Origin of the sequence: Lederbergia lenta NBRC 16444 (assembly GCF_001591545.1) — a bacterium.
In the GTDB taxonomy this organism is placed as follows: domain Bacteria; phylum Bacillota; class Bacilli; order Bacillales; family Bacillaceae_C; genus Lederbergia; species Lederbergia lenta.
On sequence record NZ_BCVC01000011.1, the window covers coordinates 1 to 57,671 of the forward strand.

Genomic DNA, 57,671 nt, shown 5'->3' on the forward strand with positions numbered 1-57,671 from the left:
TTAAGTTATTCCGCAGTAGCTCAGTGGTAGAGCTATCGGCTGTTAACCGATCGGTCGTAGGTTCGAATCCTACCTGCGGAGCCATATGCTTCCATAGCTCAGTCGGTAGAGTGCTTCCATGGTAAGGAAGAGGTCACCGGTTCGATTCCGGTTGGAAGCTCCAGGAACCTTTTACTATATACAACGGCCCCTTGGTCAAGCGGTTAAGACACCGCCCTTTCACGGCGGTAACACGGGTTCGAATCCCGTAGGGGTCACCACTACGATTTTAGTTAACATGGAGGATTAGCTCAGCTGGGAGAGCATCTGCCTTACAAGCAGAGGGTCGGCGGTTCGATCCCGTCATCCTCCATTCTTATGTTGTTTGGCCGGCCTAGCTCAATTGGTAGAGCAACTGACTTGTAATCAGTAGGTTGGGGGTTCAAGTCCTCTGGCCGGCACCATTTTTTTATTTGCCTATTTTCATAGGTGGGGTAGCGAAGTGGCTAAACGCGGCGGACTGTAAATCCGCTCCCTCGGGGTTCGGCGGTTCGAATCCGTCCCCCACCACCATTTATATTACATGTATATTTATTTGATTAAAGGAAAGTATACATATTATATTTCATTTCATCTATGGGCTATAGCCAAGCGGTAAGGCAACGGACTTTGACTCCGTCATTCGTTGGTTCGAATCCAGCTAGCCCAGCCATTGAGCCATTAGCTCAGTTGGTAGAGCATCTGACTTTTAATCAGAGGGTCGCAGGTTCGAATCCTGCATGGCTCATTTAAAAAACTGTATGAGTAACTATCAATCCCTACATTAAGGCCTCGTTCATTAGTTGAACGAGGCTTTTTGTTGTTTTGGGAAACGATAAAGTAAAAAGTAGGTTATTTGTGATCTACTTTCAAAAGAGAGCTCTTCGTCCAATTTCGCTGTACAGGACGTAGCTGTTATGGGAAACTTCTTCTGATTAGATTAATAATTGGTTCCAAATATTTTTTTCAAGCAGATAGACTTGTATATATATTCATAAAATTGTGGACTTGAGTCATTCCTTCTAATACATATACACTATTATATGGGAGGGGGAGTTTCAAATGAATAAAAAAATGTCAATATTGGGAGTGCCGATGGATTTAGGACAAATGCGTAGAGGGGTGGACATGGGGCCAAGTGCTATACGATACGCCGATGTTACCAAACGTATGGAAAAATTATTTTATGAAGTGGAAGATTTAGGCGATATAACTATAAAAAGAAATAACGGGATGATAGATGATACCCATCCATTAAGAAATTTACAAGCAATTATCGAAGTAAATACAATCCTTTCAGATCTAGTAGATAAAGTAATTAAAAAAGGAAATTTTCCTCTTGTTTTAGGTGGCGACCATAGTATTGCTATCGGTACTATAGCCGGGATAGCAAAGCATTATGATAATCTTGGTGTCATCTGGTATGATGCACATGGTGATTTAAATACAAAGGAAACTTCTCCATCTGGAAATATCCATGGTATGCCCCTTGCTGTAAGTTTAGGCCTTGGTCATCCTCATCTTACTAATATTGGTAGCTATAGTCCAAAAATAAAGCCAGAAAACGTAGTAATTATTGGTGCACGAGATCTCGACCAGGGAGAAAAGGCACTTATTAGAGAAAAGAATATTAAAATATATACAATGCATGAAATTGACCGTTTGGGAATGACAAAGGTGATAGAGGAAACGGTAATGTATTTAAAAGAACGGACAGATGGCATTCATTTGTCACTTGACTTAGATAGTTTAGATCCCCACGATGCTCCAGGAGTTGGAACACCAGTATTAGGTGGGATTAGTTATAGAGAAAGTCACTTAGCTATGGAAATGTTTGCTGAATCAGGATTAATAACCTCAGCGGAATTTGTTGAAGTGAATCCGATTTTGGATGAAAGAAATAAAACAGCGGAAGTTGCAGTAGCGTTAATGGGTTCGCTATTCGGAGAAAAACTAATATGACTTAAGGCAGCAGTTCATTACGCTTAGAACTACTGCCTCTTTATATCAATTGTCAATGCTTGGTACATGTTTAAGAGCTTGTCTAGGTGATCACTAATCCTAATCACTCTTTCGTCTATAAATGAGAAAGCCAAACCCAGCTCAACCATTTCCTGTCTATTTTTTTCGATTTTCAATAATAGATCTTCTTTACTCATATTTTTGGATCCCCTTTCTTATCAATTTATTATTGTATAGCCTTTCTTTTGAAAAAGTAAACCATTTACAGTAAAAATTTGTTAAGATAGAATGGTGAGCCTTTTTTGCTGCACCACGTAAGTAAAAGTGCTGCGCTAATAAAAATGAGGTATTAAAGCCAAATGTGAGAGTCCTGAATAACAAATTAATTCCTTTAAAAAGGTAAGGAAGCCTTTTTATTGAGGGTTTCTGCTTGTCATCAGATGGCAAGCCTCTTTTGTATTTAATTTTGAAACCTTTTTTGTTTACATACGTATAGATGGATAACCGCATAGAGCGGGAGGTAGAAAAGGAAATGGATGCGATTGTTAACGAAAGAATAAAGCAGGTGTTGAAGGGCGATCAAGAAGCCTTCGGTGATATTGTGGAATTATATAAAGATAGATTATTTCAACTAAGTTACCGGATGTTGGGGAACCGGCATGAGGCTGAAGATATCGCACAAGAAGCGTTTGTTAGGGCATATGTTAATATTCATAGTTTCAATCTAAATAGAAAGTTTTCCACATGGATTTATCGAATTGCTACAAATCTTTGCATTGATCGAATTAGGAAAAAGAAGCCTGATTATTTTCTAGATGCAGAGGTTTCGGGTACGGACGGCTTAACAATGTATTCCAAAATTGCAGCTGAAGGTAAATCTCCAGATAAAGAAGTGGAAACAATGGAATTACAAGAGATTGTTCAGAGGGAGATCTTACGATTGCCAGATAAATATAGAACAGTAATCGTATTGAGATATATGGATGAACTATCGCTAAATGAAATTAGTGAGATATTAGAAATCCCACTAGGAACAGTGAAGACTCGTGTCCATAGAGGACGGGAAGCTCTACGTAAACAGCTGCATAATTTTTAGAAAAGGTGGGAAGGAAATTGAAGGCATGTCCTGAAGAGATCGTTCTCTATATGCAAGAATATTTAGATGGTGATTTGTCTCGGGAAGATGAGCAAGTTTTAAAAGAACACTTACAAAATTGTTCTTCTTGCCAAACACATTTCCATGAACTGAAAAAAACGATAACTTATATTAAAAGCACTTCTCATATACAAGTATCTGATGGCTTTACAGCAAATGTCATGGCAAGATTACCGAAAGAAAAGAATAGCGTAGGTGTGAAACGATGGTTTCGTCACCACCCATTCCTTGCAGCCGCTTCATTATTTTTAATTCTAATGGCTGGAAGTGTATTTGGTATATGGAATGATGATCAGAAATTTTCTGTCACCAAGCAAGAGAATCTTGTAGTCGAAAATAGCACAGTAATTGTTCCTAAAGGCGAAGTGATAGACGGTAATATTACAGTGAAAAATGGAAACTTGAGAGTGGAAGGAATAGTTAATGGAAATGTGACCATAATTAATGGTGAACAGTATATGGCATCGGCCGGGAATGTGACTGGAGACATAGAAGAAATTGATGAAATGTTTGAATGGATATGGTATAAAATGAAAATAGGTGTTAAAAAGGTAACTAACCTTTTTGAGGAAGAATAGAGAGTCAGGAGAGATTCATAAAGATGGTCGATAGTAGACCATCCTTGTCGAGTCTTTTTTTTATGAAGTGTAAAATATATGGCTTTATCATAAGGATAAAGCACTTAGTTTGCTTTATTTCTTGCTAATAGCGGATAACGGGAGGGTTATGTTATAATAAATAGGTTATTTGAAGTCACAATAAACTTAAGCTGAAATCTTTAGTTGAAAAAATAGATGGGGGAAAGAATATGCCGTTTGCAGACTTTACCATCATGGACTATTTGTCCCGCATTGTGGATATACTCCTCGTTTGGTATGTCATATATAAACTTATCATGGTTATTCGCGGCACGAAAGCCGTACAGCTATTAAAGGGCATTTTTGTTATCATTATTATTTGGATGTTTAGCGATTTCCTCCATTTAAATACGTTAAATTGGATAATGGAAAGAGTAATTGATTGGGGATTTCTAGCTATCATTATCATATTTCAACCTGAATTACGGCGCACCCTTGAGCAAGTAGGAAGAGGTAAGATCTTTTTAAGAAGTGGAATTAATGAAGATGAAGAAAGAAAGCAAATGGTCGATTCTATTGCTGAAGCTGTTAATTATATGGCGAAACGGAGAATCGGAGCACTGATCTCGTTAGAAAGGGAAACCGGAATGGGAGATTATATTGAAACTGGTATCCCGTTAGCGTCCAAACTAACGCCAGAATTGTTAATTAACATATTTATCCCTAATACACCGCTCCATGATGGAGCCGTTATTATTCAAAAAATGCAAATTGCGGCAGCGGCCTGTTACTTACCATTGTCTGAAAGTCCATTTATCTCCAAGGAGTTAGGCACGAGACATCGAGCTGCACTTGGAATAAGTGAGGTAACAGATAGTTTAACTATTATCGTCTCTGAAGAAACAGGCAATGTTTCTGTTGCACAAAATGGGGAATTGCATAGGGAATTATCAAAGGAAAAATTCCATCAATTGCTAACAAAAGAACTGATTAATGATAATAAGGCTAACCCAGCTTCGTCAACACGATGGAAAAGAAGGGGGAAACCTAAAAATGGATAATTTTATGGAGAATCCCTGGTTTATTCGTATTGTCGCTTTATTATTAACTTTATTATTATTCGTTTCTGCTAATGATCTGGGGAAATCATCCGGTACGACGCCAAATGATATGGAAACGAATCATACAGACACAATTGTTGATGTGCCGGTTGAATTAATCTATGATTCAGAAAACCTAGTTGTTACAGGAGCACCTAAAACAGTTAATGTAAATATTAAAGGCCAACGCAGATTTGTTGAAGCGACAAAAAGACAAAGAGATTTCAGTGTTTACATTGATTTATCTGATGTAGAATTAGGTAAACATCGTGTACCGATTAAGTATAAAGATATCTCTGATAAATTAGTTACCAATATTGATCCAGTTTATGCTGATATTTCTTTACAAGAAAAAGTAACCGAAGAATTTCGGGTCGAAGCAGAATTTAATCGAAGTATATTAGCTGAAGGATTCGAAGCGGACCCTCCGGAAGTAGAGCCGAAAACAGTTAAAATAACTGCGGCAAAAGATACAATAGAAAAAATCACGTATGTAAAAGCAACGATTGATGCGAGTGGATTAATTAATGACACGATTAAGAGGGGAGCAAATGTGACTGTACTTGATCGCGATTTGAACAAGCTTGATGTCATAATTGAACCACCTTCTGTATCTGTTACAATTCCGGTGAAAAATCCAAGGAAAAACATATCGCTGAAAATAAAAGAAACCGGAACTCCGCCTGAGGATATTGTCATTAAAACGGTAAGTACTAATACACCAGAGATAATGGTTTTCGGCAGGACAGAAGTACTCCAGGATTTAAATGAAATAGAAATTTCTGTTGATGTAAGTAATATTCGTGAGGACACAGAAATGGAAGTACCCATAAAATATCCAGAGGGAGTAAATAGAATTACACCGGATAAAATTAAAGTAGAAATTACCACAGCAAAAAAAATGGAAGAAACGACTATAAATGATATTCCTTTGAAAAATAAGGGGCTCGATCCAAAATTTGATATAGAGTTATTGACTCCTGCTGATGGCGCAGTTTCACTTAAAGTTAGTGGTGAAACCGAAGATGTAAAAAAGGCCTCAAATAGTAATATCCAAGTCTTTTTACAATTGGAAGGTCTATCTGCAGGAGAACATGAAGTGGATTTAATGGTTGAAGGACCCGAGGGTTTAGAATATGAATTATCTACGAAAAAGGTCAAAGTAATATTAACTGAAAAGGAAAATGTCTAAAAAAGACATTGTTCGAAGAAGGAGCGATAGATAGAATGGGTAAATATTTTGGAACTGATGGAGTAAGAGGGGTAGCAAACGCGGAACTAACACCAGAACTGGCTTTTAAATTAGGACGATTCGGTGGATACGTTTTGACAAAAGATGCGGAGCGTCCCAAGGTTCTCATCGGTCGTGATACCCGTATTTCCGGACATATGCTAGAGGGAGCATTAGTATCAGGGTTACTTTCCATAGGAGCCGAGGTAATGCGTCTTGGTGTTATTTCTACGCCGGGAGTTTCATATTTGACAAAAGTGTTAGGGGCTCAAGCAGGAGTGATGATTTCTGCTTCACATAATCCAGTCTCTGATAACGGCATTAAATTTTTTGGCCCCGATGGATTTAAGCTTTCCGATGAACAAGAAAAGGAAATAGAGGATCTTCTTGATTTAGATGAAGATACTTTGCCACGTCCTGTAGGAGCAGATTTAGGATTGGTAAGTGACTATTTCGAAGGTGGGCAAAAATATCTTCAGTTCTTAAAGCAGACGGTTGATGAGGAATTCTCTGGTATTCATGTAGCACTTGATTGTGCCCATGGAGCAACATCGTCTTTAGCGACTCATTTATTTGCAGATCTTGATGCAGATATTTCGACGATGGGGTCATCACCAAATGGTTTAAATATTAACGAAGGTGTTGGATCCACTCATCCAGAAGCATTAGCAGCCCTTGTAAAAGAGAAAGATGCTGATGTTGGTCTTGCGTTTGATGGCGATGGTGATCGTTTAATTGCAATAGATGAGCTTGGTAATATTATCGATGGGGATCAAATTCTCTATATTTGTGGCCAGCATCTGAAAGAGGAAGGTCGCTTAAAACAATCTACTGTTGTATCTACTATTATGAGTAATCTTGGTTATTATAAGGCGTTAGAAGAACTTGGAATTAATAGTGTCCAAACTGCTGTTGGTGACCGTTACGTGGTAGAAGAAATGAAGAATAACGGATTTAACCTTGGTGGTGAGCAATCTGGTCATATTATTTTTCTAGATTATAATACAACAGGTGATGGTCTTTTAACGGGGTTACAACTTGTTAATATTATGAAGATGACAGGAAAGCCACTATCAGAGCTTGCGAAGGGAATGAAAAAGTATCCCCAGAGACTAGTTAATATTAAAGTTACAGATAAGCATCATGTAACTGATAATGAAAAGGTCAAAGAAATTATCGAACGCGTAGAAGCGGAAATGAATGGTAATGGAAGGATACTTGTTCGTCCTTCGGGAACCGAGCCTTTGGTTCGTGTTATGTGCGAAGCCTCAACTGAGGAACTATGTGAGGATTATGTAGAACGGATCGCAACAGTGGTACGAACGGAAATGGGTTTAGATGGTATTTAAGCAACGAAATAATGAGCATAAGGGCTGCTTAATTGTGGCTCTTATGCTTATTTTTTTATGAATTAAATTTTAATAAATACAATACAGATTGAACTTGCTGTATATGCATACTCATGACATATTGATTGGCTTGCATCAATATGTTTGCTTTTGTTAAATTCATTATTTCTTTTGCAATATCAGCATCTCTGATCCGTGACTCAGCAGCTAATAGATTTTCTTCCATTGTCATCGTATTATTATAAGTGTGTTCTAATCTGTTCATATACGCACCTATTTTAGACCGTTCAGAAGAAACCTTTTGAATAGCCTTATCCATATCAGCAATAGCATTATTAGCATCTTCACGCGTAGCAATGGTCAAATCGTTTATTCCGATTGCCTCAGCTCCCATGTTACCAATAGAAAACTGAACGAATTGCCCTGCATTCGCCCCTACTTGAATAGAGAAGGAATTTCTTGAACCATCAAGAAGTGGTGATGAATTAAATTCGGTATTCTTAGAAATTCTTGTAATTTCTTGTTTCAATTCTTCAAATTCGACCGCTAATGCTTTGCGGTCTTCATCTGTATACGTATCGTTTGCTGCTTGAACACTTAATTCACGCATGCGTTGCAAAATGCTATGTGTTTCATTTAAACCACCCTCAGCTGTTTGCAATAAAGAAATCCCATCTTGAATATTTCTACCAGCCATGTTTAATCCGCGAATTTGAGCCCGCATCTTTTCAGAGATTGCAAGACCAGCAGGATCGTCACTCGCCCTGTTAATACGTAGCCCCGATGAAATACGTTCCATAGACCTTTGTGCGATGGCGGATTGGCGATTCATTTGATTGATAATTGATAAGCCTGTGGCATTCCAAATTCCAAGCATCTGACTTCCTCCATTATAGCTTTAGTGTATATATCGGTATTGTAGACGATAAATGAAGATAAGAAGCAAGGATAGTAATGAAAAGCTATCATCGCTACATTTGGTAAAAGTTATTAGGATAGTCGAATAGTTGATATAGTATAGTGAGCAGGGGAAACAAGCTAAGCTTTGTGAATCCAGTCTTCAAGTCAATACTTTCATCATTATAATAAGGAAGTGTTATTCGTGTCGATCAATTATAAACCAGCCATCCATTTTAAGGAAGTTCATTATTCTGTTGATGGTACCCATATATTAAAAAGTATTACAGGATCGTTCCCGATAGGTAAGATTACCACTTTAGTTGGTCCTTCAGGAGCTGGAAAAACAACATTACTTAAATTATGTAATGGATTGAATTCTCCTACTGAGGGTGAAATTTATATAAATAATACTAAAGTGAGTGAATATAATCCAATTGAATTACGGCGCAATGTAGGAATAGCCCTACAAAATGCCCCGATGATCAGTGGAACTGTATTTAATAATCTTGCATTGCCTTTAGAATTACAAGGAGAAAGGTTGGCGGAAAAAGAGGCGATAGGATTTTTGGAAGATGTCGGTTTGGATAGGCAGTTTTTACATAGAAAAGTCAAAGACTTATCAGGAGGGCAACGGCAAAAGGTATCTATTGCCCGAACACTTGTTAATCGTCCGCACATTTTATTATTAGATGAAATTACTTCTTCCTTAGATAAATCCTCATTAAAAGAAGTGGAGGAGTTAATAGTAAAAATTAATCGGAAATATGAAGTATCAATGATCTGGATTACACATAATTTGCAGCAAGCTTTATCGATAGGAGACTATACTTGGGTGATGATGAACGGTCAAGTGATAGAAACAGGAGAAAGTTCGCTTCTTACTTCACCTACAACCGAACAAGTAAAACGCTTTGTAGAGGGGGGAATTGAATGAGTTTTGCGGCCTTATCAATTACCCTTATATTTGTTATTATACCGTTCATCCTATCAAAAACATTAAGACTAGGATTGGAAAAGGATACAATTATTGCAACGATGCGATCAATCATTCAACTTTTGGCTGTCGGTTATATACTTAAATTTGTGTTCGAAGCAGACAATCTGATTTATATCTTTTTAATGGTAATACTGATGATTGGTACCGCGACGCACAATGTGCGTAAAAAGGGCCAAGCTATTAAAGGAATCACTTGGAAGGTTGCTCTTACTTTCATAGTTATTGAGATATTGACGCAAGGTATTTTAATAGGCTTTCACATAACACCACCGACTGCTCAATATATTATTTCAATTAGCGGGATGGTTATCGGAAATTCAATGGTATTGTCCATTCTTTTTCTTAATCGTTTCACAGCAGAAGTAGAAGCACATCAGGATGAAACAGAATTAATATTGTCACTTGGTGGAACACCGAAACAAGCGATACATACACAGTTAATCCAATCGATTAAAGCAAGTATGATTCCGACGGTCGAGAGTCAAAAAACAATTGGTCTGGTACAATTACCGGGGATGATGAGTGGTCAAATTATTGCGGGTGCCGATCCAATCCAAGCAGTACAATTTCAGTTATTAATTGTTTTTCTTATTTTAACAAATGCTGCGGTTACAAGTGTGATGCTTGGTTTTTTATCGTATCCGAGTTTATTTAATGAGCGCATGCAACTTTTAAAATAAGAGCATGAAAACATCATTAGGGATTGGTTAAATCCAATCCCTAAACAAGCAAATCTAATCCATTGCCCGCTTTTTAGCTAAAAGCTTTTGAAACTCCATTTCAAGTTCTTTTGAGGGTTCAATACTGAGTTGCCCCAAAACAGCAGTGATCTTGTTTTCTAATAGAAGACGCTCGTCTTCGTTCACATCTCTGTTTATGGGTGGTACATAATGGATGTACTCATCGTAAGTGCCATCAAATAGGTAAATTACTTGCTTCTTGATCTCTAAAATTTTTGTGGCTATCGATTGAATAAAACGACGATCATGAGAAACAAGTAATATGGTGCCTTCATAGTCTTTTAATAGACCTTCAAGTGCTTCGACTGCCTCAATATCAAGAAAATTTGTAGGTTCATCTAAAACCAATGTGTTGATTTCACTTACAAACAATTTAGCAAAGGCTACCTTTACTCGTTCGCCTCCACTTAAGACGCCAACTTTTTTATAAACATCCTCTCTAAAGAAATGTAGTCTTGCTAGAACGGTACGAATAAAGCCCTCCTCTTGATTGGAAGTGGAGCGAACATTATCAAGAATGGATTGATTTATATTTAATACATCTAAATTTTGACTAAAATAGCCTATCTTCATTGAAGGAGAGATATTTACACCATGCTCTTCATTCATTATCTTCTTCAGGAGGGTTGTTTTTCCACTACCATTTTGACCAATAATGGCTAGTTTATCTCCACCTCTTATCTCGAAGTTTGCATCATTCCAAAGGATTCTTTTGTCAATTATTCCAGGTAGTTCTTTTACTCGTAAAACGATTCGTCCTTTAAATGTTTCCTCGTTTGGTAGCTTCATCTTTACTGCAGGTAATTCTTTTACCTTTTCCACTTCTTCTAGTTTCTCTAACCTTGTTTCAATTGCTTTTGCTGCTTTTCGAAGTTTCTTTTGTTTATTTGCAAAATACGGTTTAGCACCTGTAATTCTTGCTTCTGATGGACTCACTTTTTTCGGTGTTTTTGTAGCTCGCTCTGCCTTTTGTTCTTTTAATATGAGGGCATCTTCCAGTTGTTTTTTCTTTTTTTCATATTGTTCATAAGCATTTTCATGTTGCCTGCGCTCTGCATCCTTTTGTGCGACATAAGCTGAATAATTCCCTTTATACTCTGTTACCTTCCCATCATTTATTTCCCATATCGTTGTACATAGGGAATCTAAAAAGGCGCGGTCATGGGATACAATAACGATAGCTCCTTGCAGTCTTAATAGTTGTTTTTCTAGTTTTTCAATATGCAATGTATCAAGATTCGTCGTAGGTTCATCGGCAAGTAAAATCTCGGGCTTTTTCGATATTGCCCGATTAATATAGTCCTGTGTAACTTCTCCACCACTTTTTGTCGTATTTGTATGCTTCAACTGTGGTAGGAGTTCGCAGTCTACATAAGAAACGACTGTTCCTGTACTTGGCTGTTTCTTGCTAGCTAATAGCTCTAATAGAGTTGTTTTTCCACTGCCATTGCTTCCGACGAGACCAATACGATCTCTACTTTGAATACATAAATGCTCTGTATCAATTAATAAACGATCCTTTACATAGAGCTTTAAATGATTCGCTTCTAATAAAATCATACAATCATCCCCATCTAATCATATTATGGAGACAAAAATGCCTCCTATCCATCATTCAGAATAGGAGGCACAGGTGTACAGCAAAAAAGAGACTACTCCCTTTTGCCCAACCATGAAAAACCTATCCTATTCTGAAAAAACCGCTGAAGACATACTGAATTAGGCAGATAAATAAATCTGCTAAACAACATGCATTCAATCGACTGTTTTCAAAAAATAGGATTAGTACTTCATGTAATTGGGTCACCCTTCCGTTTTAAGTTAGGGATAGTATAAACTATTTCAAATCATATGTCCATTGAATCTTAACCGTTTTTTGAAATGGAAGGAAATATACCTTTCATTTAGGATCTAATCGTATAAAGTGTTGTTATTGCCCTTCAGGTGAAACAATGAATTCCTTTTTGCCTGCACGCATACCGGAAATAAATAATGCGATGGTAGCGATAAAAAAGAGTGATAGTGGAATCGACCAGCTCGCTGTCACATCATGTAAGAAACCAAATAATACTGGGCCAATCGCCGCAAGTGTGTATCCGAATGACTGTGCCATACCAGATAATTCCGCTGCTTCATGTGATGTATTCGTGCGAAGTGTGAAGAACATCATTGCTAACCCAAAAGCAGAGCCGCCTGCTATTCCAAGTAGAATCATCCACAATGGAATGAGTGAAACCTCACCAATAAGAATACCTCCAAAACCTATGAGGAAAAAAGCCGAAGTTAATAAAACCAGTATTCGTTGATCTTTTAATTGTCCTGCAATAACTGGAATGATAAATGTCATCGGCAATTGAGCAAATTGCATTAGAGACAACATCCAACCGGCCTGTCCTGCATGAACGCCCTGTACTTTTAATACTTCAGGTAACCAAGCCGAAGTAGTATAAAATATCAATGATTGTAATCCCATAAATAGCGTAATATTCCATGCTAATGGAGAACGCCATAAATCAAGGGATTGCTGTTTTTGAGCTGGGATAGTTGATACATTTGCTCGTTTTTTCCCTTTTAACTGTGGTAGCCAAATAATAGCGGCAATCAATGATAGAAGCGCCCAGCAACCTAACGCACCTTCCCAACCAAATCGCACTCCACTTGCAAGCGGAACACTAATACCGGCAGCTACTGCACCAGATAAATTCATCGATACAGAATAGACACCCGTTAATAAGCCAATATGAAGAGGGAAGTTCAACTTGATTAATCCTGGTAAGAGAACATTCCCAAATGCAATGGAAAGACCTAATAGAAAAGTTCCTATCAGTAGGTATGGAGTCGTACCTAATGAGCGAATAACAATCCCTAAAGTTAATAAACAAAGGGAAGCGAATAAAGTTTTTTCTAAACCAAAGCGCCGAGCTAATTTCGGAGCAAAGGGAGAAATGAGTGCAAAGGCGAGTAATGGAATGGTCGTTAGAAAGCCTGCTAGCACATTTGAAACATCCAAGGAAGCTCTAATCGAGGAAATTAATGGACCAACAGAGGTTAAAGGTGACCGAAGGGTTGAAGCAATAAAAACAATCCCTATAATTAGCAACCAATAATGACGTGAGAATTTTATTTTTTTACTTGTAGGTACCGATTGTTGAACAGCCACGATAATGCCTCCGAAAAATTAGTAGTAAAAATGAACATATTTCCTTATTAAGCGTACCATTTCAATTGTTTATTGTAAAAATTAGAGAAGCTAAATTCCTGCAAGATTCAAGGAAAATTGACACTTGCCTATTAACGTGAAAAAATGGAAAATAGAACTGATGATGAGTATAAAGGAGTTTTTCATATGAGCCGTCGAGTTGTTATAACAGGATATGGAGTAATTTCGCCATTAGGAAATGAAGTAGGTACATTTTGGAATAATATTCGGGCAGGAAAATCAGGTATTAAAAAAATCGAGTCAGAAGATTATAAAGACATTAATACCAAAATAGGTGGTTATATTGATGACTTTCCTGCGGAAGAATACTTCGATAAAAAAGAATTAGGGAAATACGATTTATTTGTACAATATGCTTATGCTGCTGCTAAACAAGCACTAGATCAAGCGCAATTGGATTTAGAAAATATGAATAAGGAACGATTTGGTGTTTATGTTGGTTCTGGTATTGGGGGAATAGACACTACATTAGAAAATCATAAGCTTTTGTTAGAAAGAGGTAGTAGAAGGGTATCACCATTCATGGTTCCAATGATGATTAGTAATATGGCAACTGGGATTATTGCGATAAAAACAGGATTTAAAGGTCCAAGCTTTTCCCCAGTTTCAGCTTGTGCAACGGGGAATCATGCTATCGGTGAAGCATATTTGAATATTAAACATGGATACTCCGACGGCATTCTAGCTGGGGGTGCGGAGGCAACGATTAACCCATTATCATTCGCTGGCTTTTCGAGAATGAGAGCTATGTCTACACGAAATGATTATCCAGAACAGGCTAGTCGCCCTTTTGACCGTGAACGTGATGGCTTTGTTATGTCAGAAGGATCCGGTGTTTTGCTACTTGAAGAGTATGAGCATGCTAAGCAAAGAGGAGCAACGATTTTAGGTGAAATAGTTGGTTATGGCTCAACGACTGACGCATATCATATTACTTCTCCTGATTATGAAGGAGCTGCAAGAGCGATGAAGCTAGCTCTAGATATGGGAGGGATTAATCCTAAAGATGTAGATTATATCAATGCACACGGTACTAGCACACCTGAAGGGGATAAATCCGAAACAAAAGCAATCAAAAGTGTTTTCGGTGATCATGCCTATAAATTAAAAGTAAGTTCAACAAAATCAATGACGGGACATCATTTTGGAGCAGCCGGTGGAATTGAGGCCATCATCACACTAAAAGGTGTAATGGAGAATATAGCACCGCCAACGATTAATTATGAAAACCCCGATGAAGAATGTGACCTTGATTATGTTCCGAATGAAGCGGTAAAAACAGAAATAAAATATGCAGTCTCAAATGGTTTCGGTTTTGGGGGACATAATGCGGTCTTAGCATTTAAAAAGTTTGAAAATTAATTGAAAAGATTTAAGAAGCTCCCCCTGCTGTCTTAGGGTGGAGCTTCAAATGATTTTACGTTTCCTTATAAAAAAGATGCAGCCTACTGTTATGGGATCTTTCCATGGCTAGAAGGAATCCTAGTGGTACAAACGAAGAATAAGCAAATATCTTTATATGTAATAACGGTAATTTTATAAAAGGGAGAAAGTCTATGCCAATTATAAGACATGAGCAATTTATTCGCGCGTCTGTAAATGTCTGTTTTGACCTTGCGAGAAATGTAAATATTCATACTAAAACTACGTCAAATACAAAAGAAATAATTGTCGGTGGGGTGTCAAATGGGCTATTAGAGGAAGGAGATACCGTGACCTGGGAAGCCGTTCATTTTGGTGTAAAACAAAGGTTAACTGCCAAAGTAATCCAAATGGAAAAGCCTAATATGTTTGTAGATATTATGCTCAAGGGGGCTTTCAGTTCTTTCATTCATACCCATCAATTTGTGGAAAAGGAATCCGGCACATTAATGATTGATACATTTGATTACACTTCCCCTTTTGGCTTTATTGGCATTATGGCTGACAAGTTGTTCTTGGAGAAATATATGAGAGAGTTTATCATCTCTCGAGCAAAAGAACTAAAAAAGATAGCAGAAGATATAAATTAGCTTCATTATCAAAAAGAGTAGCTAATTGTGGTCGGATTGTCTTAAAAGAAAGCTCGTTTATTGATGTGAAGAAAAATAGTTAGTCTTTTTTATTTATCTGTTTTAAATCGAAGTAAAACCATACAGACATAAAAATATAATAGGCGAGAATAATCTTTAACGTCATTTCGAGATCTTCCCAATTATTATGGATAGTACAAAGTATCGTTACCGAAAGTAAAAATGCAATCGGGTATACTAAAAAGCGTGTCATAAATTCCTTTTCTAGATTCATAATTTACCACTCCCAGAGTAAAATGTATGTTTAAGGTGAAAATTTCATGACTGAATAGAAAAAGAGTACTAAGTCCTAGAAAATAGCACTCTTTCTTTCGCATTAACTATTATGCAGTGACTTCCTTGATTACTTGCACATATTTCGGATACCACTTTTCCCAATCCGCCTTTCGATCTTCTATTGACTTGCCAGCGAGTAATGCTTGGATAACATCAAGGCATACATGCCAGCCAGCAAGATCCCTTGGGGTATGATCTGTCATTGTGTTCATTTTCTCTTTCAATACGAGAAGGCATCCTACCTGCTTCGGGTACAACTCAAAGCGAACAGCATCTTTGTCCCATGTAAACTCTAAAACGGACTCCATTTTAAGCTCGAGAATCTTCATCTCTTCAAACGTTCCATCCTGCATATCGAACTTAATCACTCCTCCTTCGCGAAGATCCTCGATTAGGAGCTCAGAAAACCATTCTTTTAGCTTCTCATTATCTGTTAACATCGCCCATACTTGGCCAACTGAGTGATCTAAAGGGCGTTCAAATGTAGCGATATACCCATTGTTTACCTGCTTTAATTCAGCTATCATTTATGATCCTCCTCTTTTATTAATAACTATAAAATGTGTTTTCTATCATACATGATGATGCAGACTAATGTTACTAAAGCGTCTTTATTATAGAAGCTAAAGTGTCAGTAATAATGCTCATTAGTAGTGCAGGCAATGTGACGTCTCCGTGTCATTTATAAGTAATTTGTACCGAACTTCTCACAATCGGTTATAATAGAGCGAAATGCAATAGTAGCGCAAATGGTATAATAATAGGTAGTATTAATTTGATGATAGGGAGTACGAGTATGACATTTATTCAAAATTTAATTAGTTTTATTTTGCATATAGATGAACATTTGGTAGAGATTATCCAAATATTTGATGTTTGGTCTTATGTCATTTTATTTTTAATTGTTTTTGTTGAAACGGGTATTGTTATTTTCCCTTTTTTACCGGGTGATTCATTATTATTTGCTAGTGGTACTTTAGCGGCATTAGACGCGTTTAATATTGGACTTCTTGTCATAGTTTTCTTTGTTGCTGCTGTTCTCGGTGATACGGTAAATTATCATATCGGAAAAAAAGTAGGGACATCGATTCCACCAAATAGTTGGTTAGGAAAAGTGATAAACCAAGAGAAAATGAAAAAGGCAGAGGATTTCTTTAACAAACATGGTGGTAAAACCATTATTATTGCTCGCTTTATGCCGTTTATTCGTACATTTGCCCCGTTTGTGGCAGGAGCTAGCCGAATGAATTACCGTTATTTTATTATTTATAATGTAGTCGGAGCCGCTCTTTGGGTTGGATTATGTACGATGGCAGGCTATTTCTTTGGGAATATACCAATTATTAAAAATAACTTTTCGACCGTCCTATTATTGATTATCTTTTTATCTGTTCTACCTGCTTTGATTGGTTTTATCAAAAGTCGTTTAGCGAAGTAACACTAAGAGACTCCTATGCTTAGATTAAAATAGACATCTTTATTTAAAGAGATGTCTATTTTTCTATTATATTATAGTGGATAGAAGGGGAAGGTTGATGAGAAAGACCTATGAATTTGAAGCAATCATACAGAAACTTGATGGAATGAATGCAGCAAATATTGAATTTCCTTATTTTATAGAAACTGAATTTGGAACGAAAGGCCAAGTGAAAGTGAAGGTCTGCTTTAAAGACTATGAGTATAGAGGCTCGCTCGCGAACATGGGATTAGAATATCATTGTATTGGAGTAGTCCAGCGAGTTCGACAAGCAATTGGTAAACAACCAGGTGACAGAATAAAGGGAAGGATGTATCGCGATACCGAGCCTAGGGGTAGATTTACCTGAAGAGTTTGCTATCATTTTAAACCAAAGTTAAGTTGCTTATCATTATTATAATAGCTTGTCTTACAGCTGACATAAGGCAAATGCTAAGAGTGCAGAGACAAAGCAAAGAAGATTAGAAAAGGCCATTCACTTGATAGAAAATAAAGTGAATAGCCCATTTTAATGCGGAAAAGAGATCAAAGATTTACCTAGGAGATAATCCACACATTAAAAATTGTATCGTTCTTTCCACTTCTACACATTCATCCCAACCATCCTCGGGAGCAATGACATACTTGGTTGCGAAAAGACCAAGAGCTGTTGAAGCCGTTAATCGAATTACCGTCTCGCTAGGCAGATCAATGATTTGTTCCTTGGCTTGGTAATATTCAATGATTTCCTTAAAGCGTGTTAAGACTCTAATGCCAATATGCTCAATAAACTGTTCTTTTAACTCAGCATGAAAAGGAATCTCTTGGATTAAAATACGAATGATTGGCAAATTTTCTTGAAGAAACTTTGCACGATTTTCAAGCATTGCCCGTAAAAAATCCTCGAATTTTTCATAACGGTGATCTAATACTTTATTTAAATCCTTCATGATAATAGGGGCCATTAACTTTACCATCATTGGAGAAACGATCGACAATAGTAGATCTTTCTTCGTTTTATAATGTCTGAAAATCGTTCCTTCCGCTACTCCAGCTTTTTTTGCAATTTCACTTGTTGAAGTAGCAGCGAACCCTTTCTCGGCAAATGCTTCAGTTGCAGCGGCTAAAATGTTCTTTTGCTTTTCTGTTAAGCCATCTTCTTGGATGAATAATTCTTTTAAGTTCAGTTCTTGTTTAGACATTTGAATCTCCTTTATGCCTTATATACTAATTAATATTAATACATGATGCAATAGCATTCCTTTTATATCTTTCTATACTTCCGGAGTGCCAAGATATTTAATGTCATAAATAAAATAGAGAAGCCGATTAAAGCAAGGATATCTATATAGATATCTCCCCACCCATATCCTCTTACCATGACATTCCTTAATGCATCAGCAGCATAAAATAAAGGAGTGAATGGTCCGATCCAACTCAGCCATTTAGAGATGGTTTCTAAATTAAATAATCCAGAAAAGAAAATCTGTGGGATAACAATAACTGGAATAAATTGCATCATTTGCAGTTCATTATTAGCAAAAGCAGATAATAAAATACCGAGTGTGAGAGCTGTTAAAGAGAGTAGTAAGGTAATCAGTAAGACATAAGCAAATGCACCCTCCATGGCCATCCCAAGCACATAAATGGCATACGCAGCAATGATTGTAGATTGAATCGTCGCAAAGATACCAAACCCAAGTACATAGCCAATTACGATTTCCCACCTTCGTAAAGGGCTAGAAAGGAGCCTTTCAAGGGTCCCAGTTGTGCGCTCGCGTAAAAATGAAACGCCAGCGATAAGAAATACAAAGAAGAAGACAAAGAATCCAAGCAACACAGGTCCGAAGTAATCAAATTGTCCTAATTTGCTAGAACCATGTAAATAGTCAATTTTCAAATTAGCGTTAGAATCATTTATTTGGCCCGCTGGTAAAGAAGTTTGCAACCATTGCAGTACAGACCCATTTACAGCTGGATCGCTACCTTCAAGAAAAATAGCTGGAGTCTGTTTTTCAAACATAAGATAGCCATCTAGGTCCTGATTAGCTAAGTCTTTTTTTGCCTCGTTTACATTGCTGTATTCTGAAATTATTGCATTCTCGAAGCTTATCTGATCCGTAATTACTTCTGAGATATTGACTAATCCAATTTTCGGAACGTAATCATCGCCATTAAATACTAAATGCATCATTGTTAAGACAAGGATGGGAGCGAATATAAGCAATCCCATTGTGCGTTTATCTCGCACGATTTGGCGTAGGATTCTTATAACTAAAGCAATAACTCTCATGAGTGAGCACCTCCATAGATAAGAAAGGCTTCTTCAATTGAATCAGTATTTGTTTTTGTCTTAAGTTCATTTGGAGTTCCTACTGCAATAAGTCGTCCTTCACGCATAAGGGCTAATCGGTCACATTTATCCGCTTCATCCATGACATGAGTAGTCACAATTAGGGTCGTCCCTTTTTTCTTTAATTCATAAAAGGCATCCCAAATGCCTTTTCTTAAAACGGGATCGATGCCAACTGTAGGCTCATCTAGAATCAACATCTCAGGCTCGTGAAGAAGTGCAATTGCCAGTGAAAGTCTTCTTTTCATGCCACCAGAGTAGTTAGAGACTAACTTAGTAAGATGATTTGAAAGTTGGACGAGCTCCATTACTTCTTTTATTCTTCGAGATTGTTTCACACCCTTTAGTCCATATAAAGTAGAGAAAAATTGTAGATTTTCCTTGGCGGACAGTTCTTCATATAAGGCATCAGATTGAGCCATATATCCAATTTTGTTTATGAGACTTAATGTTGGCATTTTTTCTTGGAAAATAAAATTTTCACCCGATGTAGGGGTATCTAGTCCAGATAACTGCTTTACTAATGTAGTTTTTCCAGCACCTGATGGTCCGAGAAGTCCAAATATTTCACCTTTGTTAATTTCCAAGTTAATATCTTCTAATACTGCATGTTTACCGAAGTTCTTTGAGACATGCCGAATAGATACGCAAGTTTTTTTCATTTAATTCACCCCTTTACAATAGTGAGTAATCACTCACTATTATAATAAAGCCTATGCTATAATCTGTAAAGTAGTGACTCAATGTTATCTTAACGCGAGAGTAATACTTGGATATATACTCTGATTGGCTTAATATAAAAGAATATTGTTAAAATAAAAGATGAGGTGAAGTTAATGAAGATCGTTGCAATTGTTGGTAGTATACGGGAAGACTCTTATAATAAAAAGCTTGCTTCCTTTATGAAGGAGCATTTTAAAAATAGAGTGGAGATCGCAATTCTGCCGATTGAAGAGATTCCTATGTATAATCAAGATAATGAACTTATGCCTCCTGACATTGTAAAAGATATTAAAAGTAAAATTGCTGCTAGTGACGGGATGTTAATTGTAACACCTGAATATAATCATTCAATTCCCGGTGTGTTGAAAAATGCAATTGACTGGTTTTCCAGGGTAGACAAAGTAATGCATAACAAGCCAGTAATGATTGTTGGTGGGAGTGGTGGAGCATTAGGAACAGTACGTGCGCAAATGCAACTTCGGCAAATCTTGAACGCGCCGGGAGTATCAGCACTTACATTACCAGGTAATGAGGTATTTATCGGATCAGTTCATGAAAAGATTGATGAATCTGGGGACCTAATTCACGAACCTACTATCGAATTTTTGGATACAGTTATGGAAAAATTTATGGATTGGATTCAAAATAATAATAAATGATTATATGAAAGCATGCAGCATATCTGTGTGCTTTATTTTTTGTTTAAAATCTTTTCACATAGCCTTACTTCACAGTAATTTCAGTCAGCTCATCATTGATAGCAAATATTTTCACGTTGCATTCTCTATGCCGAATCCACCCAAACAATTTAAATATTTTTCAGGGTAATTTTCAGCATCGTATTTTGTTTCAAAAGCACCGACTCTGTCTGCTTCCATATATTCCCTATTCACTATTCTCTTCTCCTTATTTAGTTCGTACTGATATGTTTTTCACGAAGAATCTCTTTAGGATCACACGAATCAGCTGAAAGCTCCTGCTTGATAAAAGAGTCAAATTGGTCCTGTTTTATGTCGTACACCATTTTAATTATTTTTAAAAATAATAATTTCTCATTTAGATTATTAGAGAGTTGGGATGTATGCTCTCCATTTGAATCGGCTTTAAATCTGTTATGCAGAAAGCTTAGCGTCCGTTTATTCGAAAATAGATTGGGTAAAATATAATGTAGGTCATCTTTCAGGAGGGAATAGGAATGAATGCAACATATGAGTCATGCATAAAGGCTTGCCTAGAATGTCTGGAAGCATGTAATCATTGCTTTGACGCATGTTTACAAGAAGATGTTAAAATGATGGCGGACTGTATTCGGATGGACAGAGATTGTGCGGAAATATGCGCATTTGCAGTAAAAGCCATGCAAACAAACAGTCCATTTGTAAAGGAAATATGCCAATTATGTGCCGATATTTGTGACGCATGTGGGAACGAATGTAAAAAGCATGATCACAATCATTGTCAGCGCTGTGCTGAAGCTTGTTTCAAATGTGCGGAGGAATGCCGGAAGATGGTAGCTTAATTATTTCTAAATATATATATGTAAAAGGTAGTACTTGTTTTTCACTGATATTAATAGTGGAAAACAAGTATTTTTTTGTTTAGTACCTACTAGTAAAAATAACCAAAACTATAGGAAATAACAATCTTATCTTTACAATCTATTAATATCCCATTAATAATCGCCCTGTACAATAAATCTACAACCGCAGGAAAGAAAGGGGAAAAAGATTAGTGGCTAAAAAAATGATGTTTTTTATGATTACTTGTGTATTGCTTTTATCTGCATGTTCATTTAGCGAAGATAAATCGGTAAGTGCCGGAGAAGGACCGGCTGGTGAGTTAACAGTTTATACAGCTATTGAAGAAGAACTCATCCCACTATATCTAGAGTCGTTTAAAGAAAAGTATCCAGATATTGATCTGAAAATTGTTAGAGATTCCACGGGTATCATGACCGCGAAACTTCTAGCGGAGGGTGAAAACACAGAAGCCGATGTTATTTGGGGACTTGCAGCTTCAAGTTTACTCACACTAGATAATAAAGATATGTTAAAAGAATATTCACCAAAAGGTGCTGAAAATATTAAGGAGGCCTTTAAGGATAAAAATGATCCACTTAAATGGACCGGGAATGCGGCATACATGACAGGTATTGTTGTCAATACAACAGAACTGAAAAAGATGGAACTACCTATACCAAAAACGTACGAGGATTTACTAAATCCTGAATATAAGGGATTGCTTGTTATGCCCCACCCTGCGTCAAGTGGTACCGGCTATTTAACCGTGAATGCTTGGCTACAAATGATGGGAGAAGCGGAAGGATGGGCATATATGGATAAGCTTCATCGCAATATTGGTACATACACTCATTCTGGTTCAAAACCGGCAAAGATGGCTGCAACAGGTGAATTTCCGATTGCTCTTACTCTCGTCTATACAGCTGTTCAAATGAAGGAATCAGGAGCGCCCGTTGAAATTGTATTACCAGAAGAAGGGCTTGGATGGGATGTAGAAGCAAATGCGCTAATTAATAAAAGTAATCAAGAAAGTGAAGAGCTAGCAAAAGTCTTTCTTGACTGGGCAATTGAAGAGCAAGTCATGAAAAAGTATTTTGAAGCAAATGGACATACAACAGGAAATAGCCAATTTGAAAAATCTAATTTTTTCCCAGAAAATATTGAAGAACAGATTTATAAAGATAATGACTTATATTGGGCAGCGGAAAATCGTGACTCTATCTTAAAAGAATGGGAAAAGAAATATGGTTCAAAAGCGGAAGTCGAATAAAGAGGGAGAGATAGTGATGGCGAAGCCGCTACGTATTGATTCAGTAATGAAAAAGTATGGAAATACAACGGCGTTAACAGAAATACAACTGGATATACAAAAAGGAGAGTTTGTCAGTTTACTTGGCCCAAGCGGGTGTGGGAAGTCAACATTGCTTCGAATTATTGCTGGTCTTGACGCTCCAACAGCTGGTAAGATCCGTATGAATCAAGTGGATGTAACAACAAACTCTCCGGCATCAAGAAATATTGGAATGGTTTTTCAGTCATATGCGCTTTTTCCAAATATGACCGTGAAAAAAAATATTGAATTTGCTCTCAAACCGAAGAAATTATCACGAAAGGCAATAAACCAAAAGGCAGAGCGAATGCTTAAAATAGTTGGGTTATCTGATCTATCACAAAGGTTTCCTCAACAATTGTCTGGAGGACAGCAACAAAGGGTGGCATTAGCAAGAGCACTGGTTACAGAACCAGACTTTTTATTACTCGATGAGCCGCTATCAGCATTGGATGCCAATGTCCGTCATCAGCTCCAACAGGAAATATGCCGCATACACAATGAACTAGGAATGACGACAATTATGGTTACGCATGATCAGGAGGAAGCGTTGACGATGGCAGATCGAATTGCTGTGATGCATAATGGCCAGATCGTTCAGTATGATACACCGCAAAATATTTATCATTACCCAGCAAATTCATTTGTTGCTTCTTTTATAGGCACGTCAAATCGTATCGAGAAAGGCGGAAAAACACTCATTGTTCGTCCGGAACAATTTTATATATCGAATGAGTGGTCTGGCGTGGAAACAACTATAGAATCAATGATGTTCAAAGGAGCATTTTACCGGCTAGATGTGAATGTCATTGACAAGACGTCATCGTATTTGGCTAAGAAATTTATCGTGGACCTTCCCTCAAGTACAGTAGATGTGGAAGAGATTCAGCCTGGTAAACGATTATATCTGTCATTACATCAATCTAGCCTTACTTCTTTGAAGGAATTAGTCATATGATGTCGGTATTATCGCATGCGAAGGTGAGGAGAGGAACAGTTTCACTATATCGTCCACTCCAAATTACAATTATTTTTGTATCATTTGTCATTCTACTGATTTTACCGGTGTTATCACTTTTTTCGGAGGCTGTGAAAAATCCAGATGGTACATGGGCGGGATTCGGTCAGATTGTTAATTATTTAAAAAATCCCGCGTTACTGCAAAGCATACAACATTCTCTGACAATCGCATCATGGACAACAGTGTGCGCGCTCTCACTTGGTTTTTTATATGCTTTTACTATATCGCGCACAAATGTAAAGGGAAGAAGATGGTTGCTTGCCTTTGCGATGCTTCCCTTATTTGCACCAACGATGATGCACGGTATTGGGCTTATTTATTTATTTGGTCGGCAGGGGATTGTGACGACAGGCTTATTTGGATTGTTACCGGGAATAGACATTGGGTTATACGGACCGACTGGTATCATTATCGCAGAAACAATTTATACATTTCCCCAAGTCGTTTTACTATTGTATGTGGCGTTGCGCCAATCGGATCAAGGTCTTTATGATGCGGCAAAGACGATGGGAATTAGTCCAATCGGTCGATTAGCAGGTATTACATTGCCAAGCATTAGGCTTGCTCTCATTAGTGCTGGGATGGTGGCATTTACCCTCAGCTTTACCGATTATGGGGCACCTAAACTCGTAGGTGGTCAATACAATGTTTTGGCTACAGATGTGTATAAACAAGTAGTTGGCCAACAAAACTTTTCCCTTGGTGCCATCGTTGGTATATTGCTAATGATCCCAGCATTGGTCGCATTTGTAGTGGACCAAGCTGTTTCGCAAAAACCGACATTTCAATTGAACGCGAAGGCGAAGCCACTTGAAACAAGTAAACACAAAGTTCGTGATCTATTATTTGGCGGCTTTGCCTATGGAACTTCCTTTATCATTTTAGGTTTGTTTGTAATGATAGCATTTGCTTCGGTGACGCCGATTTGGCCATATTCACTTGGTTTTACATTGGAGCGTTTTACTTTTAACAGCTACACAGGCGATGGATTCAATGTTTTCTTTAATAGTTTGTTCGCATCTCTTGGGACAGCAATAATTGGTACGATATTCGCTTTTTTATTTGCTTATTGGCTGCAAAATGGGACTTTTTCCCGTCGGCTGCAAAACATGGGTCATTTTATGAGTTTGCTTCCGATGGCTGTACCTGGACTGGTAATCGGAATTAGTTATGTACTGTTTTTTAGTAAACCTGAGTGGTCATTTTTCCATATAAAAGTTCCAAACTTATTACACAATCTATATGGAACAATAGCGATTATCATCGTATCATCGATTCTTCATTTTTTCTCTGTTACATATATGACTGCAAGGACAGCAATTAAAAAGCTAGATATGGAATGTGAACAAGCGGCTAAAACCTTTGGGATTGGACGGATTACTGTATTCTTTCATTACATCATTCCGTCTTGTGCACCAGCATTATTAGAAATGGCCATGTATTTCTTTGTTAATTCAATGGTTACTATCTCGGCCGTTATCTTTTTATATACACCAGATACAAAGACTGCAGCGGTCTCTATTGTTAGTTTGGATGATGCAGGGAATATTGAATCAGCAGCGGCAATGGGAATGCTTATCGTGCTCGTTAATATTATTATCAGAGTAGGATATGAAGGCATTCTGCATTTTAATAGTAAAAGATTAAATAGAAAAGGAGAGGTTTCGTCATGAAAATCATTAAAGGGGTATTACTCGATTGGGCAGGAACGACGGTTGATTATGGATGTATGGCGCCAGTCAGTAGTTTTATGAAAGTGTTTAAAGAAAAAGGAATTTCAGTAACGATGGAACAAACGAGAAAGCCAATGGGAATGGCCAAAATAGACCATATTCGGACGATGCTAGCGATGCCGGAAATTAGAAAGCAATGGGAGGGTAATCTATCAGAAGCAGATGTGCATGAGCTGAATACTTTATTTGAAAAATATTTATTTGAAGAGCTACGTGAATACACAGATCCGGTGCCTGGAGCAACGAAAGCAGTCAACGAACTAAGGGAAATGGGTCTTAAAATAGGTACAACAACAGGGTATACACGTGAGATGATGCATATTGTTTGTGCAGGAGCCGCTGAAAAGGGATACGAGCCTGATGTAACAGTTACCGCGGATGATGTTGATGCAGGAAGACCGTATCCATGGATGGCTTATTATGCCGCGATGAAGATGGGGGTCTTTCCGATGAATAGACTTGTCAAAGTGGGCGATACAACAGTGGATATGAAAGAAGGGCGTAATGCAGGTGCTTGGACGGTTGGTTTAATATATGGTTCTAGCGAACTTGGACTTTCAGAAGCGGAAGTAATGAAATTATCAGAAAAAGAGCGTTCTATTAGAGAAGCGACAGTGAGAGAAAAGTTAATAGAAGCCGGTGCCCATCAGGTCCTTTTATCTATTAAAGACGTACCGAGCTATATTCGTGAACTAGATGAAAAACTATCGAAAGTGGTGGAATTATCATGAAACACTCTCTTTTATTAACACCTGGGCCACTGACAACAACAGAATCGGTAAAAAAAGCGATGCAGGGAGATTGGTGTACTTGGGAAGATGAATATAAAGCATTAACACGTAGTATTCGCCAGAAGCTTGTGGAAATTTCCGGTGGAGATGATCGATTCACCGCGGTTCTCATGCAAGGAAGTGGTACATTTTCAGTTGAAGCGGCAATAGGCACTTTTGTTTCGCAGGACGACCACATGTTAATTGGCGTAAATGGTGCTTATGGACGGCGACTTGTGGAAATAGCTGAAAGAATGCGTATACCATGCAGTACATTTTCTACAAGTGATACAAAGCAGCTTGACCCTGAATTATTAGAAACAATTTTAAAAAGTGATTCATCAATTACTCATGTTGTTTTCGTGCATTCAGAAACTACTTCAGGTTTGCTAAACCCCGCAGACGAGCTTTGTCGTATAGCGAAAAAATATGGAACGACAACGATTGTCGATGCGATGTCCAGTTTTGGGGGCATGAACATGTCGATTCAAGAGTGGGATATTGATGTACTTGTCTCAAGTGCAAATAAATGTCTACAAGGTGTCCCCGGTTTTGGGTTTATCATAGCAAATAGCTCCCTGTTATCAACAAGGAAAGATTGTGCACCATCACTATCATTAGACTTATATGATCAATTCGAAACAATGGAGAATGATGGAGGGAAATGGCGATTCACTTCACCGACCCATGCTGTCCATGCCTTTTCACGAGCACTTGAAGAATTAGATGAGGAGGGTGGGGTGAGTAAGCGAGAACAACGCTATCGTATGAATATGAATATACTTATTAATGGAATGAAAGAATTAGGTTTTCAGACGGCTATAGAAAAGGAGATTCAATCACCATTTATTGCATCATTTTTATACCCGGAACATGATTTTTCATTCGATTCGTTTTATAAGGCGTTAAAGAAGGAAGGATTTATCATTTATCCAGGTAAACTTACTGATCTTCCGGCATTTCGAATTGGCGTAATTGGTGACGTGGTAGGCTCAGATATGGTGCGTTTGCTTGATGCGATAAAAGCATATGTTGTAAGAGAGGAAGCTATTTCAATTTGAGTGGCTCCGAAAGTAAGTAAGTCGTTAATTAAATAAACGAAAGTAAATTACCGTTGATTTACGCTTCAGGATGTCGCTTTCTGGGGGCATGCAGTGGGCTTTCTCGCCGCAATGCTCCTAGCGGGATCTCTCCTGTTAAGCTGACCCTTCTCAGATTAGCCACCCTACGCTTAAATTAACTTTGTTTTCTTTGTGTAAAAATGATTTGTTCCCTTCATAAGCGCAGTTAGATTTTTATTAATGTCATTGAATAACCGAGTGTTTCTCAGCGCCTTTGTTGATATAGAAGATTTTTATCTTAAGAAGTATAAAAAAGTGCTTGTCCTTCACTATATTCGCTGAAGGGCAAGCACTTTGTTTATCCAATGGATGGATTTTTTTGTGATTGTTTTGTATAAAAACGATATAGAACAAGAGCAATAAGGGATAATACAATACCTGAAATATAAGGTAAACCAATTGCAATGGAAAAGAGCCATCCACCTAAAGGAGGACCGATAATTCTTCCAAGCGAATCGACGGAAGATAGTAATCCAGTTGCACTACCATGTCCAGCTGTCGAGGTTTTCGTTAATAGAGAAGAAACACTTGGGCGGATGACCCCATTTCCAATCCCGAAAATCGTTAAAAATATTGCTGCAGTCGTAAAGCTATCGACGAATAGAATAAGACCAAAGCCAATCGCAGAAACGACAATTCCGATTTGAATGACGAATCCTTCACCAAATTTTTTGGTCATCCTACCGACTAATCCACCTTGAACAAAGGCTCCTGCTAATCCCATAATCATAAAGATATAACCTAATTTTACTGTTCCTAGTCCGGCCTTTTTAGCCGCATAATAAGCAAAGGTTGCTTCTAATCCTGATAAAGATAAGGATATAAATAATTGCAACATGAACAAAATAGATAGCGACCCACTCATTGCCTGCCATAATGAAGCTTTTTTCGAATCTTGCTGACCTCTATTTTCTTCTGATAAAGATTCCTTTAGAAGAAACCAGACAAGGAAAAAAGTAAGAAGCGATGAAACCCCTGCAATATAAAAAGGCATACTTAAACTAATTTTAGAAAAAACTCCACCAATAGCAGGTCCAAAAACAAAACCAAGACCTACAGCTGCCCCAACAACTCCCATTCCCTTTCCACGATCTTCCGGTGTCGTAATATCAGCTACATAGGCCATTACTGTAGGCATATTAGCGGAAGATAAAAATCCACCGATGATTCTAGCGGCAAAAAGCATCCACAGCGAAGAAGATATCCCCATTAAGAAAAATGAAAGGGCTAGACCAGAGATACCAATCATTATTACGGGCTTACGGCCAATTCGGTCAGAAATCCGTCCCCACATCGGAGCGAAAAGTAGCTGCATAAGTGAATAAACAGCCATGAGCATTCCTAATTGAGTAGGTGAGGCACCAATATTTTCAGCATAAAAGGGTAGTACTGGAATAATAATCCCGAAGCCAACCATGACAAAAAACATGACGGCAAATAAGATTGGTAAAGCTCTTTTTGTTTCTAACATAATAGTCACTCCGTTTCCCGAGGGTTGCTTGTTTCAATTAGTATTTGAATGGTTTCGGCTAAGAAAGATAGCTCAGCTTCCATCATCTTCTGTTTATGACGAATGGCAATGTTCACACCATTACTATGATCATGGCTAGGTAACTGTTTGAGATTATCGTATTTAACCTGTAATTTTTGCTGTCTTGTTTGCAATGACGTAATCATTTGATCCGCAGGTAAATGATCGAGAAACATGAGACCGATATCCCCTTCATAAAAAACTGTTTCTGCAGATGTTAAATTATGTAATAACAAATGGTTAAACTGTTTTTTACCATTCTCATTAATGGAATATACTTTACGTGGTGGGCGGTTTCCATCATATTCAATAGAAACATCAATATAGCCCTCCTTGCTCAACTTATCTAGCAAGGAATAAGCAGTTGCCTTTTTCATATTTGTAATGAAGGTAAGGTTTTTTTCAATAAAATCATGTATTTGATAACCATGTTGGCTTTGTGTCATGAGTAACCCTAAGAGAAGTAAAGTACGATGTTCCATGGTAGCCTCCTTTATAGCGGAATCCATATGTAATTATAATTAGTAGGAGTATGAATAGTCAACTTCTAACTATTAGTAGGTTATATATCTAAATGTAAGAATACTCTTAATAAAAATCCCCTCATTAGTAAAGTTCTATCTGTAAAGTAAGGAAGAGAGGGACAGTAATGACGAGTGCCTTCTTGGAAAGTAGATTTTTATAGATAAGAAGTGCTGAGCTTTATAAGAAGAGTATAAAAAATGGTTACTTTAAATGAGAAGGGGAGTGCAGAATTAAATTGTGACCAACGGTTATCAACAATGATGGGGGGATTTCTGGAAGGTGTGGAAGTTGTATCTATTTATTTAAGCGTCTGGTGTGATTTGGGCTTTCAATGGAGCGCCAGAAAAGATGGTTATGATCTATGCAAATATATGGTGCTCATCTTTTGCCATATCACTGGGTATATCAATCATCCATATATAAATACATGGTGATTATATCCCAGTTGCTTCTTCTGCTTTAGGATACATATTAAGTGAAACAACGATGTTTATATTACCTGTATTTGTATTACTTTGCGTCATTATATTTGCTATAAAATTACATAGTGAATATAAAGATAAATAGTCACTAGATAAAAATAATCCTCACAGCATGGACTGAATACTGTGAGGGTTGTTTTTTACTTTTTTCCTTCCTGTTTTTCAAGCAAATTAACATAGTTCCATAACTTAGAAGTAAGTTCCCGTGCTTCTGATTCATGAGCTGTTCTCGAAAAGTCTTCACGTAAAGGGCGAATAATCGTTTCAATTAAGAAGAGCTTTGGCTGTTCTTCTTGTAATTCATCCATTAAAAATTGCAGATATTGTATATCTCTTGGATGTGCTTCATTCTCAATCCGCTTATAAAAATCAGCAAGCATTTCAAGTAATTGCTGTTTCGTTTGTGCTTGCGATTGTACGTTATCAGGTGTATCAGAAAATGTATACTTATCAAGCATCATATCTTTTGTATTAATCATACTGAGAACGATCGCATCCAAACGGCGAATCGTGAAATGAATAAGTTTTGGAATATCAATTTCTTCTTTAGAGCTAGCGGCACATACATGAAGCATCTGTTGTAATATCCCAACTGTCATTACTGCGCAATCCAAGGAATAAGGAGCAACTTCGTCTCCGTATACATCTACAAGCCTATTGGAGAGCCAGAAAAGCTCAGCAAGATGATGTTTTTTGACGAAAGCTCTTAAATCATGATCTCCAGAATGGAAAATTGTTTCAAATAAAGGAAGAAGTTTGTGTTCGCGATTTACTTGCATACGAACAGAAATTTGTTCAGCAAAAACTTTTTTATCTGATATATCTTTACCGATAAGCAATTCCCTGCGTCTTATACTTGCATCATCATGTGCTTCTTGTAATATAGCCATAATGCATTCACTTTTTGATGAAAAATAATTATAAAACGTCCCTTTGGAAATTTCGGATTCCTCCAAAATATCTTGTATGGATGTGGCTGAATAACCTTTTTTCACAAAAAGCTGTTTTGCTGTTAATAAAACATGTCGTTTACGATCATTCATATAATCACCTTTATACTGTCAGTCTATTTATATTTTAACCTGTATATCTATAATTATCAATCTTATATAATAAAATTCATTTTATTTCTTGCTTTATTTGGACTACAGGTATAAAATATGAAAAGTGATGAACAGAGAGTTTACATTTTATATGTATCGAGTGGAGGAAGATAGATGGATATACAAAAAATGCATGAAAAACCGCCTTATGGTATGATAGCCATTCTTTTTTTCGGGGCGTTTATAGCATTATTAAATAATACATTGTTAAACGTTGCTTTGCCGACAATTATGGTCGAGTTTGACGTGAAGCCATCGGTTGTACAGTGGCTCACGACTGGATATATGCTAGTTAATGGAATTTTGATCCCAGCGAGTGCATTCTTTATCCAGAAATTCACGAATAGAAGATTATTTCTAACAGCAATGACGTTATTCACGCTTGGGACACTACTTTCGATGATTGCTCCGGCATTCGGTGTGCTTATTGCTGGACGGATGATTCAAGCTAGTGGTTCAGCGCTGATGATGCCACTTCTTATGAATGTAATGCTCACTGCGTTTCCAGTAGAACGTCGAGGCACGGCAATGGGGATTTTTGGACTCGTGATGATTACAGCTCCGGCGATTGGACCTACTCTGTCAGGTTGGATTATTGAGCATTATGAGTGGCGTGTGCTATTTGGCATCGTTTTACCGTTTGCAGTTCTTACAATTGTTTTTGCGTTCTTTAAATTACGTAATATTACACCAAATCGCAATATGAAGTTAGATTTTTTCTCACTCATTTTATCAAGTATTGGTTTTGGAGGCTTACTTTACGGTTTCAGTACAGCGGGAGATAAAGGTTGGGGCGCTCCGATAGTGTACGGAACAATTATTATTGGGGCAATTGCTCTTATTACATTTATTCTTCGTCAACTTCGGATGGAAGATCCAATGTTGGAATTTAGAATATATAAATACCCGATGTTTGCTTTATCGTCAGCTATATCGGTTGTCCTATCTATGGCTATGTTCTCTGCCATGATATTAACGCCGCTGTATGTTCAAACAATACGCGGTATTTCACCATTACATTCAGGACTCCTTATGTTACCGGGTGCACTGGCTATGGGGATTATGTCGCCAATTACTGGTAAATTGTTTGATAAGTACGGCGCTCGGATCTTGGCGATCATCGGTCTTACTATTACAGTAATTACTACTTTCTACTTAAGCAAACTCAATATGGATTCTGGTTATTATTACATTATGCTCATTTATACAGCACGGATGTTTGGAATCTCTATGGTTATGATGCCTGTTATGACAAATGGTTTAAATCAGTTACCGATGGCCGCGAATCCGCACGGAACTGCGATAAACAATACATTGCAACAAGTATCCGGTGCGATCGGTTCGGCATTGTTATTAACAATTATGGATAAGAGAATAGAAACAACTGGTGCAGAACTAGCTGCTGACGCAGCTGCAGCTGGCAATGCGCCAACCAGTGCTGAAGGTCTTGCAGCGCTGAAAGCAGAATTGGCAAGCAAAGCTATGCTAGATGGTATAAACCACGCATTCTTTGTCTCGACTATCGTTGCGGTTGTTGCTTTACTATTAACCTTCTTCATAAAACGTGTAACACCACCGAAATACGAGGCACCCATTTCCGAAGAAAAGGAACCGAGCACTACTTAATTGGATTTATTTCTATAAAAAGCGATTCATCTCTTTTACACGAGATGAATCGCTTTTTGATTAGCTTTAGATGTTGCTGATGAGTTAGATTTCCTCTGTTAATGCAATAAGCTCATCAACTAATTCGCCAATATATGCAATTGTGTCTTTTAATGGTTGTTCTGTAGAAATATCAACACCTGCCATTTTAGAAAGTTCGACTGGAGATTTAGTTCCTCCAGCCTTTAATACATTTAACCAATCATCTACTGCAGGCTGACCTTCTTTTAAAATGCGTTTGGAAACTTGTGTGGAAATAGTGAGACCTGCGCTGTATGTGTAAGGGTATAGACCCATATAATAATGTGGTTGACGCATCCAAGTAAGTTCTGCACCTGGTGAGATCTCTACGTCATCTCCCCAAAATTCTTCCAACACATTTCTTTTCATTTCATTTAAAATTCCGGCATTAACGCTTAGTCCTTCATCAATGCGTTCGTATACTTTTCTTTGATAAGCAGCTTCTAATAAATGGGTAACGAAATTATGGTAATACGTTCTTGCGACAATGGAAGAAATGACCCAGCGTTTAAATCTTGGATCATCTGAGTTTTTCAATAAATGATTGGCCATTAGCATTTCATTCATAGTTGATGGAGCTTCAATAAAATATAAAGATGGACGCGCATTAAAAACATTTTGTTCACGGTTGGCATTGTAAAAGTGCCCAGCATGTCCTAGTTCGTGAGCTAATACAAATACCTCGTTCATTCTGCTGGACCAAGAAATTAAAATATATGGGTGATTGCCATAAGGGCTTGAACAGAACGCACCTGTCGACTTGCCTTGATTTTGAGCAAAGTCAATCCACCTTTCTTCATAAGCTCGATTGATCATGTCCAAATAATCATTACCGAGAATAGCAAGCGCATCATCCATATATTTTTTAGATTCCACAATTGTTATTTCTGGTTCATATGTTGGATCTAATGAAATTTTTAAATCGGGAAAGGTCATTTTATCCAAACCATGCACTTTTTGCAGAAGTTTTGCGTATTTGCGCATATGTGGAGCTAGATCTTTCATGACTATATCAATTTGTCGATCATAAAGGGTGCGGTCTACGTCTTGATTGAACAATAAATAATCAAAAACATTATCATATCCGCGAAGATCAGCGGTTGTTTTTTCTAATTGGAGTTGCATGTCATATGTTTTTGCTGTTGTATGTTGGTAATCCTTTAATTGTTTTGAAAAAGCTTCGTATGCTGCGCGTCTTACGTCTGTATTTGATTCGCCTTCCCAATCGCCTTCAAATGTTACATAGCTTAATGGATAGCTTTTTCCATTCACTTCAAAGTCATCAAAAGATAAATCAACCATTTTCGTTGTGTTATAAAGCTCATAAGGGGCATCGAAAGTGGAAGAGTATGCGGCCAATGTTTTTTCCACTTCTGGGTGTAATTGATATTGTTTCTTTTGTATTAACTTTTCAAGATAGTTCTGAAATTCATTAGATTTCTCCATCGCTTTTTCAAGTGTTTCTACTGGTAATTCCAGTAACTCACTATCAACAAAGGATATGGAGCTCGATATTTTGGCTGAAATGGAACCAAATTTACTGGCTCGCATTTGCGCCTCATCATTTGCCTGATCGGTACTTAATGCTAAGTTGGCATAAGTGCCAATGGGAATCATCTTTTCAAAGATAGAAGCATAGCCTTCCAGTACTTGATTCACAGAGCTTGGATCCATGATATTTCCTTTGTATTGGTCATGGAATAGCTCTACTTCTTTGGTTAATTGAGATAAAGCTTCGCTATACTTTTCTTCCGTTGCAAATAAATCCTGTAAATTCCATGTTTCCTTGACACTAACCTCAGATCTTGAAGGTAAACCTTTAATCATGATCATCTCTCCTTATCATTTTCGGAATAATTATAATTATATCACTTCTATATGTAAGACTATGCAAAAAAATGATCTATTACTATTTCTGTAGTACTACCTTGACTGTCATAGTAGTGTGTTGTACATTGTAAATAGGGAGGTGAGGATGTGGTTCAAGGAAAACTATCCTCTGACCTGCTTCGCGGGCATACGGATACGATGATTTTAAAGCTTCTTCTTAGTGGAGATAAATATGGTTATGAAATTAGTAAATTGATTTTCGAGAGTTCAGGGGAACAGTATGAATTAAAGGAAGCGACGATGTATTCAAGCCTCAAACGACTAGAGAAGGAAGGAAGCATTAGTTCCTACTGGGGTGATGCGAGCCAAGGCGGACGACGGAAATATTACAAAGTTACATCAATTGGTGAAAGCACATATAAGCAAAATAAAAAAAATTGGGAGCAGGCAAAGCAAATTTTAGAGGAACTACTTTAGAAAGGATGATCAAACATGAACAAACAATTAAGAGAACATGTCCATCATATTTTTGCGCCATATCAAAATATAAAAACTGCCCAAGAGTTGGAAGAAGAGTTATTACTAAATCTAATGGAGAAATACGATGATCATAAACAAAAGGGATATAACGATCAAGAAGCTTACAGATTAACTATTGATTCAATCGGTGAAGTATCTGAACTCGTTGAGTCCATTAATCTTCAACATAGTGAGCTTGAACAGGCTGTCCGCATGGACTTTTCGAGACAACGACTATGGGATTCTGATTTCCGTTGTGTATCTGTTCACGATGGTAAATTTGATTCCAGTGATTTAAAGCATTCAGATTTTAGCCATTCGGATTTAACGAACAGTACATTTAAAAACAGTAATTTACAGGATTGCATATTTGAAGACGTCAATTTAACGGGTACTTTATTTAAAGGAACTAATTTAAAAGGTGCCAATTTTAAAAAATGCAATTATACTAAAACTCAATTTAAAGGCTGCAATTTGGCAGGCCTACAGTTTGAAGGGGAGACATTTAACCAAACAATTTTTGAGGGCTCCACGTTAAAAAAAGTATCTTTTCGTAATGCCACACTTAAAAACGTTCAATTTCGTATGTCTGACTTAAAGAAAATGGACTTTGAAGGCGCGATAATGGATAAATTAACGTACAACTTTTTAAAGGGATCTAAAGTGGATCTTAGTAACGTAACAATACTTTAAAGGAGGATCTTATCATGACCTTACCAATTGCGATCGTAGTATCCACCGCCATTATTTGTGTGACTGCATTTTTAACAGCTGTGACTTTAAAAGGAATGAGTATGGGAGAGTGATGCTAGATAGGGATTTTCCAAACAAAGAGCTAAGCACTTTGTTTGGAAAGTCCCTCTTTTGTTGCGCGCAATGAATCGCGACGACGAATAGGACGCAGTAATGGCTAATAAAGTCGTTGTAACCTCGAATAGAGCATGGATTAACAATTGGTGGAAGACACGAAAATGATGAAGGAATACTAAAGCACGGACAGTAAAGATAAAACTAGAAACCCTCACTTATAGAAGTGGAAGGCTTCTGTCGGGTACTGATAAATTAAAACAGTTGATATAGCTTGACAGCAATGTATGCTGCGACACTCCATATAATGATAGCGGAAATTTTATTTAATAGCGCTAAAAATTTTCCGGATTTATCGATATTTCCTACTGTCCTACCCGCGATGGCAAGACAGAAAAACCAAATCCAAGAAATAACAATACATGAAAGAGTAAACAAAGCCCTTTCTGCTCCCGTGTAGCTAAGTGAACTTGTACCAATCACGCCAATAGTATCAAGAATAGCATGAGGATTTAGTAAAGATACTGATGTGGCAAACATAATCTGTTTCCGAGGGGACAAGGCAGCTGTTTCCCGGCTTATATTTCCAGGATTGCTTTTCCAAATAGTCCACCCCATATAAAGTAAGAATAATAAGCCAATAGAAAAGAGTAATGTTTGCAGTACTGGAATAGTAAATACAATGACTGAGACGCCTAAAACTGCTAATAGAATCAGTAAGGTATCACAGAGTGAAGCAGTAATGATCATGGGAATTGCTCTTTTAAAATTTGGTTGTAGAGCTCCCTGGTTAAAAATAAATACATTTTGGGCACCGAGCGGAAGGATTAACCCGAATGCCAAGATAATCCCGTGAAAAAGTGCAGTTAACATAACGATCTCCTATGCGATTTAAATAATTACTAGTCACTTATTATAACATTAGGTACATTTATGGGCATAAGTAAAAGAGTAAAACACAATTTATAAAACAGTACCTTGCAATGAACAATACTGTATGGTATATTTTATTGGCAACGTACTTCTCATAAGCAGGTACTATTCAATGTTTAGTAGCGTACAATGAAAGCATGAGGTGTTTCAATAATGAATGTTCAATTTAAAAAAGGTGTGCTAGAACTATGTGTGCTTGTCCTATTAGATAAACAAGATCGTTATGGGTATGAACTAGTTCAAAAGATTTCTAAACAAATTGCTATTTCAGAAGGCTCGGTTTACCCATTATTAAGACGTCTAACAAAAGAGGGATACTTTACAACTTATTTACAAGAATCATCTGAGGGGCCTTCACGGAAGTATTATAAGCTAACGGATCAAGGAAGGGAATATCTCTCTGAACTTAAACAAGAGTGGCAGGAATTTTCCAAGGGAGTCAATCAATTAATCAAAGAAGGTGTGAGCAATGAATAAATATCAATTTGTAAAACAATTGGATTCATCTTTAAAAAAACTCCCTGCAGGTGAGCGGTTAGATATCGTCCAAGATTTCGAGGAGCATTTCGCAATTGGCATGGAAGAAGGAAAAAGTGAAGAGGAAATAGCTAATTCCCTCGGATCACCACGTCAGATAGCAAAAGAAATAGTAGCTTCATATCACCTAGAAAAAGTAGAAACAACTGCTACAACAGGTAATATTTTTAGAGCGGTGTGGGCTGTTATTGGATTAGGATTTTTTAATTTGCTCATTGTACTCGCACCATTTATGACATTAGCGGCATTCATTATTGCTGGCTGGACAGCAGGGATCGGATTTATTGTGTCACCATTATTAGTATTGATCGATGTAGTAATCGCTCCTGAGATATTCGAATCTTTCAATTTATTCTTTTCGCTATTGCTTGCAGGACTCGGTTTATTTATAGCAATTGGGATGTACTTTGCAACACGTGCCTTAATTCAAGGTTTTGTGCGTTATTTAAAATTCAATGTGAAACTTGTCAAAGGTGGGATGAAACATGATTAATGTGAAAAATATATCCATTATCGCTTTGCTTTTATTACTTATCGGTATTGTTGGCAGTATTATTACGTTTAAATCTTTGGGTAAGCCCGAGCCAGTCTCGGAAAAGAGAGGGATAGATGATGACCAGTTCACAAATATAAATATTGTTGCTGGTAACGCTAAGGTAGAGATTTTACCTACAAAAGATACAAAAGCAACAGCGGAACTGTCAGGAAAGGCGAAAAACTATGTTTTTGAAGCTAATGTAGAGGGAAATACGCTTGCTGTTGTTTTAAAGGAAAAACACTGGAAACTTGTTAGTTTCGACTTTTTTTCAACTGCCTTAACTTTAAAAGTGTATGTTCCTGAAAAACAATATGATACGATTCAAATAGAAAGTAATAATGGTCGTTTTCATGCGGAAAATTTAGTAGCGAAAGAGATGAATGTTAAGACGGATAATGGTCGAATTGAGCTGGAAAATATTGAAAGCTCTACCGTTAAAGCGGAAGCAAATAATGGACGGATAGAATTAAAAAGTATAAAAGCATTATCTGTTGCGGTTGAAGCAGATAATGGAAAAATCCTTCTAGAAGATGTAGATGGGAAGCTATCTGGAAAAACAAACAATGGCCGGATCTCACTAGTAACGAATAACTTAGAGCGCCAAATTGATTTTGCGACTGATAATGGTTCTATTAAAATTCAAACAGAAAAAGAACCAAAAAATGTCACTTTTGATATAAAGGTGGATAACGGAAAAGTGGATATTCTTGGAAGTTCCGATGGAAGTAGTATTTTTGGTAATGGAGAACATTTGATTAAATTAAAATCAAATAATGGTGGTATTAAGGTAACGAAATAAAAGTCACGGATAAATGTGGGGAAATTTATTACATTTATCCGTGACTTTTTTATATGCGAGTCACTAAAAGGATATAAGTGAATAGTCTAAAATGATAAAAGAGCCTAATGGAGGTATGTCAATGTATCCTTCGTATCCGTATTATGCAGTGAAGACACAATGTAAGGAACAACCTATATCATTCCCTTACCAACATCAGTCTCAACAACCAGGGATAGAGTCTTTGATGACCCCTAAGCCAATGATTGAAAATCCCGATTATAAGGGGAGTGATAAACTGAAAAATAAAGTTGCTATTATCACAGGTGGAGATAGTGGTATTGGGGCAGCCGCTGCTATAGCCTTTGCTAAGGAGGGGGCAAACCTAGTTATTCCATACTTTTCAAACTATGAATATGATGATGCAATGAGAACGAAAAGAAGAATTGAGGAAATTGGGAAGAAGTGTTTGTTAATGACAGGAGATCTTAGAGATCCAGAGCATTGTAAATCAGTCGTTCAACAAACGATTGAAAACTTTGGGCAACTAAATATCCTTGTTAATAATCATGGTGTTCAGTTTCCACAAAAGAGTCTTCTTGATATTTCTGTTGAGCAGTGGGATGCTACATTTAAAACGAATATATATGCTTTTTTTTACATGACAAAAGCGGCATTGCCATATTTAATAAAAGGAGACGCAATTATTAATACAGCTTCGGTTGTAGCGTATGAAGGTAATAAGCAATTAATTGATTATTCTGCTACAAAAGGCGCTATTGTGGGCTTTACCCGCGCATTATCACAAAACCTTGCGGATCAAGATATTCGAGTAAATGCGGTAGCACCTGGTCCTATTTGGACACCCTTGATTCCATCAAGTTTTTCTGCCGAGGATGTGGAGACCTTTGGTTTAGACGTACCAATGAAAAGAGCTGGCCAACCTTTTGAACTTGCTCCAGCCTATGTATACCTTTCATCGGATGATTCCAGATATGTTACCGGTCAAGTCATCCATGTAAATGGTGGCACAATGGTAAGTTCATGAATCATATAGTTGAACGTGGATGAATTTTATCCACTATACATATTTGTATCAACATCATGTCTTAATCGTTATGCTACTAATCAAACGTTTAATTAATGATGCGATAGCAAGGAATATTCTAAAAGTTCACCTTCCAAAGCCTCACTAAATCTCGCAAATATCTCTCCAAAACATATGGTATTAAATAAAATAACGAAGTGCTGGAGATTACCTATTGTTTTATCCGACAGACTGGCGAGTTTCTCAAGAATATACGCTAGTAAAAGAAGTAACTAAGACTGGAAAAGAGGTAAAGAAATACAAAATAATAGACGATGAGTTCACAAGAATGATCCCCAATCAGAAGCCGAATAATATGAATCAATTATATCTTTCCTTTTTCGGTGATGCTGAGATTGATAATTATTACTTTACGTACGATATTCAAAACAATAGCTTTAAAAAAGTCGAACTTAACTATTTTGATTATAAAGTTGGGATAGATCATCTTGCACATTATGGAAATGATATTATTTTCAGACTAATACATCACATAAAACAGGTGATCAAAACTACGATGAAAAATCGGGAGGATTCAACGTCTCCGTTTCAAACGCAACAACACAGAAAAGTTTTGAAACAGAATATAACCGTTCACCTGCATTTACTCCAATTTTGCATTTTAGAGAAAAGATTATATATGGAACCAATGCAACATTAGGAGACAATGATAATTACGAGGAACATGGAATTGCAATTGCTGACATAGATAAAGGTTCGGTTAGATATGAAACCTTTGGCACAAAGAATGTTGAGCTTATTCCTGTTTTTTCAACAAATGAACATGCTTATATTATTGGTGACAATGGAAATATGTATGTCTATGATCAAGATTTACAATATAAAACGTACAAGCCTTTTAAAAATTTACCTAAGCAGCAGTATTATGACATACAAGGAAATGGACAATTAGCTTTAGATGAACAGAGAATTTTATATTGCTTGAGAGGAATAGGTGAAGAAGATAAATATTCACTAGGTGTTTTAAATCTAAAAGATGAACCGGTTTTTGAGATATTTAACGAAGACTTTGCCAACACGGAAAGTTGGTACGAACCTCTTTATCAGAATGTGGAAGAGAAAGAAATATATATCAAAGAAAGGAGTAATAACAAAAAGAATAATAATATTATTGTAATGGATAGCGAAAGCCTCAAAGTAAAAGCGGAATTTCCTGTTAGTTACAATCATTTGCTTGATTTAGTTGTGAAGATAAAGTGATATAAAAAAACGACGCTAAGTTTTAATGGGAGTACAGATCTAAGTTTCATAATGGATGATCATTAGTGCTGTAATAAATTTCAACCGAGAGGAATTGATTAGTTTTATAGCTTAAAATGGTGACGGCCAGTAAAAGTGTTTCGACGGCTTGTAAGTCATTCGCCACGGCTCGTAATTTCGCTCAAACGACTTGTAAACTCCACGTGTCGGCTTGTATATCGTAATTAACCGCCTGTAAACGCAAAAAGGCACTTTTTAATACTTAGAGCCATAACTTTTTGAAAAGATATCTGAAGGTGATGGAGAATTACATAGCCATTGTACACCTTTCGAAAATATGAAAGGTGGTATTTATATTGGATTTGCAGTTTATATCAGAATTTGTGGAAATAAGTCGAATTTTATTCTGCGATATATTGCATTTTACGGATAAGAAGAGTATGATAAAGTTCACTAATATATTGCATATAAGTATATTGAATTTTAAAAATCGATATATAGAAATTACATCGTAGGGAGCAAAATATATGGAGAAAAAACTATCATTTTCGGCTTATTCTGTCATAGGAGTTATGTTATTTGCTTTATTTTTTGGGGCAGGTAATCTAATTTTTCCAGCCACACTCGGTCAAAATGCCGGGACAAATATTTGGCCAGCAGTCATAGGATTTTTAATTACAGGAATTGGATTGCCTTTTCTTGGGATTTTAGCGATAGGCTTTTCAGGTAGCCGTAATCTGGAGGAGCTTGCAAGCCGGATTCATCCGGTGTATGCAGTTATTTTCACTGCTCTTTTATATTTAACAATTGGTCCATTCTTTGCAACACCACGGACAGGTGCTGTTGCCTATGATATTGGTATTGCACCATTTGTAGGTGATGGCTATGTACAGATTGGATTATTTATTTTTACCTTGTTCTTTTTTGGAATTACAATGCTCCTTTCGTTAAATCCAGCGAAGCTTGTTGATCGAATAGGTAAGATTTTATCACCTGGTATTATTATACTCTTAATTGTTTTACTAGTCATGGTCATTGTAAAACCAATGGGCTCTATTCAGTCTCCACAAGGTGATTATATAGGTGGAGCATTTATGGAAGGATTCACAGAAGGGTATAATACAATGGACGCACTTGCTTCCCTTGTCTTTGGAATTATAGTGATAAATTCTATCCGTGCGATGGGGGTGAAGTCAACCCGTGGTGTACTTTCGGCAACAGTGAAATCAGGGCTTGTTGCGACAGCGTTACTTGGCATTATTTATGTTGGCATTGCCTATTTGGGTGCAACAAGCACGGAGAGGTTTGGTCTTTTCGAAACGGGCGGACCAGTTCTTGGTAGTGCAACATCCTATTATTTTGGAACTTTTGGAACGATCATGCTATCCATTATCATCCTACTTGCATGTTTAACGACAAGTATTGGGTTGATTACAGCTTGTGGTGAATACTTTCACACGTTGTTCCCGAAAGTGAGTTATAAAGCGTTCATTGTATTCTTTTCGTTATTATCATTCACTGTTGCGAACTTTGGCTTATCAAACATTATAAATTACTCAATTCCTGTTTTAATGTTCCTATATCCACTTGCAATCGTCTTAATGCTTTTAACATTCTTGTCGCCGTTATTTAATCATGCACGTATTGTATATGTGGCAGCTACAATCGTAACGTTCATGATTAGTGTTATTGATGGACTTAAGACATTTTGTGATTTATTTAAAATCCCATATTTCAATTGGATGGATCCAATTATTTCACTTTATAAACAGATATTACCTTTTTATAATGAAGGGCTAGGCTGGCTAGTCCCTGTCTTGATTGTTATCCTAGTTACAGGAATAATTGGACGCATTCAGAAAATATCTACTGCCCATGCATAATGAAAACCGGTCTTCTCCAAAGGGAGGGACCGGTTTTTTTATGTAGGAAATAGAAGTACTTCATTAATAACTAATGGAGAAAATACTATTCTCTATTTAGTGACGATGCTTATAACCACTTTTTTTATTACTTATCCTTTAGAGAATGAAATTCATCAATGGCACGCAACCAATTTTCCCGCATCATTGACGAAGCTTTTATAGCATTTTTATTTATTAGAAACGTAATAATCTGGTCATGCTCATCTATTGAAGCTTCTGTTAAAACAACTGAGTTGTGGAAAAATAATCTTCTTACATGTGTCTGTAAAAATGAAATTGGTGCTAATATATAAGGGTTATTAGCAGTCTCAACGATAAGTTGATGGAATTCTTCATCTATTTTTAGAGCAGAAAAATAGTTTTCTGAGCGAACTGCTTTGGCAAATCTCTCATTAATACTCTCGAGTGATGCAATAATCTCGTTTGTAAGATAGGGAATAGCTAATTCTGCCGCTAGCGCCTGCAAAGCTGCTAGCGGAGGAAGTAGGTCTGTGATAGACTCCTTTTCTACTTCAGTTACTTGCGTTGCTTTACCGGGATACATTTTTACGAATCCTTGCATTTCAAGGAGTTGTAATGATTCACGAACTGGAGTTCTGCTGATGCCTAATGCTTTTGCAAGTTCAGTATCATTCAGTTTTTCCCCAGGATGTAATGTCCCATCTATAATCCATTGTTGAATTTGATTTAACGCACTTTCTTTTGCGGATGTGCGGATCGGTTTCGAATGATTAGTAGGTACTGGCAATAGTTTCACCCCATGCAAATTTTTCTATATAGTATCTATATATAGAGTATACAGGATAATCGATTACAATCAATATGCAATATATCAGTAGAAAGATTTAAATAACCAAATATACAATTGAACGAAAGAGTGAGAATATGTCCGTGTGACAAGTTGGAATTATCTGCAAGTTTATGTTGAATGCAAGTGCTGGTTTTATTAATATGAGAGTAGAACAGCTATTGAGGAGTGAATACATATGGATATGAAACCTGAAGTTGTTAGCTATCTAGAACGAATTGGTTACAGTGGTCCGACCGAAGCAAGTATAGAAACACTTGCTCAGTTACAAGAATGCCATCTCCAATCAGTCCCGTACGAAAATTTTGATATATTACAGCGAATCCCGTTATCACTAGAAATACCGGCGCTATTTGATAAGATTGTTGTCCGTCGTCGTGGTGGTTATTGCTTCGAATTAAATGCACTTTTTAGTTGGTTGTTGAGGGAACTCGGTTATCAGGTTACCGATTACTTCGCCCGTTTTTGGCGGGATGAACCGAATACACCACCGAAGCGACGTCATCATGTATTACAAGTAGAGACAGAAGGGAAGTTGTATTTATGTGATGTTGGTGTAGGGGGTGTTGTTCCGCGTCAACCAATTCAAATGGTTGAGCATTTGGTACATAGGCAAGGTGAAGAATACTATCAATTGGAACGCGATAATTATTATGGTTGGATGCTATATGAAAAAAAGCGGGGACAATGGAGCGAAATTTACTCATTTACTGAGGAGCCGCAGCTACCCAAAGACTACATCATGGCCTCGTATTGGTGTGAGAACGCACCAGATTCAATATTTATACATGATGCTATGGTAGCAATTCGAACAGCTGTAGGACGTAATTCGATCGCAGGTAAAGAGTTTCGTATCTTTACAGAGGGAGGCGTCGAATCATTTACACCACAGACAAAAGAGGAATATAATGAAGCATTAAAAAAGCATTTTGGTATCGTAATAGAATAGATAAAAGTATTTGTTCTTTATTATGGTGATGCTTTACCAGGTTGGGGATCAGACACCATTATATTGCTGGAGGGATGAAAAGTGGAGATAACATCTAATTGGCTAACAATGCATGACCAAGTAGAAATATACGTGAAGAAGTGGGTATTGAAAAATGTTCATCCAAAAGCAATTTTGCAACTTTCCCATGGCATGGCAGAACATATTGAACGTTATAATGAATTTGCCCAGTACTTGGTACATAAAGGAGTATTTGTTTACGGAAATGACCATCGAGGTCATGGTAAAACAGGAGAAAAATCTGGCTTATATGGCTTTTTTGCGAAAGAAGATGGATTCGAATATGTTGTGGATGATCTTTATAGTGTGAACCAATGGATTCAAAAAGAATATCCAGATGTTCCAATATACTTGATGGGACATAGCATGGGTTCTTTTTTAGCAAGAAGATATATCCAGAAATATTCCCACTCTATTAAAGGGGTAATTATATCTGGAACAGCTGGAAGCCCAGGAATAGCAGGTGAAATTGGAAAACAAATAGCAAAATGGGAAATACGAATAAAGGGTGCCAGGACTCCGAGCCCTTTACTTGATCGCCTATCTTTTGGATCCTTTAATAAAGGAATAGTAAATTCAAAAACAAAGTTTGACTGGCTCACCCGTGATCAGGAACAAGTTGCAAAGTATATGAATGATCCATTTTGTGGATTTCTTTCTAGTGCTGGGTACTTTTATGATCTTTTTACAGGCTTGGAAAAAATCCATCATAATGAATTAATTCAATATATACCGAAGCAATTACCTATGTTTATTTTTAGTGGGGATAAGGATCCCGTTGGTCGGATGGGCAAAGGTGTGCAAAAGGTAATCCAACAATATGAACAAAATGGCTTAGGGAACATTGAATATAAATTCTTTCAGAACGGTAGACATGAAATGCTGAATGAAACGAATAAGAATGAGGTATATCATGTAATCTACCGGTGGTTAATGAAGCAGGAGAGTCTTTCTAATCAAACATTTGATTAGTCTCGATTAAATAGATAATCAAGTATTCCAAAAGAAGGTTACGCTAGGAGTAATCTTTTTTGCATTTATTATAGCCCTCAGAAGGTCATTGGTAATCCTCTTTATTACCCTCCGTAAACTTCTCAAAACACAGTAGATGTTTGAATTTCTATTGAGATGTGTAAAGTATAAATACCATTAAATTGTCAAACAATAGACTTGTCTTTATTAGTACGACAAAGTTAGCTTTCTTCCTTATTGAATGTAAAGGATATGTACTTTAACATTAATTAGTAAACATTAAAATATGAAAGGGAGAGAGCATATGGCTCAATCTAATATAAAGGTAGCTGTACAAAAGTTCGGAAACTTTCTAAGTTCAATGGTTATGCCGAATATTTCAGCTTTCATAGCTTGGGGTTTAATTACTGCTTTATTTATTCCTACCGGGTTCATACCAAGTGAAAGCCTTGCCAAAATGGTAGATCCAATGGTTACGTATTTACTTCCACTCTTAATCGGATTTACAGGCGGTAAGATTATATATGATCAGCGCGGGGGCGTTGTAGGTGCGATTGCAACAATGGGTGTCATTGTTGGATCAGATATTCCTATGTTCCTTGGCGCCATGATCATGGGACCTATTGGTGGATATGTGATCAAGAAGTTTGATCAGCTAGTAGAAGGAAAAGTTAAAGCTGGCTTTGAAATGCTTGTGAATAACTTTTCAGCAGGTATACTAGGCGGTTTGCTGTCTATTATATCATTCTTAGCAATCGGTCCTGCCGTTGATATATTTTCTAGTTGGCTTATGGCTGGTGTCGATGGACTAGTTGGATTAGGACTATTACCGTTGACGAGTATCCTGATCGAACCTGGTAAAATCCTCTTTTTAAATAATGCTATTAACCACGGCATACTTACGCCAATTGGCTTAGAGCAAGTGAAACAGACTGGTCATTCCGTTTTGTTAATGCTTGAAGCAAACCCGGGACCGGGACTTGGGGTCTTGCTTGCTTATAGTATTTTTGGTAAAGGAACTGCAAAAAGATCGGCACCAGGTGCAGCGATTATTCAATTTTTAGGTGGCATTCATGAAATTTACTTTCCATACATCCTTATGCGTCCAATGTTATTTTTGGCAGTCATCCTAGGAGGAATGAGCGGTGTATTTACACTTGTTCTTTTAGGTGGAGGATTATTTGCGCCATCATCGCCAGGAAGTATTCTAGCAATCGCTGCGGTTACCCCACATCAGCCGATGGCATATATTGCTAACTTTGCCGGAGTTCTTGTAGCGGCAGCTGTCTCTTTCATCGTTTCGACATTCGTATTAAAAACAGGTAAGCAAACAGATGAAGATATTGAAGAAGCAGCAAGAAAAATGCAAGAAATGAAAGGGAAGAAAAGCTCTGTTGCAGGTGCATTCGTTGCAAATACAGAAAATGTCCCAGAAGATGTTAATAAAATTTACTTTGCTTGTGACGCTGGAATGGGTTCAAGTGCAATGGGGGCCTCTCTTCTACGTAAGAAGGTGAAGGAAGCTGGATTAAATATTGCTGTTACAAATACAGCGATCAGTAATCTCCCTTCTGATGCTCAGATTGTAATTACACAAGACGAGCTAACTCCAAGGGCACAAAATAAAGTCCCAACTGCTTATCACGTGTCGGTAGACAATTTCTTGTCCAGTCCTGAATACGATAAATTAATTGAACAGCTGCAAAATCCGGTAAATGATGAACTTCAAGAAGTAGTGGAAGATGCAGAAGACAATATATCAGTTGATACTGAAATTGCCGATACAGAAAATGATTTACTTCTTGAGGAAAATGTATTTATTAATCAAACATTTGCCCATAAGGAAGAAGCCATTCGGTTTGCGGGTCGTGCTTTGGTCAAAGCAGGATATGTGGAAGAAAGCTATATTGAAGCAATGATTGCCCGTGACGAAATGACATCTACCTATATGGGAAATGATGTAGCAATTCCACATGGTACCGAAGAAGCCAAACAGGCAGTCCTTAAATCAGGATTTACCGTTTTACAGGTTCCTAATGGAGTTGACTTTGATGGTCAAAAAGTACGTTTGATTTTCGGTATTGCAGGTAAAGACGGTACACATCTGGAGATCTTATCTGGAATAGCTGTAACTTGCTCAGATATGGATAATATAGAAAAAATGGTTGAAGCCAAAACAGCCAAAGAAATCATGGATATGATTAATATTAAAAGCGAATAGTTACTTTGGTGAATAGAAAAGCATGTTTTTTGCTTTTCTATTCACCGTTATTCAATGAACAATTTTTATATATGCTGAAATGAGATGATGGTATGTACATTACGACGAGAGAAAAGGATATTATTGAATTAATTATCAAAACGGCTGGAAAACATACAGCGTCTTCTATCGCGGGATATCTACATGTCAGTACCAGAACAGTTCAGCGTGATTTAAAAGCGATAGAAAAAATACTTCAGTTTTTTCAATTGGAGTTAGTTCGCAAGACAAATAAAGGATTGTTAATTGAAGGCAAGAATGAACAAATATTTCGTCTAATTCAGCATTTAGCAAAGTTAGATCCAATTGATCAAACACCACATGAAAGAAAACTACTTCTACTATTGGCTTTATTACAGGAAGAATTCTATACGATCCAAATTTTAGCGAAAGACCTTGGTGTGAGTATTACAACCTTAACGACTTATTTGGATGAAATAGAAGTTTGGCTAGCTAATTTTAATATGTACATTGCTAGAAAAAGAGGTGTAGGGATTGAGATTATTGGGACGGAACCTAATAAACGAAAAGCCTTAGCACGTTTTTTCTTATTTTATTTTAGTGAAGAGCTCATTGAAAGTTTATTTTTATTAGAAAATGGAAAGAGCAAACAAGAAGTGCTTTTACATTATTTGAATCCCGATTATCTCCTAACTATAAATAAGTTAGTAAACGCTACGTTTAATCGTTCACAACTGCATCTGGCAGATAGTGATTACATCGGGTTCATTGTACATATCTGTATTACCTTGCAAAGGAAAGAGGATGGCTTTCTTTTAAGAACAGAAGAGGAAGATACAACTGAACTAACTCATGAATATAATTTGATAAAAAAGATATGTGCCGAGTTGGAAAAAGTATATTCCATTTCCTTGGCGAAAGAAGATTTGCTCTACCTAGCAATTATCCTGAAGGGTTCTAAGCTCCAAGAGGTAACAGACCTTTCATATGACAAAGTAATGCTTAGCCAGGTGATAAGGAATTTAATAATAGATGTATCAACCAAGCTTCATGTAGATTTAACAAATGACTTTTCTTTGTACCAAGGGCTTTTAGCTCATATGGAACCATCTCTTTACCGTCTTGAGCAAAAAATGGGATTATTTAACCCGTTGAAAGAGGAAATAAAACAAAAGTATCCGCTCTTATTTATGGCTGTTAAGAGCTTTGTAGAGGAAGAATTTAAAGATATTGGTGATTTTCCAGATGATGAAATAGCCTTTATTGTCCTCCACTTTGGTTCCGCATTAGTGATGAAAGAAGAGCAACTATCTATTAAAGCATTAGTTTTATGCCCAACAGGTATAGGAACTTCTAAGATGCTGGCAAGTCGAATTAAGAAGGAAATCATAGAAATTGATGAGGTAGAGATTAAATCGATAAAAGATATTCAGGAGAAAAAAAACTTAAAAAGCTATGATCTGATTATCTCAACAGTAAGACTTCCATTTATAGACATTGATTATATCCTAGTTTCCCCACTTTTAAGTGCTGAAAATATTATGGCAATCAAAAGTTATTTGAAAAATAATATGGAAAGCCTAACGAAAGATAAGCAATATATAGAGCCCGCACAAAAGGAAGTTCCAGTAAGAGGGGAACTGTCCGTTATTTTGCAAGAGCTGATGGATGTACATCAGAGCATCGACGCTGTGATAAAGAATTTTGGTGTTTATCGAACGCGAAATACAGAACATAAAGAAATTATTAAAGAAATGGTAAATCAAGCTAAGAAAGATAAGATTTTAACAGATGATAAGCAAGTTATCGTTACCTTACAAGATCGAGAAAAACAAGGTGGACTTGGCATACCAAATACAGGCATGGCTCTTTTCCACTGTAGGCATGTGGAAGTGAAAGAGTTAATGTTCCAAATCTCTCATTTGGAAGTTCCTTGCTTAGTTAAGGGTATGGATGGGAATGACATGTATATGAAGAACTTACTATTGATGTTGGCGCCTGAAGAGTTAAGTATAAGGGAGCAGGAAATAGTAAGTTTGATCAGTACAAGCTTAATTGAAAGTAAGGAAGCAATGTTAATTTTTTCTTCAGCAAATGAGGAAGCGATTCGTACAAAGTTAGAGGCAACTTTTCTAGATTATCTTCATACTACTTTAATAAAGGACTGATACGAATGAAACAAGCAGTACATTTTGGTGCAGGGAATATAGGTAGAGGTTTTATTGGTGCACTATTTTCACAATCTGGATATCATGTAACATTTATAGATATTGCTGAACAAATTATTCAACAATTAAATGAAGAAAAGCAATATCAAGTTAAATTAGCAACAGATCTACAAGAAACGATGACAATAGAGAATGTGTCGGGGTTAAATAATTTAACACAGGAAAAGGAAGTCATTGAAGCGATTCAGGATGCTACTTACCTTACTACTGCAATTGGTCCAAATATACTGCCGCGTATTGCTCCGTTAATAGCGAAGGGATTAGCTAAAAGAGTAAAGGAAAGCAATGAGACATTATATGTGATTGCTTGTGAAAACCAAATATCAGCGACAGATCTTCTAAAAGGTTATATACTTGAACATTTGGATGAAGAAACAAAATCTAAATTAGATGAAAGGGTTTATTTCTTTAACTCTGCGGTGGATCGGATTGTGCCTATCCAAAATAATCAAGGTTCATTAGATGTACTTGTAGAACCTTATTATGAATGGGTTGTGGAAACAACAGAAAGCATTCCGCCAATTGAAGGGATGACAATTGTTCCAGACTTAGCGCCTTTTATTGAAAGAAAACTTTTTACAGTGAATACGGGACATGCTTACATTGCTTATCTTGGTTATCTTGGAAATAAATCAACGATAGATGAAGCGTTGGCTGATGAAAAAATTCTCGAACAAGTTCAAGCGGCTCTTAATGAGACAGGTAATTATTTAGTGAAACAATATGGTTTAAACTCAGAAGAACATCAACAATATATTAATAAAATTATTGAACGTTTTAAAAATGCCTATTTAAATGATGGCGTTACTAGAGTTGGCCGTTCACCAATTCGTAAGCTTGGTCCAAATGATCGTTTGGTACGCCCAGCTGTGGAAGCGAGCAAAGCAGGACTTTCCTATACACATCTTGCAAAGGCGATGGCATCAGCCTTACTATTTGATTTCAAAGACGATGAAGAAGCTGTGAAATTACAAGCGATGATGAAGGAAAATGGTTTACCACACACACTTAAAGAGGTAAGTGGGTTAGAAGAAGATAGTGAAATTACTGAAGAAGTAATAAGACAATATAATGAAATGAAATAATTGTTTACGCAGTGATACTTTAAAAACCATTAGGCGAATGCTTAGTGGTCTTTTTTTATTTAAATTTTATAAAAAAAGGGATTGTAGAATTAAAAGCAATTTGTTATTATTATATCGTAGTTCGATATATCGGATCGCGATATATGAAAAGTAGGTGAAAAGATGACAAAACGAACAGAGGATTTTTTACCGCTATCGCAAGCAACATATTATATATTATTATCGTTAAGAGATATACGACATGGATATGCCATTATGCAAGATGTTGAAGAAATTAGCCATGGAGATGTAAAAATGGGTCCAGGAACTCTATATGGTGCCCTTAGCAAACTTGAAAAGCAACATATTATTTTAAAGGCAGAAGCAAATCAGGAAGACCGCCGTAAATATTATCGATTGACATCGCTTGGTAAAGAGGTGCTTCGACTTGAATATAAGCGCCTTGAGTCACTCGTCAAAAATGCCCAAGGAATAATAGAGGAATTGGAAGGTGAATAAGATGACCATAAAAAGGTTTAAACTATTTCTTGCTTCAAGCATTGAAAAAGAAGAAGAGTGGTTGACAGAAATGTCGAAAAGAGGTCTCCATTTTAAAAAATATCGTTTATTTACGTATTATTTTGATGAGAACCCAGATGAATCATATATTTATCAAATCGATTTTCGTGAAGCGGATGATGATTACTTTCAGTTGTACCAAGACGCTGGCTGGCAATATGTAGATAGTTCTATCAAGCGATTTCATTACTTTTGTACAAAAGCTGGCACGGAGGGGAGTAAAAAGATTTACTCTGATAGTGAATCAGTGAAGGAAACACTACAACGAATGATGGCATTTTATATTGCAATCTTTTTCGCTATGATCACATCACAAATAGGACTTATTGTGACGTGGGAGGGGTGGACGATTCAAGTAATTTTAGCGGTGTTTATTGCCATTGTTATCATACTTTATTTGTATATGTTCTATACTCTTAAACGGAAAATCAATTATTATTATAAGTAGGTGGGAGAAAAATACTTTTCGTATAATGAATCCTTTTCTCTAATCAAGCGTATACTTTGGTACTACTAAAGCTAGAGGATGGTAAAAATGACTGATTATAGCCAGATAGTAGAAAGTGAGTTGGAAGCTTGGAAAAGAAAAATGATTAAGCGGTCAAGCTTGCTTAATCGAATGTCGAAGACCGCACAAACGAAAGTGAATGAATTAATACCGGAAAAAGTTCATACAATTATGACTGAAAGTATTAAAAATATGGTAAAGGCAACCCTTGTTGGTTCAAATATGACGACCAACAAACAGCAAGCAGTAGGGATTAGTTTATATGAACGTGATGAGCTTTTAAAACAGAAGTTATCGACCTATCGAAAAACAGCGGTGATAGAGGGCGCTGGGACTGGTGCGGGTGGCATATTACTTGGGATTGCTGATTTCCCGTTACTTTTATCGATTAAAATGAAGTTTTTATTTGAAGCTGCTGCTGTGTATGGTTTTGATACGAGCGAATATGAGGAACGCTTATTTATTCTCCATGTATTCCAACTTGCTTTTTCGAGTGATGAAAAGCGCAAAGAAACTTTTTATATTATTGAAGATTGGGAAGAACAAAAGAAGTCGCTAGTCGATATGGACTGGCGAGTGTTCCAACAAGAATATCGCGATTATATTGACCTGGTAAAAATGTTTCAATTAATTCCTGGGATCGGAGCGGTAGTTGGGGCATATGCAAACTATAATCTGCTCGATCAACTTGGGGAAACAGCGATGAATGCCTATCGGTTAAGGATGAGATAATCAATCTTTTAGATGTCTGACCCCCACTACGTTAAAGCTTTAACGTAGTGGGGGTCAGACCCTTTTTAACTTATTAGATTTTCTATATAAATTAGTATGGCGGAAACTTTCCATTCGGACTATAATGAGGAATCGACTTTATACTTTAAGAAAGAAAGAGGGTTAGTGTTTTGACACGAGATCAGCGTAAAAAAATGCTTATTTTAATGATAAATATGTTTATAGCTATCGGTAGTTTTGGGATTATCATTCCTATATTGCCAGCTTATCTGAAGTCCATCGGCGAAGGGGGAACTGCAGCAGGATTAATGATTGCCATTTTTGCAGGTGCACAGCTTGTTGTATCACCAATTGCTGGGAAATGGACGGATCAATATGGACGTCGGAAAATGATTATATCGGGACTTAGTGGACTTGCTTTATCTATGTTTGTCTTTTATTTTTCCGATTCAATTATCGTGCTGTATATATCACGCGTGATTGGTGGCATAGGTGCTGCCTTATTAGTACCTGCGATATTTGCGTATGTAGCAGATATTACTACGATGGATCAACGGGCTAAGGGAAATAGTTATATTTCTGCGGCGATGTCTTTAGGTATTGTAATCGGGCCTGGAGTTGGTGGGTTCCTAGCGGATTTTGGTTTAAAAGTACCACTTCTTGTATCAGCTATCGTAGGGGTCGTTGCGGTTATCTTTTCGACATTTGTATTAAAGGAAAGTATGGGAACGGACAGCTATGTTCCTGAAGATGATTCAGAACCCATGATTAAAAAGCTTGGGCAATCCTTTACTAAACCGTACTTTATCCCACTCGTCATCATTCTGGTCATGAGCTTCGGTTTAATGGCATATGAATCAGTCTTAGGTCTGTTTGTTGACAATCAGTTCGGGGCTACGCCTAAGGATATTGCTATTATGGTCACGGCCACTGGAATCGTAAGTGTTATCGTCCAGCTGTTCGCTGTCGATCGTCTAGTTGGTCGTTTTGGTGAAGCGGCTGTGTTGACTATATTCCTTGGTGTTGCAGCAGGAGGATTCCTATTATCACTAGTTGCACCAACTTATGAAATGTTTTTTGTCGTCACAACGATTATTTTCCTCTCCACATCTATTTTGAGACCAGTTTTGACAACACTTATATCAAAACTCGCGGGAAATGAACAAGGATTTGCAATGGGAATGAACAATGCTTATATGAGTATCGGAAATATTCTCGGACCACTTCTAGCTGGTTTACTTTATGATATTCATATCACATATCCATTTATTCTTGGTCTAATTGTCCTCGTAATTACGATGGGTGTGTCGATCGCATGGAAAGGAAAAAGTAATAAATTAGCAACGATTAAACAAGGGTAGAGTCCAATTGGACTTTGCTCTTTTTTTGAGAGGAAAAATCAATAAAGTATTGACCATGACGTAACGTGATACCCTATAGTAATAACTGAAGGGAGGCAAGACAAGTGAAAGTAAAAGAAGTAGCAGACTTAGTTGGAATTAGTGTGCGCACACTACATCACTATGATGAAATCGGGTTATTAATTCCAGAAGAGATAACTGAAGCGGGTTATCGTATTTATTCTGATGACAATCTAGAAACATTGCAACAAATATTGTTTTTTAAAGAGCTTGGCTTCCCTTTGAAAAAAATAAAAGAAGTAATCAATCGTCCTTCATTTGACCGACAAGAAGCACTGGAGTTGCATAAAAAGATGTTGCTTGAAAAACGTAATCGATTGGATCAAATGATCGCGACCATTGAGAAAACAATAAAATATTCGAAAGGGGAAATAAAAATGTCTCATAAAGAAAAATTTGAGGGCTTTGATTTTAGTAGTAATCCATATGAGCAAGAAGCACGTAAGCGTTGGGGAGATGAAGCAGTTGATCAATCGAATGCGAAAGTGCAGGCCATGTCTAAGGATGAAAAGAAAGATTTTGAAGAAAGGTTTAATGATATATATATAAAGCTTGCGAGCATTCGCCATCTCGCTCCTCATTCTGAGGAAGCACAGACAGGAATAAAAGAGTGGTTTGAACTTTTAAATCGAATGGGCAATTATTCACTAGATGCATTTAAAGGGTTAGGACAAATGTATATTGATGATGAACGCTTTACGAAAAATATTGATCAATTTGGCGATGGTTTAGCAAAGTTTATGTGTGATGCTATGGCAATTTTTGCTGATACACAAAAAGAGTAGGAGTATGCAATTTCAGATACAAACCAAATGCTTCGTATAATAAGTATGAGAAAAAGCAGGGAAGAAGCCGATAAAGTTTCTTTGCTGCTTTTTTATGTACTATAGTGCTTAAGTTTATTTTAAAAAGGAAATATAGTATATAACCGTATTATTAAAAACACAAAATTCGTAGGCGTAAAAGTTATTCTAACGTCTATATAAGTATCATATATGAAAGAAGCAAGAAAAATGGATTTTAAATTGTAGAAATCAGACTTAAGTTGTAGTGAATCATTAGTCTGTAGCTAGGTTCGTTTTTGATTTTTTTTCTGTATGCTTAATGTAAGCACATGGAGTCCGCGAAAGGAATGAGTAGCAATGAAGAAAGTATTATTTTTCCCTCTATTAAGAATGCCTTCAGGTCATCATCAAGTGGCAGATACGATTACAAGCTATTTGCGCAAAAGAAATCCCAAATTTATTTGTAAAAAGATAGATCTTTTAAGCGAATGGAATCCCGTGGTAGAAAGCCTCGTTACAAAAACGTATCTTGAGTGGATTCATCATTTTCCTAAAACATATGCATGGGCTTATAAACAGATGGCGCATACGTCAAAAAAACAACGCTCTTATAAATATTATGATTTTCTCTTTTTAAACAAAATGAAACAAATCATTTCCGAAGAAAATCCAGATTTGATTATTTGTACGCATGGGTTCCCATCCTATTTTCTAAGCAGACTAAAAATGCGGGATCAATGTCACGCACCAATTATTAATGTATACACTGACTTTTTTGTAAATGATGTTTGGGGAATAGCTGGAATCGATTATCATTTTGTACCTAGTCAAGCAGTGAAGAGGGAATTATTAAAAAAAGATCCAACAAGCCAGATATTTGTTACTGGCATACCAATTTCGGAACAATTTGCAGAGCAGCCGCATCTAATTAAGAGAGGATCTGGCTATCATGTGTTGGTGTCTGGTGGAAGCGTTGGGCTCGGGGGTATGACAGAGATTTTGCGGCGACAAAATGATAATGAAACGATAAAATATATTGTTCTATGCGGAAAAAATAAAAAATTATATCAAAGTATTGTAAATCTTGGTAGAAGCAATATTCATCCACTTCCATATATCACATCAAAAGAGAAAATGAATGAGCTTTACACTAAAGTAGACGCGATCATTACGAAGCCAGGTGGCGTAACGATTAGCGAAGCTTTAAAGAAAGGCTTACCGATTTTCATCCATTCCGCACTTCCAGGGCAAGAAGAAATTAATTTAAGCCTGTTAAAAGAACGTAAACTTGTGCATGAATTAGATGATGAACATCCATTGGAGGATCAAATTACTGATTATTTCAAGGATCCATCATTAGTTGATCAGTTTCATTATTCATTACAAAACTATTTATCCGAATTAGAGGCGAGAGGCCCTGAGCAAATTTCAACTTTAATCAATTCTTTGCTTGAGGAAAAATGCCTAAAAGCTTTCCGTTATGAGATAGAAAGAAGGAAAAAAGTTCAATGATTCAACAATTTTTAGAATGGCTTAATACTATTGGAATTCCTGGCTTATTTCTATCTATGTTTTTAGAAGGATCATCTTTACCGTTTCCTGGTTTGGTTATTGTACTTTCGTATGGATATTTATTATCACCGGGGTATGTCAATACTGCGTTTATAGCAGCGGGAATGAGTATGTTTTATAGCCTTGCCAGCCTAATCCCATATTACCTAGGAATGAAACTTGAAAGTTCTTTACCTAATAAACTAAAAAAGGGTTTGGAAAAAGGAATTGTCTTATTCAATCGTTATGGGGTTTGGAGCGTGGCATTTTCTCGGCCATTTGGTATTGGGAATTATATTTCATATGTAGCGGGTATAAGTAGAGTGAACTTATTTAAATATTTTATTTTAACCTTTTGTGGAATATACCCGTGGTCGTATGTAATGATTCTTCTCGGAGATTATTTTAACGGAAATTATGAGACATTCAAGAGATATTTTAGCACCTATAGTATATATGGGTATGGAACGATTGTAGTTGTGATAGCGATCATCATTCTTATTTATTATAAAAGGATGAAACAGAGAAAAGAGAAGTTATATAGAGTGGAAGAAGGAGGACAAAACAATTGAAAAGAACAGGACTTTCACTGGGAGGTGGCTCTCTTAGGGGAGTTGCCCATATAGGTGCTTTAAAAGAATTAATTAATAATAATATCGAAATCA

At 36.9% G+C, this 57,671-nt stretch carries 59 protein-coding genes and 8 tRNA genes (1 of these 67 running past the window's edge); 51 read left to right on the forward strand and 16 right to left on the reverse strand.

The window, feature by feature from the left end:
* The first annotated feature begins 9 nt into the window (after positions 1-9).
* The 9 genes from BLE01S_RS18370 (at position 10) to rocF (ending at position 1,980) form a co-directional block, all read left to right on the forward strand.
* Positions 10-84: transfer RNA gene (locus BLE01S_RS18370), tRNA-Asn, on the forward strand.
* 3 nt (positions 85-87) lie between these two features.
* Positions 88-163: transfer RNA gene (locus tag BLE01S_RS18375), tRNA-Thr, on the forward strand.
* A 22-nt stretch (positions 164-185) separates the two neighbouring features.
* Positions 186-260 (forward strand) — tRNA-Glu (locus BLE01S_RS18380).
* A 19-nt stretch (positions 261-279) separates the two neighbouring features.
* Positions 280-352, forward strand: a tRNA-Val gene (locus BLE01S_RS18385).
* A gap of 15 nt (positions 353-367) precedes the next feature.
* Positions 368-443 (forward strand) — tRNA-Thr (locus tag BLE01S_RS18390).
* A gap of 24 nt (positions 444-467) precedes the next feature.
* Positions 468-552, forward strand: a tRNA-Tyr gene (locus BLE01S_RS18395).
* A 64-nt stretch (positions 553-616) separates the two neighbouring features.
* Positions 617-691 (forward strand) — tRNA-Gln (locus BLE01S_RS18400).
* Positions 692-693: 2 nt separating this feature from the next.
* Positions 694-766 (forward strand) — tRNA-Lys (locus tag BLE01S_RS18405).
* Positions 767-1,080: 314 nt separating this feature from the next.
* A complete protein-coding gene (gene rocF / locus BLE01S_RS18410) occupies positions 1,081-1,980 on the forward strand; it encodes an arginase (protein ID WP_066145848.1) in 900 nt (299 codons plus the stop codon).
* Positions 1,981-2,009: 29 nt separating this feature from the next.
* On the opposite strand, the gene BLE01S_RS20610 is transcribed toward rocF, so the two are convergent.
* Positions 2,010-2,177, reverse strand: a complete 168-nt coding sequence (locus BLE01S_RS20610; RefSeq protein WP_082788820.1) for an aspartyl-phosphate phosphatase Spo0E family protein — start codon at positions 2,175-2,177, stop codon at positions 2,010-2,012.
* A gap of 335 nt (positions 2,178-2,512) precedes the next feature.
* Between BLE01S_RS20610 and sigW the strand changes: the two genes are divergently transcribed.
* The 5 genes from sigW to glmM all read left to right on the forward strand — a co-directional run bounded on the left by sigW (position 2,513) and on the right by glmM (position 7,394).
* The gene (gene sigW / locus BLE01S_RS18415) at positions 2,513-3,076 is read left to right on the forward strand and encodes an RNA polymerase sigma factor SigW (protein WP_066145851.1); all 564 of its coding nucleotides are present in this window, start codon (positions 2,513-2,515) and stop codon (positions 3,074-3,076) included.
* A 17-nt stretch (positions 3,077-3,093) separates the two neighbouring features.
* Positions 3,094-3,714 carry an anti-sigma factor family protein gene (locus tag BLE01S_RS18420; protein WP_082788821.1) on the forward strand — a complete coding sequence of 207 codons (621 nt, stop codon included), beginning with the start codon at positions 3,094-3,096 and terminating at the stop codon, positions 3,712-3,714.
* A 230-nt stretch (positions 3,715-3,944) separates the two neighbouring features.
* Positions 3,945-4,775, forward strand: a complete 831-nt coding sequence (gene cdaA, locus BLE01S_RS18425; RefSeq protein WP_066145853.1) for a diadenylate cyclase CdaA — start codon at positions 3,945-3,947, stop codon at positions 4,773-4,775.
* Positions 4,768-6,006 carry a CdaR family protein gene (locus BLE01S_RS18430; RefSeq protein ID WP_066145856.1) on the forward strand — a complete coding sequence of 413 codons (1,239 nt, stop codon included), beginning with the start codon at positions 4,768-4,770 and terminating at the stop codon, positions 6,004-6,006. Before cdaA ends, BLE01S_RS18430 begins: the two co-directional genes overlap by 8 nt.
* A gap of 35 nt (positions 6,007-6,041) precedes the next feature.
* On the forward strand, positions 6,042-7,394 hold the full coding sequence (glmM, locus tag BLE01S_RS18435) for a phosphoglucosamine mutase (protein ID WP_066145859.1): 1,353 nt from the start codon (positions 6,042-6,044) through the stop codon (positions 7,392-7,394).
* Positions 7,395-7,449: 55 nt separating this feature from the next.
* Here the strand turns inward: glmM and BLE01S_RS18440 are convergent, their stop codons facing one another.
* Positions 7,450-8,271 (reverse strand): flagellin N-terminal helical domain-containing protein, encoded by an 822-nt coding sequence (locus BLE01S_RS18440; RefSeq protein WP_066145862.1) that lies wholly within the window; start codon positions 8,269-8,271, stop codon positions 7,450-7,452.
* 225 nt (positions 8,272-8,496) lie between these two features.
* Between BLE01S_RS18440 and BLE01S_RS18445 the strand changes: the two genes are divergently transcribed.
* Both BLE01S_RS18445 and BLE01S_RS18450 read left to right on the forward strand, forming a co-directional pair.
* A complete protein-coding gene (locus BLE01S_RS18445; protein ID WP_066145866.1) occupies positions 8,497-9,228 on the forward strand; it encodes an ABC transporter ATP-binding protein in 732 nt (243 codons plus the stop codon).
* A complete protein-coding gene (locus tag BLE01S_RS18450) occupies positions 9,225-9,971 on the forward strand; it encodes an ABC transporter permease (RefSeq protein ID WP_066145869.1) in 747 nt (248 codons plus the stop codon). Before BLE01S_RS18445 ends, BLE01S_RS18450 begins: the two co-directional genes overlap by 4 nt.
* 54 nt (positions 9,972-10,025) lie before the next feature.
* Here the strand turns inward: BLE01S_RS18450 and BLE01S_RS18455 are convergent, their stop codons facing one another.
* Together BLE01S_RS18455 and BLE01S_RS18460 are read right to left on the reverse strand one after the other, a co-directional pair.
* Positions 10,026-11,591, reverse strand: a complete 1,566-nt coding sequence (locus BLE01S_RS18455; RefSeq protein ID WP_066145872.1) for a Vga family ABC-F type ribosomal protection protein — start codon at positions 11,589-11,591, stop codon at positions 10,026-10,028.
* 370 nt (positions 11,592-11,961) lie between these two features.
* The gene (locus tag BLE01S_RS18460; protein WP_066145875.1) at positions 11,962-13,191 is read right to left on the reverse strand and encodes a CynX/NimT family MFS transporter; all 1,230 of its coding nucleotides are present in this window, start codon (positions 13,189-13,191) and stop codon (positions 11,962-11,964) included.
* A gap of 186 nt (positions 13,192-13,377) precedes the next feature.
* Between BLE01S_RS18460 and fabF the strand changes: the two genes are divergently transcribed.
* Together fabF and BLE01S_RS18470 are read left to right on the forward strand one after the other, a co-directional pair.
* Complete coding sequence (gene fabF, locus BLE01S_RS18465; protein WP_066145878.1) at positions 13,378-14,613, forward strand: beta-ketoacyl-ACP synthase II; 1,236 nt, start codon at positions 13,378-13,380, stop codon at positions 14,611-14,613.
* 194 nt (positions 14,614-14,807) lie between these two features.
* Positions 14,808-15,263 carry an SRPBCC family protein gene (locus BLE01S_RS18470; protein ID WP_066145880.1) on the forward strand — a complete coding sequence of 152 codons (456 nt, stop codon included), beginning with the start codon at positions 14,808-14,810 and terminating at the stop codon, positions 15,261-15,263.
* 79 nt (positions 15,264-15,342) lie between these two features.
* Here the strand turns inward: BLE01S_RS18470 and BLE01S_RS18475 are convergent, their stop codons facing one another.
* Positions 15,343-15,537 carry a hypothetical protein gene (locus BLE01S_RS18475; protein ID WP_066145883.1) on the reverse strand — a complete coding sequence of 65 codons (195 nt, stop codon included), beginning with the start codon at positions 15,535-15,537 and terminating at the stop codon, positions 15,343-15,345.
* Positions 15,538-15,646: 109 nt separating this feature from the next.
* A complete protein-coding gene (locus BLE01S_RS18480) occupies positions 15,647-16,126 on the reverse strand; it encodes an SRPBCC family protein (RefSeq protein WP_066145886.1) in 480 nt (159 codons plus the stop codon).
* 269 nt (positions 16,127-16,395) lie between these two features.
* On the opposite strand from BLE01S_RS18480, the gene BLE01S_RS18485 reads away from it, so the two are divergent.
* Positions 16,396-17,037, forward strand: coding sequence for a DedA family protein (locus BLE01S_RS18485; RefSeq protein WP_066145889.1), 642 nt, complete (start codon positions 16,396-16,398; stop codon positions 17,035-17,037).
* Positions 17,038-17,134: 97 nt separating this feature from the next.
* On the forward strand, positions 17,135-17,425 hold the full coding sequence (locus tag BLE01S_RS18490; protein WP_066145891.1) for a DUF1905 domain-containing protein: 291 nt from the start codon (positions 17,135-17,137) through the stop codon (positions 17,423-17,425).
* A 184-nt stretch (positions 17,426-17,609) separates the two neighbouring features.
* On the opposite strand, the gene BLE01S_RS18495 is transcribed toward BLE01S_RS18490, so the two are convergent.
* The 3 genes from BLE01S_RS18495 to BLE01S_RS18505 all read right to left on the reverse strand — a co-directional run bounded on the left by BLE01S_RS18495 (position 17,610) and on the right by BLE01S_RS18505 (position 20,070).
* The gene (locus BLE01S_RS18495) at positions 17,610-18,257 is read right to left on the reverse strand and encodes a TetR/AcrR family transcriptional regulator (protein WP_066145894.1); all 648 of its coding nucleotides are present in this window, start codon (positions 18,255-18,257) and stop codon (positions 17,610-17,612) included.
* A 62-nt stretch (positions 18,258-18,319) separates the two neighbouring features.
* Positions 18,320-19,348 (reverse strand): ABC transporter permease, encoded by a 1,029-nt coding sequence (locus BLE01S_RS18500; RefSeq protein ID WP_066145897.1) that lies wholly within the window; start codon positions 19,346-19,348, stop codon positions 18,320-18,322.
* Complete coding sequence (locus BLE01S_RS18505) at positions 19,345-20,070, reverse strand: ABC transporter ATP-binding protein (protein ID WP_066145900.1); 726 nt, start codon at positions 20,068-20,070, stop codon at positions 19,345-19,347. Before BLE01S_RS18505 ends, BLE01S_RS18500 begins: the two co-directional genes overlap by 4 nt.
* A gap of 174 nt (positions 20,071-20,244) precedes the next feature.
* Here BLE01S_RS18505 and BLE01S_RS18510 point away from each other — a divergent pair, with 174 nt between their 5' ends.
* Positions 20,245-20,790: an NADPH-dependent FMN reductase gene (locus BLE01S_RS18510; RefSeq protein ID WP_066145901.1), complete on the forward strand. Its 546-nt coding sequence runs from the start codon at positions 20,245-20,247 to the stop codon at positions 20,788-20,790.
* A gap of 111 nt (positions 20,791-20,901) precedes the next feature.
* Here BLE01S_RS18510 and BLE01S_RS21330 read toward each other — a convergent pair whose 3' ends face one another.
* Positions 20,902-21,024, reverse strand: coding sequence for a hypothetical protein (locus tag BLE01S_RS21330; protein ID WP_274379921.1), 123 nt, complete (start codon positions 21,022-21,024; stop codon positions 20,902-20,904).
* Between the two features lie 302 nt (positions 21,025-21,326).
* On the opposite strand from BLE01S_RS21330, the gene BLE01S_RS18515 reads away from it, so the two are divergent.
* The 6 genes from BLE01S_RS18515 to phnW all read left to right on the forward strand — a co-directional run bounded on the left by BLE01S_RS18515 (position 21,327) and on the right by phnW (position 27,566).
* Positions 21,327-21,650 carry a four-helix bundle copper-binding protein gene (locus BLE01S_RS18515; RefSeq protein ID WP_066145907.1) on the forward strand — a complete coding sequence of 108 codons (324 nt, stop codon included), beginning with the start codon at positions 21,327-21,329 and terminating at the stop codon, positions 21,648-21,650.
* Between the two features lie 224 nt (positions 21,651-21,874).
* A complete protein-coding gene (locus tag BLE01S_RS18520; RefSeq protein ID WP_066146056.1) occupies positions 21,875-22,921 on the forward strand; it encodes a putative 2-aminoethylphosphonate ABC transporter substrate-binding protein in 1,047 nt (348 codons plus the stop codon).
* Between the two features lie 16 nt (positions 22,922-22,937).
* Entirely contained in the window at positions 22,938-23,939 is a 1,002-nt protein-coding gene (locus BLE01S_RS18525) for an ABC transporter ATP-binding protein (RefSeq protein ID WP_066145911.1), read from the forward strand.
* Complete coding sequence (locus tag BLE01S_RS18530; RefSeq protein WP_231955875.1) at positions 23,936-25,675, forward strand: putative 2-aminoethylphosphonate ABC transporter permease subunit; 1,740 nt, start codon at positions 23,936-23,938, stop codon at positions 25,673-25,675. Before BLE01S_RS18525 ends, BLE01S_RS18530 begins: the two co-directional genes overlap by 4 nt.
* On the forward strand, positions 25,672-26,466 hold the full coding sequence (gene phnX / locus BLE01S_RS18535) for a phosphonoacetaldehyde hydrolase (protein ID WP_066145914.1): 795 nt from the start codon (positions 25,672-25,674) through the stop codon (positions 26,464-26,466). Before BLE01S_RS18530 ends, phnX begins: the two co-directional genes overlap by 4 nt.
* Positions 26,463-27,566 carry a 2-aminoethylphosphonate--pyruvate transaminase gene (gene phnW / locus BLE01S_RS18540; protein ID WP_066145918.1) on the forward strand — a complete coding sequence of 368 codons (1,104 nt, stop codon included), beginning with the start codon at positions 26,463-26,465 and terminating at the stop codon, positions 27,564-27,566. The genes phnX and phnW overlap by 4 nt, the downstream gene beginning before the upstream one ends.
* A gap of 358 nt (positions 27,567-27,924) precedes the next feature.
* Here the strand turns inward: phnW and BLE01S_RS18545 are convergent, their stop codons facing one another.
* Both BLE01S_RS18545 and BLE01S_RS18550 read right to left on the reverse strand, forming a co-directional pair.
* Positions 27,925-29,097: an MFS transporter gene (locus BLE01S_RS18545; protein WP_066145921.1), complete on the reverse strand. Its 1,173-nt coding sequence runs from the start codon at positions 29,095-29,097 to the stop codon at positions 27,925-27,927.
* Between the two features lie 5 nt (positions 29,098-29,102).
* Positions 29,103-29,639, reverse strand: a complete 537-nt coding sequence (locus BLE01S_RS18550) for a PadR family transcriptional regulator (protein WP_066145924.1) — start codon at positions 29,637-29,639, stop codon at positions 29,103-29,105.
* 404 nt (positions 29,640-30,043) lie between these two features.
* Between BLE01S_RS18550 and BLE01S_RS21495 the strand changes: the two genes are divergently transcribed.
* Positions 30,044-30,145, forward strand: a complete 102-nt coding sequence (locus tag BLE01S_RS21495) for a DUF7010 family protein (protein ID WP_411825144.1) — start codon at positions 30,044-30,046, stop codon at positions 30,143-30,145.
* Positions 30,146-30,304: 159 nt separating this feature from the next.
* Here BLE01S_RS21495 and BLE01S_RS18560 read toward each other — a convergent pair whose 3' ends face one another.
* Complete coding sequence (locus BLE01S_RS18560) at positions 30,305-31,207, reverse strand: TetR/AcrR family transcriptional regulator (RefSeq protein WP_066145931.1); 903 nt, start codon at positions 31,205-31,207, stop codon at positions 30,305-30,307.
* A 174-nt stretch (positions 31,208-31,381) separates the two neighbouring features.
* On the opposite strand from BLE01S_RS18560, the gene BLE01S_RS18565 reads away from it, so the two are divergent.
* Positions 31,382-32,893 carry a DHA2 family efflux MFS transporter permease subunit gene (locus BLE01S_RS18565; protein ID WP_066145934.1) on the forward strand — a complete coding sequence of 504 codons (1,512 nt, stop codon included), beginning with the start codon at positions 31,382-31,384 and terminating at the stop codon, positions 32,891-32,893.
* Positions 32,894-32,977: 84 nt separating this feature from the next.
* On the opposite strand, the gene pepF is transcribed toward BLE01S_RS18565, so the two are convergent.
* Positions 32,978-34,780, reverse strand: coding sequence for an oligoendopeptidase F (gene pepF, locus BLE01S_RS18570; RefSeq protein ID WP_082788823.1), 1,803 nt, complete (start codon positions 34,778-34,780; stop codon positions 32,978-32,980).
* Between the two features lie 150 nt (positions 34,781-34,930).
* On the opposite strand from pepF, the gene BLE01S_RS18575 reads away from it, so the two are divergent.
* Positions 34,931-35,260: a PadR family transcriptional regulator gene (locus tag BLE01S_RS18575; RefSeq protein ID WP_066145937.1), complete on the forward strand. Its 330-nt coding sequence runs from the start codon at positions 34,931-34,933 to the stop codon at positions 35,258-35,260.
* 15 nt (positions 35,261-35,275) lie between these two features.
* The gene (locus BLE01S_RS18580; RefSeq protein WP_066145940.1) at positions 35,276-35,995 is read left to right on the forward strand and encodes a pentapeptide repeat-containing protein; all 720 of its coding nucleotides are present in this window, start codon (positions 35,276-35,278) and stop codon (positions 35,993-35,995) included.
* Between the two features lie 369 nt (positions 35,996-36,364).
* Here the strand turns inward: BLE01S_RS18580 and BLE01S_RS18585 are convergent, their stop codons facing one another.
* Positions 36,365-36,982, reverse strand: a complete 618-nt coding sequence (locus BLE01S_RS18585; protein WP_066145943.1) for a LysE/ArgO family amino acid transporter — start codon at positions 36,980-36,982, stop codon at positions 36,365-36,367.
* Positions 36,983-37,195: 213 nt separating this feature from the next.
* Here BLE01S_RS18585 and BLE01S_RS18590 point away from each other — a divergent pair, with 213 nt between their 5' ends.
* The 7 genes from BLE01S_RS18590 (at position 37,196) to brnQ (ending at position 43,086) form a co-directional block, all read left to right on the forward strand.
* Positions 37,196-37,519 (forward strand): PadR family transcriptional regulator, encoded by a 324-nt coding sequence (locus tag BLE01S_RS18590; RefSeq protein WP_066145948.1) that lies wholly within the window; start codon positions 37,196-37,198, stop codon positions 37,517-37,519.
* Positions 37,512-38,072 (forward strand): HAAS signaling domain-containing protein, encoded by a 561-nt coding sequence (locus tag BLE01S_RS18595; RefSeq protein WP_066145951.1) that lies wholly within the window; start codon positions 37,512-37,514, stop codon positions 38,070-38,072. The genes BLE01S_RS18590 and BLE01S_RS18595 overlap by 8 nt, the downstream gene beginning before the upstream one ends.
* A complete protein-coding gene (locus BLE01S_RS18600; RefSeq protein ID WP_066145954.1) occupies positions 38,065-38,916 on the forward strand; it encodes a DUF4097 family beta strand repeat-containing protein in 852 nt (283 codons plus the stop codon). Before BLE01S_RS18595 ends, BLE01S_RS18600 begins: the two co-directional genes overlap by 8 nt.
* Before the next feature lie 121 nt (positions 38,917-39,037).
* Entirely contained in the window at positions 39,038-39,943 is a 906-nt protein-coding gene (locus tag BLE01S_RS18605) for an SDR family oxidoreductase (RefSeq protein WP_066145957.1), read from the forward strand.
* A gap of 214 nt (positions 39,944-40,157) precedes the next feature.
* Positions 40,158-40,643, forward strand: a complete 486-nt coding sequence (locus BLE01S_RS18610) for a hypothetical protein (RefSeq protein WP_066145959.1) — start codon at positions 40,158-40,160, stop codon at positions 40,641-40,643.
* Positions 40,598-41,203, forward strand: coding sequence for a hypothetical protein (locus BLE01S_RS18615; RefSeq protein WP_066145963.1), 606 nt, complete (start codon positions 40,598-40,600; stop codon positions 41,201-41,203). The genes BLE01S_RS18610 and BLE01S_RS18615 overlap by 46 nt, the downstream gene beginning before the upstream one ends.
* Positions 41,204-41,730: 527 nt before the next feature.
* Positions 41,731-43,086 (forward strand): branched-chain amino acid transport system II carrier protein, encoded by a 1,356-nt coding sequence (brnQ, locus tag BLE01S_RS18620; RefSeq protein ID WP_066145967.1) that lies wholly within the window; start codon positions 41,731-41,733, stop codon positions 43,084-43,086.
* A 127-nt stretch (positions 43,087-43,213) separates the two neighbouring features.
* Here the strand turns inward: brnQ and BLE01S_RS18625 are convergent, their stop codons facing one another.
* On the reverse strand, positions 43,214-43,876 hold the full coding sequence (locus BLE01S_RS18625) for a GntR family transcriptional regulator (RefSeq protein ID WP_066145970.1): 663 nt from the start codon (positions 43,874-43,876) through the stop codon (positions 43,214-43,216).
* A 238-nt stretch (positions 43,877-44,114) separates the two neighbouring features.
* On the opposite strand from BLE01S_RS18625, the gene BLE01S_RS18630 reads away from it, so the two are divergent.
* The 13 genes from BLE01S_RS18630 to BLE01S_RS18690 form a co-directional block, all read left to right on the forward strand.
* Positions 44,115-44,885: an arylamine N-acetyltransferase family protein gene (locus BLE01S_RS18630; protein WP_066145973.1), complete on the forward strand. Its 771-nt coding sequence runs from the start codon at positions 44,115-44,117 to the stop codon at positions 44,883-44,885.
* Between the two features lie 81 nt (positions 44,886-44,966).
* The gene (locus BLE01S_RS18635) at positions 44,967-45,917 is read left to right on the forward strand and encodes an alpha/beta hydrolase (RefSeq protein ID WP_111703368.1); all 951 of its coding nucleotides are present in this window, start codon (positions 44,967-44,969) and stop codon (positions 45,915-45,917) included.
* A 304-nt stretch (positions 45,918-46,221) separates the two neighbouring features.
* Entirely contained in the window at positions 46,222-48,138 is a 1,917-nt protein-coding gene (locus BLE01S_RS18640; RefSeq protein ID WP_066145976.1) for a PTS mannitol transporter subunit IICBA, read from the forward strand.
* Between the two features lie 92 nt (positions 48,139-48,230).
* Entirely contained in the window at positions 48,231-50,306 is a 2,076-nt protein-coding gene (locus BLE01S_RS18645) for a BglG family transcription antiterminator (RefSeq protein WP_066145978.1), read from the forward strand.
* 5 nt (positions 50,307-50,311) lie between these two features.
* Positions 50,312-51,451 (forward strand): mannitol-1-phosphate 5-dehydrogenase, encoded by a 1,140-nt coding sequence (locus tag BLE01S_RS18650; RefSeq protein WP_066145981.1) that lies wholly within the window; start codon positions 50,312-50,314, stop codon positions 51,449-51,451.
* Positions 51,452-51,613: 162 nt separating this feature from the next.
* Positions 51,614-51,949, forward strand: coding sequence for a PadR family transcriptional regulator (locus tag BLE01S_RS18655; protein WP_066145984.1), 336 nt, complete (start codon positions 51,614-51,616; stop codon positions 51,947-51,949).
* A gap of 1 nt (position 51,950) precedes the next feature.
* Positions 51,951-52,457, forward strand: a complete 507-nt coding sequence (locus BLE01S_RS18660) for a DUF2812 domain-containing protein (protein WP_066145986.1) — start codon at positions 51,951-51,953, stop codon at positions 52,455-52,457.
* An 87-nt stretch (positions 52,458-52,544) separates the two neighbouring features.
* Positions 52,545-53,249, forward strand: a complete 705-nt coding sequence (locus BLE01S_RS18665; RefSeq protein WP_066145989.1) for an EcsC family protein — start codon at positions 52,545-52,547, stop codon at positions 53,247-53,249.
* A 170-nt stretch (positions 53,250-53,419) separates the two neighbouring features.
* The gene (locus tag BLE01S_RS18670; RefSeq protein WP_066145992.1) at positions 53,420-54,610 is read left to right on the forward strand and encodes an MFS transporter; all 1,191 of its coding nucleotides are present in this window, start codon (positions 53,420-53,422) and stop codon (positions 54,608-54,610) included.
* A gap of 104 nt (positions 54,611-54,714) precedes the next feature.
* The gene (locus tag BLE01S_RS18675) at positions 54,715-55,455 is read left to right on the forward strand and encodes a MerR family transcriptional regulator (RefSeq protein ID WP_066145994.1); all 741 of its coding nucleotides are present in this window, start codon (positions 54,715-54,717) and stop codon (positions 55,453-55,455) included.
* 357 nt (positions 55,456-55,812) lie between these two features.
* On the forward strand, positions 55,813-56,967 hold the full coding sequence (locus BLE01S_RS18680; protein WP_066145997.1) for an MGDG synthase family glycosyltransferase: 1,155 nt from the start codon (positions 55,813-55,815) through the stop codon (positions 56,965-56,967).
* Positions 56,964-57,578: a DedA family protein gene (locus BLE01S_RS18685; protein WP_066146000.1), complete on the forward strand. Its 615-nt coding sequence runs from the start codon at positions 56,964-56,966 to the stop codon at positions 57,576-57,578. Before BLE01S_RS18680 ends, BLE01S_RS18685 begins: the two co-directional genes overlap by 4 nt.
* On the forward strand, positions 57,575-57,671 hold the 5' end (the start) of the coding sequence (locus BLE01S_RS18690; protein ID WP_066146003.1) for a patatin-like phospholipase family protein. It continues 710 nt past the right edge of the window; only the first 97 of its 807 coding nucleotides appear in the window; the start codon lies at positions 57,575-57,577; its stop codon lies off the right edge, out of view. The genes BLE01S_RS18685 and BLE01S_RS18690 overlap by 4 nt, the downstream gene beginning before the upstream one ends.

What these genes read in the sequence shown, in the direction of transcription:
- rocF (WP_066145848.1), top strand. Translation starts at nt 1,081, where the DNA reads ATGAATAAAAAAATGTCAATATTGGGAGTGCCGATGGATTTAGGACAA.
- BLE01S_RS20610 (WP_082788820.1), bottom strand. Translation starts at nt 2,177, where the DNA reads ATGAGTAAAGAAGATCTATTATTGAAAATCGAAAAAAATAGACAGGAA.
- sigW (WP_066145851.1), top strand. Translation starts at nt 2,513, where the DNA reads ATGGATGCGATTGTTAACGAAAGAATAAAGCAGGTGTTGAAGGGCGAT.
- cdaA (WP_066145853.1), top strand. Translation starts at nt 3,945, where the DNA reads ATGCCGTTTGCAGACTTTACCATCATGGACTATTTGTCCCGCATTGTG.
- BLE01S_RS18430 (WP_066145856.1), top strand. Translation starts at nt 4,768, where the DNA reads ATGGATAATTTTATGGAGAATCCCTGGTTTATTCGTATTGTCGCTTTA.
- glmM (WP_066145859.1), top strand. Translation starts at nt 6,042, where the DNA reads ATGGGTAAATATTTTGGAACTGATGGAGTAAGAGGGGTAGCAAACGCG.
- BLE01S_RS18440 (WP_066145862.1), bottom strand. Translation starts at nt 8,271, where the DNA reads ATGCTTGGAATTTGGAATGCCACAGGCTTATCAATTATCAATCAAATG.
- BLE01S_RS18450 (WP_066145869.1), top strand. Translation starts at nt 9,225, where the DNA reads ATGAGTTTTGCGGCCTTATCAATTACCCTTATATTTGTTATTATACCG.
- BLE01S_RS18455 (WP_066145872.1), bottom strand. Translation starts at nt 11,591, where the DNA reads ATGATTTTATTAGAAGCGAATCATTTAAAGCTCTATGTAAAGGATCGT.
- fabF (WP_066145878.1), top strand. Translation starts at nt 13,378, where the DNA reads ATGAGCCGTCGAGTTGTTATAACAGGATATGGAGTAATTTCGCCATTA.
- BLE01S_RS18470 (WP_066145880.1), top strand. Translation starts at nt 14,808, where the DNA reads ATGCCAATTATAAGACATGAGCAATTTATTCGCGCGTCTGTAAATGTC.
- BLE01S_RS18475 (WP_066145883.1), bottom strand. Translation starts at nt 15,537, where the DNA reads ATGAATCTAGAAAAGGAATTTATGACACGCTTTTTAGTATACCCGATT.
- BLE01S_RS18480 (WP_066145886.1), bottom strand. Translation starts at nt 16,126, where the DNA reads ATGATAGCTGAATTAAAGCAGGTAAACAATGGGTATATCGCTACATTT.
- BLE01S_RS18485 (WP_066145889.1), top strand. Translation starts at nt 16,396, where the DNA reads ATGACATTTATTCAAAATTTAATTAGTTTTATTTTGCATATAGATGAA.
- BLE01S_RS18490 (WP_066145891.1), top strand. Translation starts at nt 17,135, where the DNA reads ATGAGAAAGACCTATGAATTTGAAGCAATCATACAGAAACTTGATGGA.
- BLE01S_RS18495 (WP_066145894.1), bottom strand. Translation starts at nt 18,257, where the DNA reads ATGTCTAAACAAGAACTGAACTTAAAAGAATTATTCATCCAAGAAGAT.
- BLE01S_RS18500 (WP_066145897.1), bottom strand. Translation starts at nt 19,348, where the DNA reads ATGAGAGTTATTGCTTTAGTTATAAGAATCCTACGCCAAATCGTGCGA.
- BLE01S_RS18505 (WP_066145900.1), bottom strand. Translation starts at nt 20,070, where the DNA reads ATGAAAAAAACTTGCGTATCTATTCGGCATGTCTCAAAGAACTTCGGT.
- BLE01S_RS18510 (WP_066145901.1), top strand. Translation starts at nt 20,245, where the DNA reads ATGAAGATCGTTGCAATTGTTGGTAGTATACGGGAAGACTCTTATAAT.
- BLE01S_RS18515 (WP_066145907.1), top strand. Translation starts at nt 21,327, where the DNA reads ATGAATGCAACATATGAGTCATGCATAAAGGCTTGCCTAGAATGTCTG.
- BLE01S_RS18520 (WP_066146056.1), top strand. Translation starts at nt 21,875, where the DNA reads ATGATGTTTTTTATGATTACTTGTGTATTGCTTTTATCTGCATGTTCA.
- BLE01S_RS18525 (WP_066145911.1), top strand. Translation starts at nt 22,938, where the DNA reads ATGGCGAAGCCGCTACGTATTGATTCAGTAATGAAAAAGTATGGAAAT.
- BLE01S_RS18530 (WP_231955875.1), top strand. Translation starts at nt 23,936, where the DNA reads ATGATGTCGGTATTATCGCATGCGAAGGTGAGGAGAGGAACAGTTTCA.
- phnX (WP_066145914.1), top strand. Translation starts at nt 25,672, where the DNA reads ATGAAAATCATTAAAGGGGTATTACTCGATTGGGCAGGAACGACGGTT.
- phnW (WP_066145918.1), top strand. Translation starts at nt 26,463, where the DNA reads ATGAAACACTCTCTTTTATTAACACCTGGGCCACTGACAACAACAGAA.
- BLE01S_RS18545 (WP_066145921.1), bottom strand. Translation starts at nt 29,097, where the DNA reads ATGTTAGAAACAAAAAGAGCTTTACCAATCTTATTTGCCGTCATGTTT.
- BLE01S_RS18550 (WP_066145924.1), bottom strand. Translation starts at nt 29,639, where the DNA reads ATGGAACATCGTACTTTACTTCTCTTAGGGTTACTCATGACACAAAGC.
- BLE01S_RS21495 (WP_411825144.1), top strand. Translation starts at nt 30,044, where the DNA reads ATGCAAATATATGGTGCTCATCTTTTGCCATATCACTGGGTATATCAA.
- BLE01S_RS18560 (WP_066145931.1), bottom strand. Translation starts at nt 31,207, where the DNA reads ATGAATGATCGTAAACGACATGTTTTATTAACAGCAAAACAGCTTTTT.
- BLE01S_RS18565 (WP_066145934.1), top strand. Translation starts at nt 31,382, where the DNA reads ATGGATATACAAAAAATGCATGAAAAACCGCCTTATGGTATGATAGCC.
- pepF (WP_082788823.1), bottom strand. Translation starts at nt 34,780, where the DNA reads ATGATTAAAGGTTTACCTTCAAGATCTGAGGTTAGTGTCAAGGAAACA.
- BLE01S_RS18580 (WP_066145940.1), top strand. Translation starts at nt 35,276, where the DNA reads ATGAACAAACAATTAAGAGAACATGTCCATCATATTTTTGCGCCATAT.
- BLE01S_RS18585 (WP_066145943.1), bottom strand. Translation starts at nt 36,982, where the DNA reads ATGTTAACTGCACTTTTTCACGGGATTATCTTGGCATTCGGGTTAATC.
- BLE01S_RS18590 (WP_066145948.1), top strand. Translation starts at nt 37,196, where the DNA reads ATGAATGTTCAATTTAAAAAAGGTGTGCTAGAACTATGTGTGCTTGTC.
- BLE01S_RS18595 (WP_066145951.1), top strand. Translation starts at nt 37,512, where the DNA reads ATGAATAAATATCAATTTGTAAAACAATTGGATTCATCTTTAAAAAAA.
- BLE01S_RS18600 (WP_066145954.1), top strand. Translation starts at nt 38,065, where the DNA reads ATGATTAATGTGAAAAATATATCCATTATCGCTTTGCTTTTATTACTT.
- BLE01S_RS18605 (WP_066145957.1), top strand. Translation starts at nt 39,038, where the DNA reads ATGTATCCTTCGTATCCGTATTATGCAGTGAAGACACAATGTAAGGAA.
- brnQ (WP_066145967.1), top strand. Translation starts at nt 41,731, where the DNA reads ATGGAGAAAAAACTATCATTTTCGGCTTATTCTGTCATAGGAGTTATG.
- BLE01S_RS18630 (WP_066145973.1), top strand. Translation starts at nt 44,115, where the DNA reads ATGGATATGAAACCTGAAGTTGTTAGCTATCTAGAACGAATTGGTTAC.
- BLE01S_RS18640 (WP_066145976.1), top strand. Translation starts at nt 46,222, where the DNA reads ATGGCTCAATCTAATATAAAGGTAGCTGTACAAAAGTTCGGAAACTTT.
- BLE01S_RS18645 (WP_066145978.1), top strand. Translation starts at nt 48,231, where the DNA reads ATGTACATTACGACGAGAGAAAAGGATATTATTGAATTAATTATCAAA.
- BLE01S_RS18650 (WP_066145981.1), top strand. Translation starts at nt 50,312, where the DNA reads ATGAAACAAGCAGTACATTTTGGTGCAGGGAATATAGGTAGAGGTTTT.
- BLE01S_RS18655 (WP_066145984.1), top strand. Translation starts at nt 51,614, where the DNA reads ATGACAAAACGAACAGAGGATTTTTTACCGCTATCGCAAGCAACATAT.
- BLE01S_RS18660 (WP_066145986.1), top strand. Translation starts at nt 51,951, where the DNA reads ATGACCATAAAAAGGTTTAAACTATTTCTTGCTTCAAGCATTGAAAAA.
- BLE01S_RS18665 (WP_066145989.1), top strand. Translation starts at nt 52,545, where the DNA reads ATGACTGATTATAGCCAGATAGTAGAAAGTGAGTTGGAAGCTTGGAAA.
- BLE01S_RS18680 (WP_066145997.1), top strand. Translation starts at nt 55,813, where the DNA reads ATGAAGAAAGTATTATTTTTCCCTCTATTAAGAATGCCTTCAGGTCAT.
- BLE01S_RS18685 (WP_066146000.1), top strand. Translation starts at nt 56,964, where the DNA reads ATGATTCAACAATTTTTAGAATGGCTTAATACTATTGGAATTCCTGGC.